At 61.6% G+C, this 56,756-nt stretch carries 52 protein-coding genes (1 of these 52 running past the window's edge); 23 read left to right on the top strand and 29 right to left on the bottom strand.

All coding sequences use genetic code 11. From position 1 onward, the window contains the following. The first annotated feature begins 99 nt into the window (after positions 1-99). A complete protein-coding gene (locus tag EXN22_RS10540) occupies positions 100-657 on the top strand; it encodes a cysteine hydrolase family protein (protein ID WP_130263994.1) in 558 nt (185 codons plus the stop codon). A gap of 21 nt (positions 658-678) precedes the next feature. Here EXN22_RS10540 and EXN22_RS10535 read toward each other — a convergent pair whose 3' ends face one another. Then, a complete protein-coding gene (locus EXN22_RS10535) occupies positions 679-1,242 on the bottom strand; it encodes a helix-turn-helix domain-containing protein (RefSeq protein ID WP_130263993.1) in 564 nt (187 codons plus the stop codon). Positions 1,243-1,326: 84 nt separating this feature from the next. Here EXN22_RS10535 and EXN22_RS10530 point away from each other — a divergent pair, with 84 nt between their 5' ends. The 7 genes from EXN22_RS10530 (at position 1,327) to EXN22_RS10500 (ending at position 8,484) form a co-directional block, all read left to right on the top strand. Further along, a complete protein-coding gene (locus tag EXN22_RS10530; RefSeq protein WP_130263992.1) occupies positions 1,327-2,271 on the top strand; it encodes a DMT family transporter in 945 nt (314 codons plus the stop codon). A 149-nt stretch (positions 2,272-2,420) separates the two neighbouring features. Further along, positions 2,421-5,336, top strand: a complete 2,916-nt coding sequence (locus tag EXN22_RS10525) for a monovalent cation/H+ antiporter subunit A (RefSeq protein WP_130263991.1) — start codon at positions 2,421-2,423, stop codon at positions 5,334-5,336. Next, positions 5,336-5,680: a Na+/H+ antiporter subunit C gene (locus EXN22_RS10520; RefSeq protein ID WP_130263990.1), complete on the top strand. Its 345-nt coding sequence runs from the start codon at positions 5,336-5,338 to the stop codon at positions 5,678-5,680. The genes EXN22_RS10525 and EXN22_RS10520 overlap by 1 nt, the downstream gene beginning before the upstream one ends. After that, a complete protein-coding gene (locus EXN22_RS10515; RefSeq protein ID WP_130263989.1) occupies positions 5,677-7,362 on the top strand; it encodes a monovalent cation/H+ antiporter subunit D in 1,686 nt (561 codons plus the stop codon). Before EXN22_RS10520 ends, EXN22_RS10515 begins: the two co-directional genes overlap by 4 nt. After that, positions 7,359-7,847, top strand: a complete 489-nt coding sequence (locus EXN22_RS10510) for a Na+/H+ antiporter subunit E (protein ID WP_130263988.1) — start codon at positions 7,359-7,361, stop codon at positions 7,845-7,847. The genes EXN22_RS10515 and EXN22_RS10510 overlap by 4 nt, the downstream gene beginning before the upstream one ends. Further along, positions 7,844-8,122, top strand: a complete 279-nt coding sequence (locus tag EXN22_RS10505) for a K+/H+ antiporter subunit F (protein ID WP_130263987.1) — start codon at positions 7,844-7,846, stop codon at positions 8,120-8,122. Before EXN22_RS10510 ends, EXN22_RS10505 begins: the two co-directional genes overlap by 4 nt. After that, positions 8,119-8,484 carry a Na+/H+ antiporter subunit G gene (locus EXN22_RS10500; protein ID WP_130263986.1) on the top strand — a complete coding sequence of 122 codons (366 nt, stop codon included), beginning with the start codon at positions 8,119-8,121 and terminating at the stop codon, positions 8,482-8,484. The genes EXN22_RS10505 and EXN22_RS10500 overlap by 4 nt, the downstream gene beginning before the upstream one ends. A 2-nt stretch (positions 8,485-8,486) precedes the next feature. Here the strand turns inward: EXN22_RS10500 and EXN22_RS10495 are convergent, their stop codons facing one another. Continuing rightward, the gene (locus tag EXN22_RS10495) at positions 8,487-8,693 is read right to left on the bottom strand and encodes a hypothetical protein (protein ID WP_130263985.1); all 207 of its coding nucleotides are present in this window, start codon (positions 8,691-8,693) and stop codon (positions 8,487-8,489) included. Then, positions 8,690-9,160, bottom strand: coding sequence for a hypothetical protein (locus EXN22_RS10490; RefSeq protein WP_130263984.1), 471 nt, complete (start codon positions 9,158-9,160; stop codon positions 8,690-8,692). Before EXN22_RS10490 ends, EXN22_RS10495 begins: the two co-directional genes overlap by 4 nt. 319 nt (positions 9,161-9,479) lie before the next feature. Between EXN22_RS10490 and EXN22_RS10485 the strand changes: the two genes are divergently transcribed. Continuing rightward, on the top strand, positions 9,480-9,689 hold the full coding sequence (locus tag EXN22_RS10485; RefSeq protein WP_130263983.1) for a hypothetical protein: 210 nt from the start codon (positions 9,480-9,482) through the stop codon (positions 9,687-9,689). Positions 9,690-9,753: 64 nt separating this feature from the next. On the opposite strand, the gene EXN22_RS10480 is transcribed toward EXN22_RS10485, so the two are convergent. Continuing rightward, positions 9,754-10,983 (bottom strand): methyl-accepting chemotaxis protein, encoded by a 1,230-nt coding sequence (locus EXN22_RS10480; RefSeq protein WP_407691967.1) that lies wholly within the window; start codon positions 10,981-10,983, stop codon positions 9,754-9,756. A gap of 544 nt (positions 10,984-11,527) precedes the next feature. Continuing rightward, complete coding sequence (locus EXN22_RS10475) at positions 11,528-11,932, bottom strand: TraR/DksA family transcriptional regulator (RefSeq protein ID WP_130263981.1); 405 nt, start codon at positions 11,930-11,932, stop codon at positions 11,528-11,530. Positions 11,933-12,417: 485 nt separating this feature from the next. Here EXN22_RS10475 and EXN22_RS10470 point away from each other — a divergent pair, with 485 nt between their 5' ends. Next, positions 12,418-12,780, top strand: a complete 363-nt coding sequence (locus tag EXN22_RS10470) for a hypothetical protein (protein WP_130263980.1) — start codon at positions 12,418-12,420, stop codon at positions 12,778-12,780. A gap of 4 nt (positions 12,781-12,784) precedes the next feature. On the opposite strand, the gene EXN22_RS10465 is transcribed toward EXN22_RS10470, so the two are convergent. From EXN22_RS10465 to EXN22_RS10430, 8 genes are all read right to left on the bottom strand, one after another. Next, positions 12,785-13,558: an enoyl-CoA hydratase gene (locus tag EXN22_RS10465; RefSeq protein WP_130263979.1), complete on the bottom strand. Its 774-nt coding sequence runs from the start codon at positions 13,556-13,558 to the stop codon at positions 12,785-12,787. Between the two features lie 14 nt (positions 13,559-13,572). Continuing rightward, positions 13,573-14,700, bottom strand: a complete 1,128-nt coding sequence (locus EXN22_RS10460; RefSeq protein ID WP_130263978.1) for an acyl-CoA dehydrogenase — start codon at positions 14,698-14,700, stop codon at positions 13,573-13,575. 8 nt (positions 14,701-14,708) lie between these two features. Continuing rightward, positions 14,709-15,902: an acetyl-CoA C-acyltransferase gene (locus tag EXN22_RS10455; protein ID WP_130263977.1), complete on the bottom strand. Its 1,194-nt coding sequence runs from the start codon at positions 15,900-15,902 to the stop codon at positions 14,709-14,711. Positions 15,903-15,920: 18 nt separating this feature from the next. Further along, a complete protein-coding gene (locus EXN22_RS10450; RefSeq protein ID WP_130263976.1) occupies positions 15,921-16,688 on the bottom strand; it encodes an SDR family NAD(P)-dependent oxidoreductase in 768 nt (255 codons plus the stop codon). Positions 16,689-16,700: 12 nt separating this feature from the next. Further along, on the bottom strand, positions 16,701-18,353 hold the full coding sequence (locus EXN22_RS10445; RefSeq protein ID WP_130263975.1) for an AMP-binding protein: 1,653 nt from the start codon (positions 18,351-18,353) through the stop codon (positions 16,701-16,703). 127 nt (positions 18,354-18,480) lie between these two features. Then, positions 18,481-22,986 (bottom strand): NEL-type E3 ubiquitin ligase domain-containing protein, encoded by a 4,506-nt coding sequence (locus tag EXN22_RS10440; RefSeq protein ID WP_165392198.1) that lies wholly within the window; start codon positions 22,984-22,986, stop codon positions 18,481-18,483. A gap of 78 nt (positions 22,987-23,064) precedes the next feature. Then, a complete protein-coding gene (locus EXN22_RS10435; protein ID WP_130266790.1) occupies positions 23,065-24,087 on the bottom strand; it encodes an AraC family transcriptional regulator in 1,023 nt (340 codons plus the stop codon). Positions 24,088-24,160: 73 nt separating this feature from the next. Further along, positions 24,161-25,024 carry a LysR substrate-binding domain-containing protein gene (locus EXN22_RS10430; protein ID WP_130263973.1) on the bottom strand — a complete coding sequence of 288 codons (864 nt, stop codon included), beginning with the start codon at positions 25,022-25,024 and terminating at the stop codon, positions 24,161-24,163. Between the two features lie 112 nt (positions 25,025-25,136). Between EXN22_RS10430 and EXN22_RS10425 the strand changes: the two genes are divergently transcribed. Together EXN22_RS10425 and phnX are read left to right on the top strand one after the other, a co-directional pair. Then, on the top strand, positions 25,137-26,243 hold the full coding sequence (locus EXN22_RS10425) for a 2-aminoethylphosphonate--pyruvate transaminase (RefSeq protein WP_130263972.1): 1,107 nt from the start codon (positions 25,137-25,139) through the stop codon (positions 26,241-26,243). A gap of 55 nt (positions 26,244-26,298) precedes the next feature. After that, positions 26,299-27,126: a phosphonoacetaldehyde hydrolase gene (gene phnX / locus EXN22_RS10420; protein ID WP_130263971.1), complete on the top strand. Its 828-nt coding sequence runs from the start codon at positions 26,299-26,301 to the stop codon at positions 27,124-27,126. A 53-nt stretch (positions 27,127-27,179) separates the two neighbouring features. Here the strand turns inward: phnX and EXN22_RS10415 are convergent, their stop codons facing one another. After that, complete coding sequence (locus tag EXN22_RS10415; protein ID WP_130263970.1) at positions 27,180-27,734, bottom strand: NADPH-dependent FMN reductase; 555 nt, start codon at positions 27,732-27,734, stop codon at positions 27,180-27,182. 148 nt (positions 27,735-27,882) lie between these two features. Here EXN22_RS10415 and EXN22_RS10410 point away from each other — a divergent pair, with 148 nt between their 5' ends. After that, positions 27,883-28,101 carry a hypothetical protein gene (locus EXN22_RS10410; RefSeq protein WP_130263969.1) on the top strand — a complete coding sequence of 73 codons (219 nt, stop codon included), beginning with the start codon at positions 27,883-27,885 and terminating at the stop codon, positions 28,099-28,101. Positions 28,102-28,107: 6 nt separating this feature from the next. On the opposite strand, the gene EXN22_RS10405 is transcribed toward EXN22_RS10410, so the two are convergent. The 7 genes from EXN22_RS10405 to EXN22_RS10375 all read right to left on the bottom strand — a co-directional run bounded on the left by EXN22_RS10405 (position 28,108) and on the right by EXN22_RS10375 (position 35,432). Beyond that, positions 28,108-30,363 (bottom strand): Orn/Lys/Arg family decarboxylase, encoded by a 2,256-nt coding sequence (locus tag EXN22_RS10405; protein ID WP_130263968.1) that lies wholly within the window; start codon positions 30,361-30,363, stop codon positions 28,108-28,110. A gap of 93 nt (positions 30,364-30,456) precedes the next feature. Next, positions 30,457-31,230, bottom strand: a complete 774-nt coding sequence (gene dnaQ / locus EXN22_RS10400; protein ID WP_130263967.1) for a DNA polymerase III subunit epsilon — start codon at positions 31,228-31,230, stop codon at positions 30,457-30,459. A gap of 24 nt (positions 31,231-31,254) precedes the next feature. Then, positions 31,255-32,679 (bottom strand): ArnT family glycosyltransferase, encoded by a 1,425-nt coding sequence (locus EXN22_RS10395; protein ID WP_130263966.1) that lies wholly within the window; start codon positions 32,677-32,679, stop codon positions 31,255-31,257. Further along, on the bottom strand, positions 32,676-33,656 hold the full coding sequence (locus EXN22_RS10390) for a glycosyltransferase family 2 protein (RefSeq protein ID WP_130263965.1): 981 nt from the start codon (positions 33,654-33,656) through the stop codon (positions 32,676-32,678). Before EXN22_RS10390 ends, EXN22_RS10395 begins: the two co-directional genes overlap by 4 nt. Beyond that, positions 33,613-34,032, bottom strand: coding sequence for a GtrA family protein (locus EXN22_RS10385; protein WP_130263964.1), 420 nt, complete (start codon positions 34,030-34,032; stop codon positions 33,613-33,615). Before EXN22_RS10385 ends, EXN22_RS10390 begins: the two co-directional genes overlap by 44 nt. 144 nt (positions 34,033-34,176) lie before the next feature. After that, positions 34,177-34,623 (bottom strand): ribonuclease HI, encoded by a 447-nt coding sequence (gene rnhA / locus EXN22_RS10380; RefSeq protein WP_130263963.1) that lies wholly within the window; start codon positions 34,621-34,623, stop codon positions 34,177-34,179. A 50-nt stretch (positions 34,624-34,673) separates the two neighbouring features. Next, positions 34,674-35,432, bottom strand: a complete 759-nt coding sequence (locus tag EXN22_RS10375) for a class I SAM-dependent methyltransferase (RefSeq protein ID WP_130263962.1) — start codon at positions 35,430-35,432, stop codon at positions 34,674-34,676. Positions 35,433-35,511: 79 nt separating this feature from the next. Between EXN22_RS10375 and gloB the strand changes: the two genes are divergently transcribed. The 7 genes from gloB (at position 35,512) to EXN22_RS10340 (ending at position 45,319) form a co-directional block, all read left to right on the top strand. Then, entirely contained in the window at positions 35,512-36,291 is a 780-nt protein-coding gene (gloB, locus tag EXN22_RS10370) for a hydroxyacylglutathione hydrolase (protein WP_130263961.1), read from the top strand. Positions 36,292-36,390: 99 nt separating this feature from the next. Further along, the gene (locus EXN22_RS10365; protein WP_130263960.1) at positions 36,391-37,812 is read left to right on the top strand and encodes a transglycosylase SLT domain-containing protein; all 1,422 of its coding nucleotides are present in this window, start codon (positions 36,391-36,393) and stop codon (positions 37,810-37,812) included. A 122-nt stretch (positions 37,813-37,934) separates the two neighbouring features. Further along, positions 37,935-39,767, top strand: a complete 1,833-nt coding sequence (locus EXN22_RS10360) for an extracellular solute-binding protein (protein ID WP_130263959.1) — start codon at positions 37,935-37,937, stop codon at positions 39,765-39,767. Next, positions 39,767-41,611 carry an extracellular solute-binding protein gene (locus tag EXN22_RS10355; RefSeq protein WP_407691966.1) on the top strand — a complete coding sequence of 615 codons (1,845 nt, stop codon included), beginning with the start codon at positions 39,767-39,769 and terminating at the stop codon, positions 41,609-41,611. Before EXN22_RS10360 ends, EXN22_RS10355 begins: the two co-directional genes overlap by 1 nt. A 1-nt stretch (position 41,612) precedes the next feature. Beyond that, the gene (locus EXN22_RS10350) at positions 41,613-42,686 is read left to right on the top strand and encodes a microcin C ABC transporter permease YejB (RefSeq protein ID WP_130263957.1); all 1,074 of its coding nucleotides are present in this window, start codon (positions 41,613-41,615) and stop codon (positions 42,684-42,686) included. Between the two features lies 1 nt (position 42,687). Further along, complete coding sequence (locus tag EXN22_RS10345) at positions 42,688-43,707, top strand: ABC transporter permease (RefSeq protein WP_130263956.1); 1,020 nt, start codon at positions 42,688-42,690, stop codon at positions 43,705-43,707. A gap of 1 nt (position 43,708) precedes the next feature. Next, complete coding sequence (locus EXN22_RS10340; RefSeq protein WP_130263955.1) at positions 43,709-45,319, top strand: ABC transporter ATP-binding protein; 1,611 nt, start codon at positions 43,709-43,711, stop codon at positions 45,317-45,319. A gap of 89 nt (positions 45,320-45,408) precedes the next feature. Here the strand turns inward: EXN22_RS10340 and EXN22_RS10335 are convergent, their stop codons facing one another. The 7 genes from EXN22_RS10335 to EXN22_RS10305 all read right to left on the bottom strand — a co-directional run bounded on the left by EXN22_RS10335 (position 45,409) and on the right by EXN22_RS10305 (position 54,452). Then, positions 45,409-47,280, bottom strand: coding sequence for a SurA N-terminal domain-containing protein (locus EXN22_RS10335; protein ID WP_130263954.1), 1,872 nt, complete (start codon positions 47,278-47,280; stop codon positions 45,409-45,411). A 197-nt stretch (positions 47,281-47,477) separates the two neighbouring features. Next, the gene (locus EXN22_RS10330; RefSeq protein WP_115087902.1) at positions 47,478-47,750 is read right to left on the bottom strand and encodes an HU family DNA-binding protein; all 273 of its coding nucleotides are present in this window, start codon (positions 47,748-47,750) and stop codon (positions 47,478-47,480) included. Between the two features lie 146 nt (positions 47,751-47,896). After that, on the bottom strand, positions 47,897-50,293 hold the full coding sequence (lon, locus tag EXN22_RS10325) for an endopeptidase La (protein ID WP_130263953.1): 2,397 nt from the start codon (positions 50,291-50,293) through the stop codon (positions 47,897-47,899). A 151-nt stretch (positions 50,294-50,444) separates the two neighbouring features. Then, positions 50,445-51,728: an ATP-dependent Clp protease ATP-binding subunit ClpX gene (clpX, locus tag EXN22_RS10320; protein ID WP_130263952.1), complete on the bottom strand. Its 1,284-nt coding sequence runs from the start codon at positions 51,726-51,728 to the stop codon at positions 50,445-50,447. 108 nt (positions 51,729-51,836) lie between these two features. After that, complete coding sequence (clpP, locus tag EXN22_RS10315) at positions 51,837-52,478, bottom strand: ATP-dependent Clp endopeptidase proteolytic subunit ClpP (protein WP_130263951.1); 642 nt, start codon at positions 52,476-52,478, stop codon at positions 51,837-51,839. Between the two features lie 92 nt (positions 52,479-52,570). After that, entirely contained in the window at positions 52,571-53,881 is a 1,311-nt protein-coding gene (gene tig, locus EXN22_RS10310) for a trigger factor (protein WP_130263950.1), read from the bottom strand. Between the two features lie 271 nt (positions 53,882-54,152). Further along, entirely contained in the window at positions 54,153-54,452 is a 300-nt protein-coding gene (locus tag EXN22_RS10305; protein ID WP_130263949.1) for a DUF6388 family protein, read from the bottom strand. Between the two features lie 265 nt (positions 54,453-54,717). Here EXN22_RS10305 and EXN22_RS10300 point away from each other — a divergent pair, with 265 nt between their 5' ends. From EXN22_RS10300 to EXN22_RS10290, 3 genes are all read left to right on the top strand, one after another. Continuing rightward, positions 54,718-55,107: a hypothetical protein gene (locus EXN22_RS10300; protein ID WP_130263948.1), complete on the top strand. Its 390-nt coding sequence runs from the start codon at positions 54,718-54,720 to the stop codon at positions 55,105-55,107. A 96-nt stretch (positions 55,108-55,203) separates the two neighbouring features. Then, positions 55,204-55,719: a sigma-70 family RNA polymerase sigma factor gene (locus EXN22_RS10295; RefSeq protein WP_130263947.1), complete on the top strand. Its 516-nt coding sequence runs from the start codon at positions 55,204-55,206 to the stop codon at positions 55,717-55,719. Then, positions 55,716-56,675: a FecR domain-containing protein gene (locus tag EXN22_RS10290; protein WP_130263946.1), complete on the top strand. Its 960-nt coding sequence runs from the start codon at positions 55,716-55,718 to the stop codon at positions 56,673-56,675. The genes EXN22_RS10295 and EXN22_RS10290 overlap by 4 nt, the downstream gene beginning before the upstream one ends. 7 nt (positions 56,676-56,682) lie before the next feature. Here the strand turns inward: EXN22_RS10290 and EXN22_RS10285 are convergent, their stop codons facing one another. Continuing rightward, positions 56,683-56,756, bottom strand: partial view of an ATP-binding cassette domain-containing protein gene (locus EXN22_RS10285; protein ID WP_130263945.1) — the final stretch only. Its footprint extends 694 nt past the window's final position; the window shows 74 of its 768 coding nt (coding positions 695-768); its start codon lies off the right edge, out of view; the stop codon is at positions 56,683-56,685.

The following is a 56,756-nucleotide window of genomic DNA, read 5'->3' as shown; positions in this document are numbered from 1 at the left end:
TTTCCCGCCAATTTGTCGTTCGCGCCAATCCGCAAGCGCACCGCTCAAGCCTATAACTATCACCACGCCACAACCACTCCCCGACACGAGGCTTTTGAGATGAGCAAGCAGGCACTGATCGTCATCGACATCCAGAACGATTACTTCCCCGGCGGTAAATGGCCCCTGGATGGCGCCGAGGCGGCGGCCGACAATGCCGCCGGCATTCTTGATGCCGCCCGCGCCCGCGGCGACCTGGTGGTGCACGTGCGCCACGAGTTCGAGTCCACCGATGCGCCGTTTTTCACGCCTGGCTCCGAAGGCGCACAGATTCACCCCAAGGCAGCCAAGCGCGCAGATGAGTCAGTAGTCCTCAAGCACAAGGTCAACTCCTTTCTGGGCACCGAACTCAAGCAACTGCTTGATAAAGGACAAATCAGCGACGTCACGGTGATCGGCAGCATGAGCCACATGTGCATCGATGCCGTCAGCCGCGCGGCCGCCGATTACGGTTATGGCGTCACGGTGGTTCACGATGCCTGTGCAACTCGCGCTCTGGAGTTCAACGGAGTCAAAGTACCGGCATCGCAAGTGCATGCAGCCTTTATGGCGGCGCTGGCCTTCGCTTACGCGCAGGTGATCTCCACCGAGGACTATCTGACGGCCGCGAAGCGTTAAGTGCAGTGACCCGCTGCGTGCTCAGATCACCACGTTGCGCACGAAGCGGGTCGCCACCTCGCCGTCATTGCGATAGGCATAGCGGCGGTTGCTGGCAAAGGTGATGAATTCGCCGGCATTGAGCAGGTGCTGTTGCCCCTCGACCTCAAGGGTCAGACAACCTTCGAAGACGAACAACTGCTCGCTCCAGCCATCGGCATCGGGCTCGCAGGGGTAGACTTCACCAGGCTCCAGACGCCACTCCCACAATTCAACTTCCCGGCTGGCGGCAGAGCTGGCCAGCAGCACGGCCTTGCTACCGGGATGCACACCGGTCCAGGCCAGCTCGTTGATCCGGCTCGGGTCACGGTTGTCCGGCGCCTTGATCAAGTCACTGAACGCCACTTGCAGCACTTCGGCGATCAGGTCGAGGGTGGTCAGGCTGACATTCTTTTCGCCAGCTTCGATAGCCACCAGCATGCGCCGGCTGACCCCGGACTTTTCCGCCAGGGCGCTCTGGCTCAATTCGGCGGCATGGCGCAGGCGACGAATATTCTGGCTGACATGCTGCAGCACGGACGCGCGCTGATTGGAATCTTTGTGCACTATATTGCTCATCAATAGGGGGTGCGCAGTATACTGCCCACTTTCGCCGCAATTGTGCGTCGACCTTCTTCCGTGTGCAAGGCCATGACCCCGACGAACTCCGCTGAACGCCCTTCCGTTTCCTTCCGGCTGAGCAAGGCCGAACTGGTGCTGGTGTTTATCACCATGCTCTGGGGCGGGACCTTTTTGCTGGTACATAACGTGATGACGGTCAGTGGGCCGATGTTTTTCGTCGGCCTGCGTTTCGCTGCCGCAGCGCTGTTCGTCGGGCTGGTTTCAGCCCGTTCGCTACCCGGCCTGACCGCCACAGAGCTCAAGGCCGGGATGTTGATTGGCGTGTCGATCATGCTCGGCTACGGCCTGCAGACCGCTGGCCTGCAAACCATCAGCAGCAGCCAGTCGGCGTTTATCACGGCGCTGTACGTGCCCTTCGTACCCTTGCTGCAATGGCTGGTGCTGGGCCGCCGCCCGGGCCTGATGCCGAGCCTGGGTATTGGCCTGGCGTTTGCCGGGCTGATGCTACTGGCTGGCCCTGGCGGTGGCTCCCTGCAGTTCAGCCCCGGCGAAATCGCCACGCTGGTCAGTGCCGTGGCCATTGCCGCAGAAATCATCCTGATCAGCCGCTATGCAGGTCAGGTCGATGTCCGCCGGGTGACCGTGGTGCAACTGGCCACCGCCTCGGCACTGTCATTCATGATGGTGGTGCCAACCCAGGAACGCCTGCCGGACTTCTCCTGGCTGTTGCTGCTCAGTGCCGTGGGCCTGGGGGCGATGAGCGCAGTGATCCAGGTGGCGATGAACTGGGCACAGCAATCGGTTTCGCCGACCCGCGCCACCCTGATCTATGCCGGTGAGCCGGTCTGGGCCGGCATCGTCGGACGCATCGCCGGTGAACGCCTGCCAGGGGTGGCTTTGCTTGGGGGGCTGCTGATTGTCATCGCCGTGGTAGTCAGTGAACTGAAGATTCGCCGCCGCAGCCAGGAACCGGCCCTGGAGGTTGCCAGCGAAGAACGTGAAGCGGGTCTCTGATCGAGAAATGCAGGCTATCCTTTGAAAAAAACTGTTATAAAAAAAAGGATTGATACAGTGTTCTTGTAGGATTCTGCGACAGCTTGCGGGTTGGTGATCGACCAGTCGCCACGTATGATCCCTTACAAACTCCTGCAGATTAGAAATCTATGTCCTTGATAGTGCTACTGCTTCTGCCGTTTATCGGCAGCTGCCTGGCGGCTGTCTTGCCGCACAACGCACGCAACAGCGAATCGCTGCTGGCCGGTCTGGTCGCCCTGGTGGGCACCGTCCAGGTCGCCTTGATGTACCCGCAGATCGCCCATGGCGGCGTGATCCGTGAAGAATTTCTCTGGCTACCGAGCCTGGGCCTGAACCTGGTCCTGCGCATGGACGGTTTCGCCTGGCTGTTCTCCCTGCTGGTGTTGGGCATCGGCACCCTGGTATCGCTGTACGCACGCTACTACATGTCCCCACAGGACCCGGTGCCGCGCTTTTTTGCCTTTTTCCTGGCGTTCATGGGCGCAATGCTCGGCCTGGTGATTTCCGGCAACCTGATCCAGATCGTATTCTTCTGGGAACTGACCAGCCTGTTCTCGTTCCTGTTGATCGGTTACTGGCACCACCGCGCCGACGCCCGGCGTGGCGCCTACATGGCATTAATGGTCACCGGTGCGGGCGGGCTATGCCTGCTGGCGGGGGTACTGCTGCTCGGCCATGTGGTCGGCAGCTACGACCTGGACAAGGTCCTTGCTGCCGGCGAGCAGATTCGCAACCATGCCCTGTATCCCGTCCTGTTACCCCTGATCCTGCTTGGCGCGCTGAGCAAAAGCGCGCAGTTCCCCTTCCACTTCTGGCTGCCCCATGCCATGGCGGCGCCCACGCCGGTCTCGGCGTACCTGCACTCGGCAACCATGGTCAAGGCCGGGGTGTTCCTGCTGGCGCGGCTGTGGCCTGCGCTTTCCGGCAGCGAAGAATGGTTCTGGATCGTCAGCGGCGCCGGCGCCGCCACCCTGGTGCTGGGCGCCTTCGCGGCGATGTTCCAGAACGACCTCAAGGGCCTGCTGGCCTACTCGACCATCAGCCACCTGGGCCTGATTACCCTGCTGCTCGGCCTGAACAGCCCCTTGGCGGCGGTCGCGGCAGTGTTTCACATCCTCAACCACGCGACCTTCAAGGCCTCGCTGTTCATGGCCGCAGGCATTATCGACCACGAAAGCGGCACCCGCGACATTCGCCGCCTCAGCGGTTTATTCCGGCTAATCCCCTTCACCGCGACCCTGGCCATGGTGGCCAGCGCCTCGATGGCCGGGGTGCCGTTGATGAACGGCTTCCTGTCCAAAGAGATGTTCTTCGCCGAAACCGTGTTCATCAACTCCACCGCCTGGGTCGAGGCGGCCCTACCGGTGATCGCCACCCTCGCCGGCACCTTCAGCGTGGCCTACGCCTTGCGCTTTACCGTCGACGTGTTCTTCGGCCCAGCGGCCAACGACCTGCCGCATACCCCCCATGAGCCGCCACGCTGGATGCGCGCACCGGTCGAATTGCTGGTGATGACTTGCCTTGTGGTCGGTATCTTCCCGGCGCAGTCGGTCGGCCCGCTGCTGGCCGCCGCCGCTTTGCCAGTCGTGGGCGGCACGCTGCCCGAGTACAGCCTGGCCATCTGGCACGGCTGGAACGCCCCGCTGATCATGAGCCTGATCGCCATGAGCGGCGGTATCTTGCTCTACCTGCTGCTGCGCAACCAGTTCAAACGTGGGCGCTTCCCCGCACCGCCGCTGATCGAGCGCTTCAACGGTAAACGCCTGTTCGAGCACGGCCAGGTGCTGATCATGCGCACTGCCCGACGTTTCGAGCGGGTGTTCACCACCCGCCGCCTGCAAAAACAGCTGTTCATGCTGGTACTGATCGCCCTGTTGGCCGGCTTGCTGCCGATGCTGCACAGCGGCCTGAGCTGGGGTGACAGGCCGAAGATTCCGGGTTCCGGGGTGTTCGTCATGCTCTGGCTAATTGCCATTACCTGCGCCCTGGGCGCTGCCTGGCAGGCCAAGTACCACCGGCTGGCGGCCCTGACCATGGTCAGTGTCTGTGGCCTGATGACCTGCATCACCTTTGTCTGGTTCTCGGCCCCGGACCTGGCCCTGACCCAACTGGTGGTCGAAGTGGTCACCACGGTACTGATCCTGCTCGGCCTGCGCTGGCTGCCACGGCGGATCGAAGGCGTCTCGCCGCTGCCGGGCACCCAGGAGCGCGCGCGCCTGCGCCGCTTGCGCGACCTGCTGCTGGCGGTCGGCGTAGGTGGCGGCATGGCATTGCTGTCCTACGCCATGCTGACCCGCCCGACGCCCAACGACATCTCCTCGTTCTACCTGAGCCGTGCCCTGCCCCAAGGCGGCGGTAGCAACGTGGTCAACGTGATGCTGGTGGATTTCCGTGGTTTCGACACCCTCGGCGAGATCACCGTGCTGGTGGCTGTGGCCCTGGCGGTGTTCGCCCTGCTGAGGCGTTTCCGCCCGCCCAAGGAGAGCATGCAACTGCCGGCCCAGCAACGCCTGCTGGCCCCGGACGTGGTCACCGACCTGGTCAACCCGCGCCACGCAGCCGACACCGCACTGGGCTTCATGATGGTGCCGGCGGCCCTGGTGCGCCTGCTGTTGCCGATTGCTCTGGTCGTCTCGATGTACCTGTTCATGCGTGGCCACAACCAGCCCGGTGGCGGCTTCGTTGCCGGCCTGGTGATGTCGGTGGCGTTCATCCTCCAGTACATGGTGGCCGGCACCCAGTGGGTCGAGGCGCAGATGAGCCTGCGGCCGCTGCGCTGGATGGGCACTGGCCTGCTCTGCGCGACCCTCACCGGGGTCGGGGCGATGCTGCTCGGTTACCCGTTCCTCACCACCCACACCGCGCACCTGCACCTGCCAGTGCTGGGTGACACCCACCTGGCCAGTGCACTGTTCTTCGATATCGGCGTATTTACCGTGGTGGTCGGCTCGACCCTGCTGATCCTCACCGCGCTGGCCCACCAGTCGGTACGTGGTCACCGCCCGGGCAGCCAACAGAAATCCACCCAAACAGGAGCCGCCTGATGGAAGAAGTCATTGCAATTGCCATCGGTGTGCTCGCCGCCTCGGGGGTCTGGCTGATTCTGCGGCCACGCACCTTCCAGGTGGTAATGGGCCTGTGCCTGTTGTCGTACGGGGTCAACCTGTTCATCTTCAGCATGGGCAGCCTGTTCATCGGCAAGGAGCCAAGCATCAAGGACGGCGTGCCCCAGGACCTGCTCCACTACACCGACCCGCTGCCCCAGGCGCTGGTGCTCACCGCGATCGTCATCAGCTTCGCCATGACCGCGCTGTTCCTGGTGGTGTTGCTGGCTTCGCGCGGCCTGACCGGGACCGACCATGTCGATGGCCGGGAGCCTAACGAATGAGTGCGATGAACCAACTGATCGTCGCGCCTATTCTGCTGCCATTGCTGACGGCGGCGCTGATGCTGCTGCTCGGGGAGAAACGCCGGCCCCTCAAGGCCCGCCTCAACCTGATTTCCAGCCTGCTTGGGCTGGGTATTTCCATTACCCTGCTGCTTTGGGTTCAGGGCCAGGGGCAAGCCAGTTCGATCGGCGTGTACCTGCCCGGCAACTGGCCGGCGCCGTTCGGTATCGTCCTGGTGGTAGACCGCCTTTCGGCCCTGATGCTGGTACTGACCGGTATCGTCGGGGTCAGCGCGCTGGTGTTTGCCATGGCTCGCTGGGATGGCGCCGGCGCCAGTTTCCACGCCTTGTTCCAGATCCAGCTGATGGGCCTATATGGCGCCTTCCTCACCGCCGACCTGTTCAACCTGTTCGTGTTCTTCGAGGTCTTGCTGGCCGCCTCCTACGGCCTGATCCTGCATGGTTCGGGTCGCGCCCGGGTCAAGGCCGGCCTGCATTACATCGCCATCAACCTGCTGGCCTCGTCGTTGTTCCTGATTGGCGCGGCGATGCTCTATGGCGTCACCGGCACCCTGAATATGGCTGACCTGGCCGTGAAGATCCCGCTGGTACCAGAGGCCGATCGCGGCCTGCTGCATGCCGGCGCGGCGATCCTGGCTACAGCGTTTTTGGCCAAGGCCGGGATCTGGCCATTGAATTTCTGGCTGGTACCGGCGTACTCCTCAGCCAGCGCGCCGGTGGCTGCGCTGTTTGCGATCATGACCAAAGTCGGTTTCTATACCGTGTTGCGCCTGTGGACCTTGCTGTTCTCCGGACAAGCCGGCGCCTCGGCGTACTTTGGCGGCGACTGGCTGATCTATGGCGGCCTGGCCACCCTGGGTTGCGCGGCGGTCTCGATCCTGGCAGCCCAACGTCTTGAGCGCATGGCCAGCCTGAGCATCCTGGTTTCGGCCGGCACCCTGCTGGCCGCCATCGGCTTCGGCCAGGCGACTCTGACCGCAGCGGCGCTGTTCTATCTGGTCAGCTCGACCCTGGCGCTGTGTGCATTGTTCCTGCTCGCCGAACTGATCGAGCGCTCGCGCTCGGCCAACGAGATCCCGCTGGATGATGACGGTGACGGCCTGCCCTCGCCGGTGGAGTCGCTGCATCCCCCCAAGGGCATCAACCTCGACGATGAACAGAAGGCGGTGATCGGCCAGGTAATTCCCTGGACCATGGCCTTTCTGGGACTGAGCTTCATTGCCTGCGCTTTGCTGATCATCGGTATGCCGCCGCTGTCGGGCTTCATCGGCAAACTCAGCCTGATCAGTGCACTGTTCAACCCTCAGGGCCTTGGCGTATTGCCAGAGCAACCGCTGAGTATCGCCGGCTGGGTGCTGGTGGCCTTGCTGGTGCTCTCGGGCATGGCCTCACTGATTGCCCTGACCCGTGTCGGTATTCAGCGCTTCTGGACGCCACAAGAACGTCCGTCGCCGCTGCTGCGCCGTTACGAGTGCATACCGGTCGTGCTGCTGCTGGGTTTGTGCGTGCTGCTCAGCCTGCGCGCCGAACCTTTGCTGCGCTATACCCAGGATACGGCCGCAGCCCTACAGGACCCGGAGCAGTACGTGAATGCCGTGCTCGGTACCCGGCCGATTCCAGGCCCCACCAGCCTGGCCGCCAGTGCCGAGGTGCAGCCATGAAGCGCCTGTTCCCTGCCCCGCTGCTATCACTGTCGCTGTGGCTGTTGTGGCTGGTGCTGAACCTGTCGCTCAGCCCCGGCAACCTGCTGCTGGGTGCCTTGCTGGGCTTCGTTGCGCCGCTGCTGATGGCGCCATTGCGGCCGTTACCGGTGCGTATCCGCCGCCCCGGCACCATCGTGCGTCTGATCCTGCGGGTTGGCATCGACGTGCTGGTGTCCAACCTGCAGGTTGCCCGTGGCGTATGGACAGCCAAGCGGCGCCCACCGCGCTCACACTTCGTCCACATCCCCCTGGACCTGCGCGACGCTCACGGCCTGGCGGCCTTGTCGATGATCACCACGGTGGTCCCCGGGACCATTTGGTCAGAGCTGGCGCTGGACCGTAGCGTGCTCTTGCTGCATGTTTTCGACCTGGACGACGAGACGCAGTTCATCGAACATTTCAAGCACACCTATGAGCGCCCGCTGATGGAGATCTTCGAATGACTGGCCTGCTTGCCAACGCCATTCTCGCCAGTCTGTTCATCTTCTCCCTGGCCATGGCCCTGACCCTGGTGCGGCTGTTCCGTGGCCCCTCGGCACAGGACCGGGTACTGGCGCTGGATTACCTGTACATCCTGGCCATGCTGATGATGCTGGTGCTAGGTATCCGCTATGCCAGTGACACCTATTTCGAAGGCGCCCTGTTGATTGCCCTGTTCGGCTTCGTCGGCTCCTTCGCCCTGGCAAAATTCCTCTTGCGTGGCGAGGTGATCGAATGATCAATGCCAATGAATTACCGTTCTGGGTAGAAGTCCTGGTCGCCAGTCTGTTGTTGCTAAGCAGTCTGTTTGCCCTGAGTGGCGCCGTCGGCCTGATTCGCCTGAAGGATTTCTTTCAGCGCATGCACCCGCCGGCACTGGCTTCGACCTTGGGCGCCTGGTGCGTGGCCCTGGCCTCGATCCTGTACTTTTCCATGCTCAAGCACACGCCGGTGCTGCATGCCTGGCTGATTCCAGTGCTGCTGGCGATCACCGTGCCGGTCACTACCCTGCTGTTGGCACGGGCGGCGTTGTTTCGCAAGCGTATGGCCGGCGATCAGGTACCTGAAGAAGTCAGCAGCGGGCGTGATCGTGGTAACTGAAATCAGCCACTGAGCTGTTGCAGCTCGCGGCGCACCATGGCCGCGTATTCAGGCGGGCTCAGTGTGTAGAGCTCGGTGGCGACCCAGTCGAACCAGGCTGCCTGCAGGCGCGGACGCTCGACAAGCCATTGTTCGGCCAGGGCGCGTGCCTGGGCCTGGTGCCGGGCATGAAAGTCAGCACGACGGGTACGCTCGACAGGCTCGCTCACTCGCTGGCCTTGAAGGTGGTCAGCTCACCTTTCTGCCATTTGGCAACCTTGCGGGTCACGGCCTTGAGCGTCTTGCTCAACCCTTCCTGTAACTGCTCATGGGCGGCAAACACCAGCATTACGCCTTGCCCTTGCTTGAAGACGATGCCTTCGCCTTCTGGCACTGAAACATAGGCGTAGTCGCCCAGGCCATAGACCGTCAGCTTGATCTCACGAAAACGGATTTCCAGCTTGCCACCTTCGCGGCTAGGCAACACGGCGGCGCGAAAATGATCGCCAACCTTGAGTTCCAGTCGCTGCTTGTCGTCCACCACCAAGGCGGTTTCAGTATCGATCTCGGCCATGTAAAGGCCTTCCGCGCTTTGTTCAGTGACATAAACAAAACGCGATTGAAACTGTTTGACCAGTTTCGCCCTGAGGTCGCCCAGAACAAACAGGGCATGTGTATCCAGATTGCTGACTGCCAAAGAAAAATTCCTCAAAAACCGATTACACGCCGCTCCCCCAGCGGGCCGCGAGGCAGCCACAGGGCAGCGGTACTTCAATTCAAAGTCCGAAAGACTAGTAGATTTGCCTATGAAAAGTCTGTGCAGATCGGCAAAGCAACCCGCAGGAATGATTACCCAACACTGCAAGCTATTGTCAGCTTGCGGATTTTCAGTAGATTTCCTTAAACGGAGAAGCCTTTTCTGACAGCATCATCGCAACAAAAGTGCGATAGATGAAAGCAAGCCCTTCAGCAGGATGGGCCCCTGGAAATCATCCACCTCACACAGGGAAGCGAATATGCACGAAAACACCGAATTCCGTCGAGAGCCTAAAGGCGTTTCCTACCTAGAATATGCCGCTCACTCACCCGATAGCACCTCGCGCTTTGTGGTGGTGCCCGCCGGTATCGGCTTTTTTCATATCACCGAGCAGGCCACCGGGCGCGTCCGTGGCTTTCGCCGCGAACATACCGAAGCCTGCGCCCTGGCCCGTCATCTGGAAAATTGATCGCACCCTGGCTCTACCGTCCTGCCGTGCGGCAACGGGCCAGATCACCCCGTACAAAAGCGCCTCAGGCGGCTACCACCTGCTGCGGCCGGTAACCCAGGCGCAAGCCACCCCAGTGCCGGCCCTGCACCTGGATCGGCACCGAGAGGTCATGCATCAGTTCGCCAGTATCGCGGGTATAGGTCTGCAGCAGCACGGCCTGTTGGTGGCTGCCACAACGAATACCGGTACGGTCGTCGAACTTGCGCTTGCTGCGGTTGTGCGCGGTATCCACGGCCTGATCGCCGGTCAAGGGTTGATTGAAGGCATTGTTGTGGGTCGGCACATAGCCCTGCGGGGTACAGGCAATGGCAAACACCAGGCCGTCATGCTGAGTGAGCAACGGTTCCTGGATCGGTGGCAGGATCTGGTCGGTGTACTGGTCGAAACGGGTCCGGTAGCGCGCCGGAGCAGTGCCCGGCAATTGCTGGTAATGCCGGTCGAACAGGTCTTCAAGGCTGATTCGCCCTTGAGCGATGTCGGCCTCGAACTGCGCGGCAATTTGCTGTGCGCCTGCCCGGGCCAAGTCATAGACGCGCTGGTGGTACTCGTCCAGGCCCACCTCGGCCAGACGTTCGCTGATGCTCTCGGCCTGTCCTTCCAGTTGCACAGCGGCCTGGGCCAGGCGCTGGGTTTGCTGATCGCTGACCTGCAGGTCGCCGCGCATCCGCGCAACCGCCTCGAACAGGCTGTCCAGTTGCAGACGATTGGTTTCGGTACCTTCGGCGATGGTGCCAATCTGCTGTTCGACCCCAGCGGTCAACCCGGCAATGCTGTCCAGTTGCTCGCCGGTATGCTCGACCTGATCCACACCGCTGTGCAGGTCATCCGACAACTCGCGAATCTGTTCCACCACCTGCGCCGTACGCTGCTGGATGTCGGCGACCATCTGTCCGACTTCTTCGGTGGCGCTGGCGGTACGTCCAGCCAGGCCACGCACCTCATCGGCCACCACGGCAAAACCGCGACCGTGATCTCCCGCCCGGGCCGCCTCGATGGCAGCATTGAGGGCCAACAGGTTGGTCTGGCTGGCAATGGTCTGGATCACCAGGGTGACCCGGGCAATGTCTTCGCTGCGCTGGTGCAGCGCCTCGATCAACTCGCGACTGGCAGTGGCCCTGGCGCTCAGGTGATGCATGCGCTGGATCGACTCGGCCAGCACGCTGCGCCCGCTGGCGCTGCTTTCATGGGCGCTGCGGGCGGCGACCAGGGCCTGCTGGCTGAGCTGCGAGGTGGCTTTCTCGGTACCGATCATTACTTCAGCGCTGCTGACAATCTGCGCCGCAGAATCCAGTTGCGACTGCAACTTGTCCGCCAGCTGCCGCACCGAAAATGCGACACCGGCCGCCGACAAGGCATTGTGGCTGGTAGTACGGGACAGGTCACGGGTCAGCTCCGCCAGCGGATCCTTGGCCACCTGCTCCGCCCCTGCGGGTTTGCGCAGGCGCGGCAAGCACAACGCCAGCAAGGCCAGCGGCAGGGCGAGGTAAAACGAAAGCCCGGCAAAGGCCACGGCCGCCAGCAACCCCGCCAGCACCCCACTCTGCAACAGCGTGTCTGACCACGGCGCAAGCCTCCTCGGCGCAGATTGCCCTTCAACCACGGCGCCAGGCAGAGATCCTTCTCGCAACATATTTTGGCTCCAGTGCAGCACATCGTTATTGTCCGGCTATTAAACGCCACTATTAGGCCATTAGCCATGCCTCCTTGGGTGTACGACTGCAGCCATTGATACAGGGCAAGAAAAACAAAACCCCCGGGGATCGCTCCCCGGGGGTTTTGTCTGACACCTGCGTAGGTCAGGCCTGACGCTGGTGCTTGTCGATCTGCTCGTGGCGCTCTTGCGCTTCGATGCAGTACTTGGTGGTCGGGCTGATCAGCAGGCGCTTGAGGCCGATCGGCTCGCCGCTGTCGTCGCACCAGCCGAAGCTCTCGTCGGCAATCCGGCCCAGGGCCATTTCCAGTTGTGGCAGCAGACGCTGATCACGGTCGATCGTGTTGACCAACCAGTGGCGCTCTTCTTCAACCGAGGCGGCATCGGCAGGATCGGCAGGCGTGTCCAGGCTTTCGATGGTTACACGGCTTTGCTCGATGCGCTCATGGATCTCGACCTTCATCGACTGCAGCAGCCCGGTGAAGAAAGCCAACTGCTCAGCGTTCATGTAGTCATCGGCCGGCATGGCCAGCAACTTTTCCTTTGTCATTGATTTCTCTATAAAAAATACGTGCATTAAGGCGAATCGGGTGCTCCTGGCAAACAGCTCGCCAACAGCGGAATTCTTCAAGCACCATCCGGCACTCAATTTACAGGGGGCGGCAGTCTAAGGCGCGGAATCGTGCTGGGCAACAGAAATGACGATGCAAACGGGCAAAAGCCGTGGCGAACGTGACATCAGCCCCCTGATGCGCTGGGTTTATAGCAAAAAGCACGGCGTCTTTCACAGGATCAGCAGACCAGCGGGGCCTTGGTTGGAGGGATACGAAAAAGTGTTACAAAAACCAACGCCTTGCATGCCCTCCCCCAAGGGCTACTGCAAGGCGCGATAGAAGGATGCCAATGGTTTCAGTCAATCACCTCAAGCTTGAGGTCATCAAGGTTGAAGTCGTTGCCTGAGCTACCAATGTCTGTGTGATTGTAAACCTCAATTCTCAATGTGGAGGATGTGGCCCGGACTATTTCTGACTTCGTATGCCATTGGTTACCCTCCACCGTGAAACGTGGAATTATTTCTTGTGCATCTGCGCGAACAGACAACACCGCACGGTCCCTGGCCGATGGCACAGCATCCTGTGCCTTGAAGCTGAACTGGTCTACACCCTTCTCGGCGCACTGGTAGCCTTTGACTCGCGTCAAGCACTTCTCGAAACGCTGGGCCGGAAATGGCCGGACCGGCTTGCCCCGCTGATGCCTTCAGTGTCCCTCACGCTATCGCACGGCCAGGTGTTCGAAAACCAGGCCCGCGATTATCTCGATGAATTCCCCACTGATCTGGCGAGCGCCGACGCGGATTCCGCCGCATCGCATCAGGGGCGCTGCAAGCAGCGCCCCTGATCCTTCAACGGTCCTTGAACTGTGCTTCACGCTTGGCGATGAATGCCGCCATGCCTTCCTTCTGGTCTTCGGTGGCAAACGCCGCATGGAACACCCGGCGCTCGAAGCGCACGCCTTCGGCGAGGTTGACCTCGAAGGCACGGTTGACGCTTTCCTTGACCATCATGGTCATCGGCACCGACTTGCTGGCGATGGTTGCAGCGACCTTGAGCGCCTCTTCGAGCAGCTCGGCCTGTGGCACCACCCGAGCCACCAGGCCGGCACGCTCGGCTTCCTCGGCGCCCATCAGGCGGCCGCTCAGGCACAGCTCCATGGCCTTGGCCTTGCCCACCGCGCGGGTCAGGCGCTGGGTACCGCCCATGCCCGGCAGCACGCCCAGATTGATTTCCGGCTGGCCAAACTTGGCGTTGTCGGCGGCGAGAATGAAGTCGCACATCATCGCCAGCTCACAACCACCGCCCAAGGCAAACCCGGACACCGCAGCGATGATCGGCTTGCGCCGGTTGGCAATGCGGTCGGCGTCGCTGAACAGGTCATCGACATAGATCTGCGGGTAGCGCAGATCGGCCATTTCCTTGATGTCGGCACCCGCGGCGAAGGCCTTGGCGGAGCCGGTCAATACCACGCAACCAATGTTCGGGTCAGCCTCGAGCTGGTCCAAAGCCTTGTTGATCTCGCCGACAATCTGCGCGTTCAGGGCATTGAGCGCCTGGGGGCGATTGAGGGTGATCAGGCCGACCTTGCCGTGGATGTCCAACAGAATGGTTTCAAATGACATGCAAGCTGCTCCCTTCAAAGATTGCGCGCAATGACCATGCGCTGAATATCGCTGGTGCCTTCGTAGATCTGGCAGACCCGCACATCGCGGTAGATGCGCTCCAGCGGAAAGTCACTCAGATAGCCATAACCACCCAGGGTCTGCAAGGCATCCGAACAGACCTTTTCGGCCATTTCCGAAGCGAACAGCTTGGCCATCGAGGCTTCGACCAGCGCCGGACGCCCGGCATCACGCAACGCGGCGGCATGCAGGACCATCTGCCGGGCCACGGCAATACGGGTGGCCATGTCGGCCAGACGAAAGGCCACCGCCTGATGCTCGATCAGCGGCTTGCCAAAGCTCTCGCGCTCGCGGGCATAGTCGCGGGCCACCTCGAAGGCCGCACGGGCCATGCCCACCGATTGCGAGGCGATGCCGATACGGCCGCCTTCAAGGTTGGCCAGAGCAATCTTGTAGCCTTCGCCCTCCTCGCCCAGGCGGTTGGCCACAGGCACGCGCACGTTCTCGAAGACAATCTGGCAAGTGTCCGAAGCATGCTGGCCGAGCTTGTCCTCGACGCGCGCCACCTGGTAACCGGCCGAGTCGGTGGGTACGATAAAGGCACTGATGCCGCGCTTGCCCGCTGCGGGGTCGGTCACGGCAAACACGATCACCACCCCGGCGTTCTGCCCGGAGGTGATGAACTGCTTGCAGCCATTGAGCACATAGTGGTCGCCCTCAAGGCGCGCGCGGGTCTTCAGACTGCTGGCGTCGGAGCCGGCTTGCGGCTCGGTCAGGGCAAAGGCACCGAGCATCGCGCCACTGGCCAACGGTGTGAGGAATTGCTGCTTTTGTTGCTCGTTGCCGAACTTGAGAATCGGCACGCAGCCTACCGAGTTGTGCACGCTCATGATGGTCGAGCAGGCACCATCACCGGCGGCGATTTCTTCAAGGGCCATGGCATAGGCGACATAACCGGTATCGCTGCCGCCCCACTGCTCTGGCACCAGCATGCCGAACAGGCCCAGCTCGGCCATCTCCTGGATCGCCTCTTTCGGGAAGCGGTGTTCGCGGTCCCACTGCTCGGCAAACGGCCGCAGGCGCTCCTGGGCGAACTGGTGCACCGCATCGCTGATTTGCTGTTGTTCGTCATTGATAAGCATGGTGCACCTCAGTACAGACACTCGACGGCCATGGCCGTGGCTTCACCGCCGCCGATGCAGATGGCGGCAATGCCGCGATGCAGGCCTTTGTGGCGCAAGGCAGCCAGCAAGGTGACCAGGATGCGCGCGCCCGAAGCACCGATCGGGTGGCCCAGGGCGCAAGCGCCGCCATGCACGTTGACCTTGTCGTGTGGCAGGTCCAGGTGCTTCATGGCCGCCAGGGTGACCACGGCGAACGCCTCGTTGATTTCAAACAGATCGACTTCGGCCAGGTTCCAGCCAGTGCGCTTGATCAGTTTGTCGATGGCGCCGATCGGCGCAGTGGGAAACAGCGCCGGGGTGTCGGCGAATGCTGCGTGACCATGAATCACGGCCAACGGCTTCAGACCTTGCTTTTCGGCCTGCGAGCGACGCATCAGCACCAGTGCCGCAGCACCGTCGGAAATCGAGCTGGAGTTGGCCGCGGTTACCGTGCCACCGTCGCGGAACGCCGGCTTGAGTTGCGGGATTTTGTCCAGGCGGGCCTTGGGCGGCTGTTCGTCGTCGCTGATCAGGCGCTGGGTCTTGCCTTCGGTGACTTCAACCGGAACGATCTCACTGGCAAAGCTGCCGTCCTTGATTGCCTGCTGGGCACGGGTCAGCGAGGCGATGGCGAAATCATCCTGTTGCTGACGGGTAAAGCCATTGTGTTCGGCGCAGTCCTCGGCAAAGGTGCCCATCAGGCGGCCCTTGTCGTAGGCATCTTCGAGGCCGTCGAAGAACATGTGGTCGATGATCTTGCCGTGGCCCATGCGGTAGCCGCTGCGCGCCTTGTCCAGCAGGTAAGGGGCGTTGGACATGCTTTCCATGCCACCGGCCACCACCACATCGGCGCTGCCAGCCAGCAGCAGGTCATGGGCCATGATGGCGGCCTGCATGCCCGAGCCGCACATCTTGTTCAAGGTGGTACAGGTCGTGCCTTTGTTCAGGCCGGCGCCCAGCGCCGCCTGGCGCGCCGGGGCCTGACCGAGACCGGCCGGCAATACGCAGCCGAACAGCACTTGTTCGACGCTGTCCGCGGCGACACCGGCACGCTCGACGGCGGCACGAATGGCGGCAGCGCCCAGTTGCGGCGCGGTCAGGCTCTTCAGGTCACCTTGCAGCCCACCCATGGGGGTACGCACGGCGCTGACGATTACGATTGGATCATTGGCGAGGGTCATGTCTATCTACTCCGATAATTACTTGGCAGCCATGCGCAAGGCACCGTCGAGGCGGATCACCTCACCGTTGAGCATGCTGTTTTCAATGATGTGACGGGCCAGCGCGGCGTATTCCTGCGGGCGGCCCAGGCGCGGCGGGAACGGCACGCCGGCGGCCAGCGAGTCACGCACTTCCTGGGTCATGCCGGCCATCATCGGGGTCTCGAAAATGCCCGGGGCGATGGTCATCACGCGGATACCGAAGCGCGCCAGTTCACGGGCCGCAGGCAAGGTCAGGCTGGCGATCGCGCCCTTGGAAGCGGCGTAGGCGGCCTGGCCGATCTGGCCGTCGTAGGCGGCAATCGAGGCAGTATTGATGATCACCCCGCGCTCACCGTCGCCACTCGCCTGGCCCTCGGACATGGCCGCAGCCGCCAGGCGCAGCAGGTTGAAGCTGCCGATCAGGTTGACGTTGATCACCCGGCTGAAGCTGTCCAGGCCATGGGGGCCATTCTTGCCCAGGACTTTTTCGGCGCCGACGATACCGGCGCAGTTGATCAGCCCGTGGATGTTGCCGAAGGCGCTGACAGCAGCATCGATCGCCGCCTTGGCCGCCGCTTCCTGGCTGATGTCGGCCACCGCGAACTGCGCCTTGGCGCCCAGCTCACGCGCCTTGGCGGCGACCGCCTCGGCATTGAGGTCAACCAGCATCACCCGGGCGCCGGCCTCGATGAGCATCTGTGCGGTGGCAGCGCCCAGCCCGGAGGCTGCGCCGCTGACGATGAAGTTGTGATTGGCAATTTGCATGATGATCTTTCCTCAGACGCTGGTGGTAGAAGCCAGCGCGGCTTGTTGTTTAGCTATTTCCTGGTTACGCAGGATGAAACGCTGCAGCTTGCCGCTCGGAGTCTTGGGCAGCTCGCTGACGAATTCGATTTCCCGCGGATAGGCATGGGCATAAAGGCGCTGGCGAACCTGCTGTTTCAGCGCCTCGGCCAATGCCTCACTGGGCTGTTCGCCGTTGGCCAGCACCACGAACGCCTTGATCAGCTCGGTGCGCTCTGGATCCGGTTTACCCACCACTGCGGCTTCGATCACTGCCGGGTGTTCGATCAGGGCACTCTCGACATCGAACGGGCCGACCCGATAGCCGGAGGTGGTGATGACGTCATCGCTGCGGCCGACAAAGCTGATGCTGCCATCGGTATTGAGCTCGACGGTGTCGCCACTGAGGTAGTACTTGCCCACGAAGGCCTTGGTCGGCAATCCGTGGTAACCGGCGAACCAGCACAGCGGCGACTGCTCCCGATCAACGGCGAGAATGCCCGGTTGCCCGGCCGGCAATTCGTGATGCTGTTCATCGAGCACGACGATGCGATGGCCGGGCACGGCAAAACCTGCCGACCCCAAGTGCACCGGATGCTCCAGGCCGTGATGGTTGCACAGCACCATACCCAGCTCGGTCTGCCCGTAATGGTCATGGATGATCACGCCCAGCTCGTCGGCGAACCAGCGGATCACTTGCGGGTTGAGGGGTTCGCCAGCACTGCTTACCACCCGCAGACGGCCCTTGATCGGTGCACTGAATTGGTTACCGGCGGCGATCAGCAGCCGATAGGCGGTGGGCGAGCCGGCCAGGTTACTGATGGCGTACTTGTTGATGACCCGGCAGGTGCTTTCGACACTGAACGGGCCATCGAAAAACGTCGTGGCATGGCCCAGCGCCAGTGGCCCGGTGACGGCGTAGTAAAGCCCGTAGGCCCAGCCCGGATCGGCAAGGTTCCAGAAATTGTCCTGCGCGCGCAGGTCAATGGCGTCACGCATGTAGCCCTTGAAGGCGACGATGGCCCGCAACGGCACTTCCAGCGGCTTGGCCGGGCCGGTGGTGCCGGAGGTGAACATCAGCAGGAACGGGGCATCCGCCCGCAGCAGCACGGCTTCGCACTGATCGCTGGCAGCATTGACGGCCCGATGAAAGTCGATATCACCGGCACCCTCGCCGGCCCCCACGCAAATGATCGTCGGGCAGCCTTGTACCTCGTCGAGCTTGGCGCGATTGAGAGGTTCGGTGACCACTACCTTGGCCCCGGATTGCTCAAGGCGGTGCTCGATGGCCTTGGGCCCGAAGGCGGTGAACAAGGGTTGATAGACCGCGCCAATACGCCAGGTGGCCAGCACCGTGATCAGCAGTTCGGCGGTTCGCGGCATCAGCCCGGCGACCCGGTCGCCAACACCCACACCCTGGGCCTTGAGCACATTGGCCAGGCGCGCCGATGCCTGTTGCATCTGCTCGAAACTGTATTGAGCGCTGCTACCGTCGCGACCTTCCCAGTTCAGCGCAATCCGGTTGCCACCGACATGCCGGTCACAGCACTCGACACAGGCGTTAAGCGCCTCCAGGCTGCCCTGCAGGGCAGCCGCCGCGCTGCGCTGGTAATTGAATCCTTTCGCGGCGCCAAGGTAATCGCCCATCGCCAGCCTCCTCGTTTTTTATTGTTGGAATCAAACGAATGATCTGAAGATAGTCGCGCCAGCACAGCACGCAGACAATGGCCAAAGCTGTCAATCTGGATGACTGGTTTGGCCGCTCTGATGGCTTTCAAACCTTGACAGTTACCTCTGCAGCCAGGGCCTCCTTGGTCAGGCGCAAATCCAGGGCCTTGAGCGCGGTCGTGCGTTCTTGTGACAAGCCATTCACTTGCGCCAGGTACTCACCGTCGCTCAGGCTTGCCTGTTGCTCGGTCAGCGTATCCAACCGGTCCTGAAATGGCTGATCGGTACTGCTGTAGAGGTCGGCATGAGCCTGGTGCAGCGCGTCCAACCAGAAATCACGCTCGCTGATATTGATTGCCAGCGCCTCGCCCGCCTGCGCCTGGCGAACAACGCGCGCGGCTTCGGCCAGCTGGAGCGCACTGACCCCAGCCACCCTGGCGAACTGCATGGTGCGCGGCTGCCCTGGCAATCTTAGCTCCGTTGCCAGGCCACTGCGGTAGGCAAGGCTGACCTCGATTTCGTCGACATCACGCCCGTCAGCCCGGCGAGCGGCAATGTCGTCTTGGGCGAGCCGCTCCACCTGCTCCAGGCGAAACAGCCGACGCGCCAGGGATAGAAGCACCCCCTGGCGCTCGCCGGGACCTCTGCCTCGCAAGGCGCGGGCCATGTACACCCTCACCTCCAGAGCACTGAAGCAGTTGGCCACACTGTCGACGCACGTTCGGGGGCTGTCTGCCAGCTCGAACAGTTCGTTGCGCAATTGGGTATTTTCCTGCGCCGCATCGATCATCTCCCACACACGGCGGTCCAGGTCCTCGCGTGCCAGGCGAAAGTCGCTGGTACCGGTCAACTCCGCCAGCACCTGGAAAAAATCTGTACTGTGCGCCTCCTCGAACAACTGATCCCATTGCCCCCCTCGGCGCGCGTAATCATCGCCCATCTGCAATTGCAGCCACAGTTCTCGCGCAAGGGGCACTGGGACTGGGAGTTGATCCTGACCTTGAAAGCGCTGCCAGGTTTCCTCCGACAGCGGATTACCCGCCAGGTGCAATTGCTCGCGAAACGCCATGGGTGCATTGAGCAGCGCCTGCGGCAACTCGGTTATTTGATTGCCCCGCAGGTCTGCATATTCCAGGAAGGTCCTGCCGAGCAAACCCGCTGGCAATCTCTGCAGGTTGGCCTGCCTGAGCGACAGTTCGCGCAAACGATGCAGCGAGTGCAGGTCCAGGCGGATCGCACCCAAGGGGTTATGGCTCATACCGAGCACACGCAACTGGTGCAGGGCGCTAATGCATGCCACCCCTGATGCATCCAGACGTATGCGGTTTTGCTGCAGGCGCAGTTCACGTAGCGAGGGCAGATGGTTCAAGCCTAGGGGCACCCGTTGTAGGTGATTGTTGCTAAGGTTCAACCAGCGCACCCGGGGAAAGCGTTGTAGGAAAGCGCTGGGTACATCCTGCAACCCCAGGTTGACAAGCACAAGATCGGTGACATGGTTAAAATCGGCTTGCACCGGCAACGCCGGCAAACTCTCCACCCTGATACCGATCAGGCTCAGGCGCATGCCTGCGTAACGACCACTGCCATCGGTCAACTGCTCACCCTGAAAGCGCCAGCAGCGCCGCAACTCGTCAGCAACCAGCCGGCGTGCGACATTACGCTGCGCGCCTTCGCCAGCGGCAACCCATCGAACAAGGTGACGGTCAACCGCATGGTACGCCGCTTCATGATCCAGGAGGGTCTGAAAAGCGCTGCCGGGGGCCTCATGCAAACGCTGCAAGAATTCGCTCACCTGTTGCTCATCCAGACCGGGGTACAGGCAACGTACCCTGTCGCGAATGGTCATGCGTGACAGGTTGCGCGCTCTGGCGCTGCGGCCGCTGAGCAGATAGCCCACGCGGCCGTCCGCCAGGCGTTGGCCCGGATTGAACCAGGGTCGAGCTCGTGGCCATCCCAACAGGTTTGTCAGTTGCTGATGCGAGACCGCTGACCAGGCTTGCAGGGAACTGCGCAGTTGCTGCAGCGAATTTTCTCCGCTCCAGCCCAGACGTTGCCGATATGTGTCAGGCAGCAGTGCGAGCAATGCATCGTACAAACCCGCAGGTTCGGCAATCTCCAGCTCCAACTCGACATTCTGATGATCATAAAGCGCGAACCGCCCAGCCTGGCGGATCAGAACCCTGAGCGCCGAAGGATCGTTGTCAGGATACATACGCGTCACCCGCGCCCCGCCAGTGGAGCTGCCACGCCACTCAAGATTGAGGGTTTCAGGCCACTTGGCTTTTGTCCGCAAAAGCGCGAACACCAGCTCTACGGTTTCCGAGGCATCGCTGCTGTTCAAGTACAGCCCCTCCACTGCCCGGTTCAATCGGGCAGCCTGCAACAGCGAACGTGCTTGCTCGGCCAACGCCAGAGGCAAGCGCGCATACTGTCGCAGGTGCAAGCGTTGGGCATCATCCGCCTGTTGCAACAGTGCCAGCGCATAAGGGTCTGGCAAGCCTGGAAAAAACCGTTTGACGGTCTCGAGCAGGTCGTCGCTGCGCAAGTAACCTTGAGCGAAATGCGCCATCAGCTTTGCCCGCAACGCGGGCGCCTTGGCCAGCACTTGTGCCCGTGCCTCGCTGTCTGGCAAGGCTGAGGCTGCGACTTCATTCAGACAATAGGCGTGCAGCTGCGGGTCGGGGACCATGTCTGGCATGGACAACTGCCCAAGGTAAGCTTCTATGCGTGCATCCACGCTGAATCGCTCCAGGGTGTCGCGCAGGCTCACTGGCAAAGCACGATTTTCCACCAGCAGGCCGCGCAACTGCTCTTCATCGACATCAGCCACGCGCAAAATCTGTGTGATCCGGGCCTCGTCCAGCGTCGCCGCCTCGGGCCACAAGCAAGCAAGCAGCCTCGCGCTGCCCTGCCACTCCAAGGGCCGCTGGTAAAGCAGGCGCCAACCGCGCTCACCATTGAACTGCAAGAGGGGTGAAAAGCCACCACGGCCCCTGGGGTCAAACAACCGCCACGAGCTCTGGCCATCGGCTCGCCTCACTTCATAGATCGCACCCTGATCTTGCCACCAATGACGTCCCTCCAGACCGAACAGGCCATTTTCCAGGCGCTTGGCGCCAGCCGGTAGCGCGTCGACCTCAAGCGAGCTCAGGTCATGCAGCCAGAGCCGCTGAGCCTGTGCAGGCGAGACAACGGGTTGCATGCTTTCAACCGCGCTGCTGCGCACAAAGCCGCGCGCAACCAGCGTGCCTGCACCAACCTGTGCAGCGCCAACGGCCAGAGTTTCAGCCACGCCCAGCATGTGCTCAAGTGCTTCATAACGGCGATCGCGTGCCCAGTCGGCAACGCCCTCAAAGACCTCGGCCAGGGTGGTCCCCACCAGGTACCCCACCAGTAATGCGCCCAGGGCCGGAACGAACAAACCCGCGACGTTGAGCAACACCAGCCCCGAGTCCTCGAAGACTTTGATGCGCGTCGCACTGGCGGCATTATCAGCATCAGCCGTCGGCACCGCCAATAGCCGCGCATCGTCCTTGATACGTTGCAGGTGCTGGCTGGCGAGGCTGGCAAACAGGTCATCACCGGCAATCGCACCTGTCGGCGCCATGTCGGTACGGGCGTCCTGCATACGCTTTTGCAAGGTGCCCATGAACGCCGGTAGGTCCCTCAATCCAATCAAGCGCAGCAGGTGCTGCTGATAGCCCGATTGCTTCACGGCAGTGCCCAGGGCGCTACTCAGCGCATACCAGGAGTCGTAGCGCCGAAGCGGCGCTTCGCTGCCCGGCAGATAAACGATCACCCCTTGCACCCGTTGGCGTGACAGCAGACCCGGAGTGCCCCCCCAGCTGCCTTGCAACTCGAACACCAAGGCACCATCTACCCGGCTACCCAGCAGCTCCAGCATCAGCACCTGGACTGTCCCGCTTTCGGCATGGGTCGGCACCTGCCCATTGACCACCCGGCGCAACATCTGCAGGTCCAACTGGCTGATCTGCCCCTTTAGTGCCGCGATTTCGCTGGACAGTGCCAGGCTGTGGCGCTTGTCTTGCGCCAGTGCCTGCTGCAATGCTGGGTCCAGGACCTTGGCCAGGTGTTCCTGGTAGCGTTGACCGACATCAAGCTTTCGACACACCCGGACAATGCCTGCGGCCTTGTCGCACAACACCCGGCCATCACCCTCCTGCGCCACCAATCCTGTCTGCGGATAGAAAAACGTGCTGTCGCTGAAGTTCTGCAGCAAGCGCTGTAGCGCAGGCTGAAACTCATGGAAGAATTCGTCGTCGGGCAATTGGCCAGGTTTGACACTGAAACTACGCTTGACCTCGCGCCAGCGCGCCTGACGCAAGTCAACCGAACAAGCCAGTTGCTCCCGCAGCGCTTGCTCGAACAAGGGGGCGGCAAACGCGTCAAGGCCGGTCAACCTCGCCAGCGCGCCCTGCAATTGTGCCTGGGAGGCATGGTGATCATTGAAGAGGTCTCGCAACAGATTGATGTGTTGAGCCGACGCGCGGCGCAACCAGGCAGGAAGAGTCTGCCCAATGAACTCATCACAGGCATTGTCGAGTTTGGGTGAGACAACAGGTTCGCTGGCCGAGGACGTGACAGGGGGCATGATCGGTTTCCTTGATCCAATGGAAGCCATCAACACTGTGCCATTGCCACCTGCCCTGGCAGTCGGAACCAGCCCCCATCAGTCTTGGGCACCACGCTGAAGAATCAGCGTGCGGTAATGGCCCGGATTGCAACCAAACCATTTGCGAAATGCCTTGTAGAAGGAGCTGCTGTCGGCAAACCCCAGGCGCTCGGCGATCTGGGCAAAGCTCAGCTCGACTTCGGCCAGCCAACTGATCGCCAGTTCCTTGCGCACGCTGTCTTTGAGCCCTTGGTACGTCTGGCCTTCGTCGGCCAGGCGACGGCGCAGGGTCGACGCCGAGAGACACAGGCGCTCAGCGAGGCTGGCCGTTTCTGGCCAGGCACAGGGTGCAATCTGACGCAAATCCTGACGGATTCGTCGGGCCAGGCTGGCCGGGTCACGGTACTTGACCAGAATGTTGCCCGGTGCTTGCGCCAGAAAACGCTGCAGCTCTTGCGCTGAGCGCCTGATCGGCACATCCAGGCTATCCGCGGCGAAAATCATCCGCGTACGCGGGCGGTCGAACTGCAGATTCTCGGAAAACATCACCCGATAATCGTCACAGAACGGCGGCTCGGCGCACCGCAACTCGATGGCCAGGATCGGAATCCGCCGCCCGGCCAGCCAGCAGGCCACGCCGTGCACGATCATCCAGAAGGTGAAGTAGGTAAATGCCCGACGTGGTTCGTCCTGGGGCTCGCCAATGACGATCTCGGCCAGACTCTGCTGGCGCACCAGCGTAGGCTGCAGGTGCTCGAACATCAGCCCGAGAAACGCCAGTGCCGTCTCCAGCCCCGCGCCCAAGGTCGGCTGTGTCATCGACGCGCGGCACATGAATGCCAGGCTGCCGCTGCGCAGACCGCGCGGGTCCATGCCAAAGAATTCGTCATGGCAACGCCGCGCCAGCAAGCGCCACAACTGTGCATAGGCACTGGCGGGCACCCGTGCATCGGCCTCGTGCAACTGCCCGGGGTCGATACCCACGCGGCTGAGCATGGCCTGGCTCGGCGCCCCCGGGGCGCAACTCTGCAACAGCGCCTCACGCACCAGTTGCATGGAGATGGTGTCTTTCTCCGCCATCAGCAGTACATCGCCTTGCCTGTGTTGTTTGAGCGTCATCTTAGGGGCTTGCGGGGAAAAAACCAGCCCGGCGTCATGCTGCCGGGGCCAGGCTGAAAAAGGCCTGGATCAGGCGTAGTTCGCGGCGCCGTTCCAGGCAGCCGAGCATGTGCCGGTTGACCAGCCCAACTGCGGCGATGGGCCGTGCCACCACCCGCGGGTCATGGCTGATTTCCGCCGACGAGACAATGCCGATGCCCAGCTCGGCCGCCACCGCTTCGCTCACCGCTTCGCGGCTGTCCAGCTCCAGCAGCACCCGTGGCTGCACACCCGCCTGGCCACAGGCCTGGTCAAAGGTGCGGCGGGTGATCGAACTGGGTTCACGCAACACCATGATCTGCCGGTCCAGCTCGGCCAACGGCAGTTCATCGGTGCTGGCCGCCCAGGGGTGACCGGCCGGCAGCAAGGCGCAAATTCGCGAGTCCCCAAGGCTTTGCAGGTGCACGCCCTTGCGCGGTTCAACCTCGGTCAGTACCGCCACATCGGCATGCTCCGAGAGCAGTGCGGCCAGGGTTTCCTGGGCATTGCCCAGGCGCAGGTTGACGGTAATGCCGGGGTAGCGCGCACGCAGTTGCGCCAGCATCGGCATGACCCGATGCGGGCCGTCAGCCGCCACTTCCAGGCGGCCAGTGAGCAACTGGCGGTTGGCTTCGAGCATGGCCTGCGCTTCTTCTGCCAGGCCGAACATGGCCCGGGTGATGGCGGCCAGGCGAATACCTTCCTCGGTCAACTCGACCCGCCGCGCGGTGCGGCGCAGCAAGGTGATCTGATAGTGCTCCTCCAGGGCCTTGATATGCCCGGTGACCGCTGGCTGGCTGATGAACAGCCGGCCAGCGGCGCGGGTAAAGCTGCCCTCGCGGGCCACGGCATCGAAAGCGCGGAGCTGAAACAGGTTCATATCTATCGGCCTGGCTTATGGTTGGCATAACAATAAACAATTTGATTGATGACGCACAGAATTGCAACTTAGGCCCCATAACTTCAGCCCACCGCTTGCGAGGATTACCGGAATGAGTAACGCCCCTGTCTTGCTGACCCCCGGCCCCCTGACCACCTCGGCCCGTACCCGCCAAGCGATGATGGTCGACTGGGGTTCGTGGGACCGCGACTTCAACCAATTGACCGCCAGCCTGTGCGAGCAACTGCTGGCGATCGTCAACGGCGCCGACAGCCACCATTGCGTGCCGCTGCAAGGCAGCGGCACCTTCGCTGTGGAAGCTGCCATCGGCACCCTGGTGCCGCGCGATGGCAAAGTCCTGGTGCTGATCAACGGCGCCTACGGCCAACGCCTGGCAAAGATCTGCAAGGTCCTGGGCCGCGCCTACAGCACCTTTGAAACGGCCGAAGACCAGCCTACAACCGCCGCCGACGTCGATCGCCTGCTGGCCGCCGACCCCAGCATCAGCCACGTGGCGCTGATCCACTGCGAAACCAGTACCGGCATCCTCAACCCGCTGGCTGAAATTGCCCAGGTCATCGCCGGCCACGGCAAACGCCTGATCATCGATGCCATGAGCTCGTTCGGGGCCTTGCCGATCGATGCCCGCGAAGTGCCCTTCGATGCCCTTATCGCCGCCTCCGGCAAATGCCTGGAAGGCGTACCCGGCATGGGCTTCGTGTTTGCCCACAAACAGTCGCTGGCCGCGGCCGAAGGCAACTCGCCGTCCCTGGCCATGGACCTGCAAGACCAGCACGCCTACATGGCCAAGACCGGCCAATGGCGCTTCACCCCGCCGACCCATGTGGTGGCGGCGCTGCACGAAGCCCTGCTGCAATACAACGAAGAAGGCGGCCTGCCGGCCCGTCATCAGCGCTATGCCGACAACTGCAAGACCCTGCTCGACGGCATGGCCGCCATTGGCCTGCACAGCTTTGTGCCGGCCACCATCCAGGCACCGATCATCGTCACCTTCCACGCCCCAAGCGATCCGCGCTATCAGTTCAAGGACTTCTACGAGCGGGTCAAGGCCAAGGGTTTCATCCTCTACCCGGGCAAATTGACCCAGGTCGAGACCTTCCGCGTCGGCTGCATCGGCTGTGTCGGCCCGGACGGCATGCAGGCGGCGGTCGACGTCGTTGCCGATGTCCTGCGGGAAATGGAAGTACTGGACATCTGAAACCACGAATTCTTTTACCTGATCAGCGCATTCATCCGCTCAAGGAAATCCAAGCATGAACTACCGCAACCCGACGCACCTGCAAGCCGCGATCCTTGACTGGGCCGGTACCGTGGTCGACTTTGGCTCGTTCGCCCCGACCCAGATCTTCGTCGAGGCCTTCGCCGAGTTCGATGTCGAAGTCTCCATCGAAGAAGCCCGTGGCCCGATGGGCATGGGCAAGTGGGACCACATCCGCACCCTGTGCGACCAGCCGCAGATCGCCGAGCGCTACCGCAAAGTGTTCGGCCGCACCCCGAGCGATGCTGACGTCACCGCCATCTACGAGCGCTTCATGCCACTGCAGATCGAAAAGATCGCCGTACACTCGGCGCTGATCCCCGGCGCTCTGCAGACCCTGACCGGCCTGCGCCAGGAAGGCCTGAAGATCGGCTCATGCTCGGGCTACCCGAAAGTGGTGATGGACAGGGTCGTAGCACTGGCGGCGCAGAACGGCTACGTTGCCGATCACGTGGTGGCCACTGACGAAACTCCCAATGGCCGCCCCTGGCCGGCCCAGGCCCTGGCCAACGTGATCGCCCTGGGTATCGATGACGTCGCCGCCTGCGTCAAGGTCGACGACACGGTGCCGGGTATTCTCGAAGGGCGGCGTGCTGGCATGTGGACCGTGGCCCTGGTGTGCTCGGGCAACGCCCTGGGCCTGACCTACGAAGGCTACCGCGCCCTGGGTTCGGACCAGCTCGAGAGCGAACGCAAGCGTATCCATGCACTGTTCGAAGGCTCGCGTGCGCACTACCTGATCGACACCATCAACGAGCTGCCGCAAGTGATTGCCGACATCAACACGCGTCTTGCGCGCGGGGAGATGCCGCAGGCGTTCTGAGACAACTGTCGCGGGGCAAGTCGGGTCGCCGCATCGCCCCGCGATAGGCTACTTCACTTCTGATGCCGTTCGACCCACACGGCATACTTGTCGATAAAGGTCTGCAGGAACGGCCGGGTTTTCTCCGACAGCTTGCCGTTGTCATCAAACAGCGTCCCTGCCCCGCCAATGTAAGCCTCGGGCTGCTGCATGCAGGGCACGTCGAGAAACACCAGCGACTGGCGCAGGTGATGATTGGCACCAAAGCCGCCCACTGCCCCTGGCGAGACGCTGATCACCGCCCCCGGCTTGCCGCTCCAGGCACTCTGTCCATAAGGCCGCGAACCCACATCGATGGCATTTTTCAGTACCCCCGGCACGGACCGGTTGTACTCCGGGGTGACGAACAGCACCGCGTCACTCCTGCGAATCTGTTCGCGAAAGGTCTTGTAGGCCTGCGGCGGATCAGCGTCGATATCCTCGTTGTACAAGGCTAATTCGCCGATTTCGACGATATGCAGCTTGAGGTTGGACGGCGCAAGCTCGGCCAGCGCACGGGCGACTTTGCGGTTGAAGGACTCCTTGCGCAAGCTGCCGACGACGACGGCGACTGAATACACCTGGCTCATGGCAATTTCCTGTCGTGGAAAACAAAGGGAGTTGTAGGTATAGATGATCCGCTGCAGGTCCGAATTTTTTTTCCGTTCGGGCAAAACTTACCAGGTAAAACAGTGGTCTATGCCTGACAGATTTCTTTTTTCAGAGGTTGCACGGTAAATGACAGCAGTACTGGTCGGACAGTTTCATGCACGGGACGCAGAAGGCCGCATCTATCCCGTTCATGAGTTCCAGGAAGCCACCCTGCAGGCCGATGGCAGTGCCCTCTCCCTGCCCATCACCAGCTACCGACTGGCGATTGGCGACCGGGTCAATCACCTGGGGGATGATCGCTTCGAACTGGCTCAGTCCGGTGTAGAGATCATCCGCATCCCCTGAGGCAGCTCACAGCCTGATGCAATCGACGGTGTACACCCGCCCCTGCGCCGTAGTTACCTGCTGCAACCCATGGACATCAGCGACAAACCCGGGAAAACCGCTATCGAACGCGGCGGCAAAGCCCAGGTAGTCGATGATCGAGCGGGTTTCTTCGGTAAAGCGCTCCCCTGGCATGATCAGCGGAATCCCCGGCGGATAGGGCACCAGCATCACCGCCGCGATACGCCCGAGCAACTGCTCGATCGGCACCGCCTCGACCTCCCCACGCACCATCCGGTCGTAGGCATCGGCCGGCTTCATGACCACCTGCGGCAAGCGCGTGAACAAGCGCTTGAGCTGCTTGGCCGTGGCGTTGCTGCGATAGCAAGCGTGCAATTGCTCGCACAGCTCACGCAAACCCAGGCCCTGGTAACGCACAGGGTCGAGTTGGGCGATGCTGGGCAGGCATTCGAACAGGTCGGTGTTGGCATCGTAGTTGCGCTTGAACTCCAGCAGCTCAGTGAGCAGCGTGCTCCATTTACCCTTGGTGATACCCATCGAGAACAGCACCAGAAAGGTGTACAGGCCGGTCTTTTCCACCACCAGGCCACGCTCCCAGAGAAACCTGCTGACCACTGCCGCCGGAATCCCGTGATCGCTCAAGGCACCACCCGCACTCAGGCCCGGCATGACCAGGGTGACCTTGATCGGGTCGAGCAACACATAGTCGCTGCTGACCTCGGCAAAGCCATGCCAGTCCGCCTGGGGCTCAAGCAACCAGTCTGCGGTCTCGACCTGGCGCACCTCCTCACCCAGTGGCGGCTGCCAGATACTGAACCACCAATCATCCGCAGCCATGTGCTCGCGCAGCTTGGCCATGGCCCGGCGAAAGCCCAGCGCCTCATCGAACATTTCCTGCAGCAGCGAGCGCCCGGCGGGCCCTTCCATCATCGCCGATGAAACATCCAGTGAGGCGAGGATGCTGTACTGCGGCGACGTCGAAATATGCATCATGAAGGCTTCGTTGAAGCGATCGCGGTCCAGTTGCCGGGCGCCGCCATCCTGGACATGGATCATCGACGCCTGGCTGAAGGCCGCCAGCAACTTGTGGGTTGAGTGGGTACTGAACACCAGCGGGCTGTCGGCACTGCGTGAGGTACCCATGGCGTAGCGGCCGCGAAAGAACTCGTGAAAGGCGGCATAGGCATACCAGGCTTCATCGAAATGCAGCACCTCGACACTGTTGCCCAGCTCCTGCTTGATCAGTTCGGCGTTGTAGCACAGCCCGTCGTAGGTCGAATTGGTCACCACCGCCAGCTTGACCCTGGGCGCTCGGCCTTGGGCCAAGGGGTTGGCCTGAATCTTGGCCAGGATCGACGCCTGGCTGAATTCGCTCAGCGGAATCGGGCCGATGATGCCCAGCTCGTTGCGCTCGGGGCACAGGTACAGCGGAATTGCACCGGTCATGATGATCGCGTGGACGACTGACTTGTGGCAGTTGCGATCCACCAATACCAGGTCATCGCGGCCGACCATCGAGTGCCAGACGATCTTGTTGGCTGTAGAGGTGCCATTGATCACGAAGAAGGTATGGTCAGCACCGAAATTTTTTGCCGCCCGCGCTTCGGCTGCGGCCAGGGGGCCGGTGTGATCGAGCAACGAGCCCAGTTCGGGCACCGACACCGACAAGTCCGAGCGCAGGGTGTTTTCCCCAAAGAACTGGTGAAATGCCTGGCCCACCGGGCTTTTGCGGTAGGCCACGCCACCGCCATGCCCGGGTGTGTGCCATGAATAATTCGATTGCGCGGTGTGTTGCACCAATGCCTTGAAAAACGGCGGTAGCAGGCCATCCAGGTAACTGTGCGCGGCCCGCGCCACCTGGCGGGCGAGAAAGGGCACGGTGTCTTCGAACAGGTAGAGAATGCCGCGCAACTGGTTCAGCTCGCTCATGACATCGGCGGGGGCATTTTCCAGGGTCACCTGCTCGCCCAGGGCGAAGATCGGCAGGTGTGGTGCACGCACCCGGGCCAGGCGAATCAGCTCGACCATGTTCTGCAGCAAGTGGGTGTTTTCGCCAGCGCCTTCAGCGGCAATCAGCATGCAGGCCAGGCCATGGTGGGTCGAAGCGACCAGGCGGGCTTCAGCGTAGTCGACCGCCGGGAGTATGCTGAAACCGTCCTGGGACAGTTCCTGGGCAATCGCGCGGACACGCTCGCCAGCAACCGAATCAGCCTTGATGTCACGGTGCACGATCAGGACAGGAAACTTCAGGTCCTTGTACATGGGCGGGCGCTTCCTCCGAGTGACAGCGTCGTCACTGCGCGCTGTGTCACCTCAGGGTAGAAGGTCGCCAGCGCCCCTGCGCGGCAAATTGTCTCAGTTGCTTTCGGACATCTGCTGCCAGAGTGCCGGGCCGCCGGCGGACTTGGCAATGGCTTCCAGACGTGCCACGTGCAGTTCGAGCTCCTGCTCGTTCGCGCGGATGATCCGCCCGGGCTGGCGGCTGGCCGGCAGGCGGCGAATCTCGCTGCCGCGGTTGTCGGCACCTTCTTCATCGCCATCGCCGCCATGGCCGGCCAGCGACAGGCTGGTCTGGCCACCGGTCATGCTCAGGTAGACGTCGGCCAACAACTCCGAGTCGAGCAGCGCACCGTGCAGTTCGCGGCCCGAGTTGTCGATGCCGTAGCGTTTGCACAGCGCATCGAGGTTGTTGCGCTGCCCCGGATGGCGCGCACGGGCCATCATCAGGGTATCGAGGATGGTGCAGTGCTGGGCGATGTCGGCGCGCTCGTGCTGACCGAGCATGGCGAATTCGTTGTTGATGAAGCCAACGTCGAACGCCGCGTTGTGGATGACTAACTGGGCGCCCTGGATGAACTCGAAGAATTCATCGGCGACTTCAGCGAATCGCGGCTTGTCGAGCAGGAACGAGTCGGTGATACCGTGGACGCCAATGGCGCCCTCGTCACTTTCGCGGTCTGGCTGCAGGTAGACGTGGAAGTTGCGACCGGTCAGGCGCCGCCCCATCAGCTCGACGCAACCGATCTCGATGATCCGGTGGCCGTCGGTGACCGGCATACCGGTGGTTTCGGTGTCGAGGACGACGAACCTGTTGTCTTGAAGCTCCACGCCAATGGTCTCCTGCGGCATTGCCTGAACGGTAAGCGCTGAATTTTAACGCAACACGGTGGGCGCGTCCCAGATTAAAGTGTCCGCCACCCGTTGGCAGCGCAGCAGCCTGCTTGCATTGACCTCCAGCTGCAGCTCGCACCTGAGTTCAAGCGGCAAGGGATCAGCCAGGTCCCGTATTCGACGGGCCAGGTAAAACGTGCCTGCCTGCGGATACTCATCGGCCTTGCGCACCCGTCTTGCCTGGCCATCACTGTAGAACTCGGCTGAGTATGAGCGGCGTCCGGGATACAGCAACGGGCCGGCTTCCACTGCTTGGGCCTGCTGCCAGGCGCTGACGATTTCCCGCTGGTTCTGTACCCGTTCGCCCAGGCTGCCGAGGCTTGTGATCAGCACCGCCAGCAGCGGAAGACTCAGCGCACTGACAAACGCCAGCGTCATCCAGCGCTGCTGCTCGCGGACCATCGCACTGGCCAGCAACAACGACCAGGCGGGCAAGGACGGCAGCACGTAGGTCCAGAGGATATTGCCGGCCAGCGTGAAGAACACCGGCGTGGCAAGTGCCCAGGCCCAGACAAAGGTGGTGAAGCGATCCCTCCCCTGCCTGCCCCACCAGAGCACAGGCAACCAAAGGCTCCAGGGCAACAGGGCGTACCCCAGGTACAACCAGATCGTAGCCGGCGGCTTGGCGTGAGCGTTGCCATACAGGTCTCCCGCCCAACCGCTGTCGACAAAGCGGTTCCAGTGCTCGCCAAGCAGGAAGTAGTCCAGAAAGCCCGGCGTCTTCAGTTCTGCCAGCACGTACCAGGGTATGGCAATCAGCGTCATCAGACCAAGGCCTGACAACCAGGGCAATCGCCAGAATCGATGCCATTGGCGGTGGATCAAGGTCCAACTCAATGCCACCAGGCCCACCAACGGCAACACCAGGGGCCCCTTGGCCAGCAGCCCGAGGCCCAGACCGACAAATCCCAGCCGTGCCCGCCGGGCGTCGGCATGCTGCATGCCGTGCCAGAAGCCATAGAGCGCCAGCAACAAGGCCAATGCCAGGGCTGGGTCGGTCAGGACCACGCCACTGGCCAGCAGCCCCAGGCCACTGCTCGAATAGATGATCGCCGCCCACAGGCCAACCTGCAGGCTGCGCTCACGCCAGCCCAGGTGCAGGATCAACAGGCAACTGGCCAGGTGCAACAGCCAGGCGGGCAGACGCGCGGCAAACTCGTTGACGCCCAACAGATGCATGCTTGCCGCCTGGGTCCAGAACGACAACGGTGGCTTGCCCCAGAACGGTACGTCATGGTCGAACATAGGGGTGACCCAGTCACCTGACTCGACCATTTTCCGGGCCATCTCGGCATAACGCGCCTCGGAGGTATCCATCAGCGGATAGCTGCCCAAGGCGAGCAGACGCACCAGCACGATCGCTCCCAACAGCAGCCACAACCAACGCTCCCTTCGCGCAGCAGTCATGACCACCGACCTTGGGCCTTATGAGCCCGCGAACTGCGCTGAGTGCTTTGCCCCTTGAGCAGGTAGTGGGGACGTCGCTTGACCTCGGAGAGGGTCGCCCCCAGATACTCGCCGACCATCGCCACGCCAAGGCACAAAAATGCCCCCAGCCCGATCAACAGATGGTGAGCATCCAGTGTTCCGCCCACCAGGGCGACCAGGATGTACACCACAGCAGCCACCCAGATCAGCAGGCTGGCCAGGCTGAACCAGCGCAGTGGCTTGCGCGAAAAACCCAGCACACCGCTGATCGCCAGATCCAGCAAGCCGAGAAAATTGAACTTGCTGCTGCCCGCCCTGCGCGCGGTACGCTCATAAGGCAGTTCGATGGTTTTGAAGCCGACCCACCCCACCAGCCCCTTGAGCATCCGCGAGCGCTCATCCATTGCCCTAAGGGCTGCCAGCGGCGCCGGGCCGATTAGCCGAAAATCACTGACATCGGAGGGGATTCGCATGCGTTCGACCAGCACCCCCATCATGCGGTAGTACAACCTGGCGGTGGTGCGCTTGAACCAAGAGTCGCCCGTGCGACGGCGCCGCTGCATGTTCACCACTTCGAAACCTTCACGCCAATGCGCGACCATGTGCTCGATCAGCTCGGGTGGGTCTTGCAAGTCGGCATCGATGAACACCAGGGCTTGGCCCCGGGCATGATCGATACCGGCGCACAAGGCGGCCTCCTTGCCGAAATTCCGACTCAGAAACAGGCATCGAACACCGGTTTCCTGTCGCAGGCGCTCCAGAAGTGCAACACTGCCATCGCGGCTGCCATCATCGACGTACAGCACTTCGCTGCTTACCGGCAAACGTGCCATCAGTGCGCGAATCCGTACATGAAAGGCTGGCAGGGACTGTTCCTCCTGATAACAGGGAACAATGATGCTCAGCTGCGGGTCAGCGACTTCGCGTGGCGCGGTAACAGGTGAAGATATCGACATTGGCATAAGTCCAGTAGCGGTGGGCGAGGAATCCAAGCAGGGTCAAGGACAGGGTGGTGAGCGCCTGCGCCAACCAGGGGCCCCATGACAGGCACTCAAGCAGCAGCCACATCGCAGCGGCATTGCCGAGGTTGTGCAGGAGGCTGACGAGGATGAAGCGCACGGGCTGCAATTTACGCCCGGCCGATGCCGGGAAGCAGGCGCGGCGATTACCCCAGAAACTGACCAGCGCGCCGGTCGCAGCCCCGGCGACGCTGGCCGTCCAGGGAGCCCAGACCTGCAGCAGAATGGCAAACAGCAGATGATGGACAAGGGTCGCCAGCGCACCGACGCCCAGGTAACGCAACAATCTGTCTTTGAGGGGAAAGTTGTTCATGCACGGCAGGCTAGACAGGCAAAAGTGAAAGGAACGTCAACTGCAAAATCCGCTCACAATCGCCTTGTCAGACCGCACATCTTTGTTGCTTTGAACCCACGAATGTTCAGCACAGCCGCCCTTGCAGCGGCTGCCAGTACCCGCTCAGCGAACGCCACGCACCTCGTCGACACCGCGGTTGGCCAACTGGTCGGCGCGCTCGTTGCCAGGGTGGCCAATGTGCCCGCGTACCCACTTCCAGCTCACCTTGTGACGGCCTACCTGCTCATCGAGCAGTTGCCAGAGGTCGGCATTCTTCACCGGCTCCTTGGCGGCGGTTTTCCAGCCGCGCTTCTTCCAGTTGACCATCCACTCGGTGATGCCTTTCATCACGTACTGGGAGTCGGTGACCAGCAGCACATCGCACTCGCGCTTGAGCGCCTCCAGGCCCTTGATCGCCGCCATCAGCTCCATGCGGTTGTTGGTGGTCTCGCGCTCGCCGCCCCACAGCTCCTTTTCAACGCCCTTGCACACCATCAGCACGCCCCAGCCGCCCGGGCCCGGGTTGCCCTTGCAGGCGCCATCGGTAAATATCTCGACGCTATCGCTCATTTACAGCCTTTTCATCAATGATTTGACCCCGCGCCCTCGGGGCCCGGAACTCAGGGTTCGGAATGGCGCCGGTTGACCTTGGCCATCGGCAGTGGCAGCAGCTTGCCCATCGGCTCGCGACGCTCCAGACGCAATGGCCGCAAACCGACCACCATCTTGCGTGCCACCAGCAGGTAGACGCCGCCGCCCGCACCCTGCCAGCCACCGGCAATCCGCTCCCAGCCGGCCAGGCGCTGTTGCCAGGCGGGGGATGCGAGCGGCGGACGATAGCACCCGAAGCGGCGTTTCTCCAGCGCGAAGCCCAACAGGTTGAGCCAGTCGCCAACCCGTGAAGGGGAAATGCAGCGCGCCTTGCGCAGGGCGCCATGGGCGAACACCCGGCGCACCCCCCAACTGCTCCAGGGGTTGATGCCAACGATCAGCAGATGGCCGCCGGGGCGTACGCTACTGGCCGCTTCGCGCAACAGGCCATGGGGTGACAGGCTGAAATCCAGGCCGTGCTGTAACACCACGACATCGGCGGCGTGTTCACTGAGCGGCCAGGCCTGCTCCTCACAGACGATCTCGACGCCCGGCAGCGGCGCCCCCAGGCGCACGTTGCGCTGCACCCGGGGGGCCTTGGGTGGCGCTTCAGCACAGGGTCCGTAATGCACCAGGTAGCCACCAAAATAGCGCCCCAGCTCCTCTTCGAGCAGGCGTTGCTCCTCGCTGAGCATCAATTGCCCGAGTGGGCCGGCGAACCAGTCGCGGGCCAGGCTGATCAGCTCCAGCCACTGCGGATCGGCCTGGGCAAAGGCTTGATCGGTCATTGCAGTCTCCCTTGAAGGTTCTCGACAGCGCGCATAGCTACTAAGATGCACCCAAGTCCACCGTTTGGCGAATTGCACCATGATACAGATCGATGCCCTGCCCGCTTTCACCGATAACTACATCTGGTTGTTACAAGATTCTGCCAAGCAGCGTTGCGCAGTGGTCGACCCGGGTGACGCGGCACCGGTGCTGGCCTGGCTGGAATGTCACCCTGACTGGAAGCTGAGCGACATTCTCATCACCCATCATCATCACGACCATGTCGGCGGCGTCGAGCAGCTCAAGGCCCAGACCGGGGCAACCGTCTGGGGCCCCGCCCGCGAGCGCATCCCGGGCCGCGACCAGGCACTGGACGACAATGCCAGCGTGGGCGTTCTGGGTCTGGATTTCCAGGTTATCGCCGTGCCTGGACACACCCTGGGGCACATTGCCTATTATTGCTCACAGACCTCCCCCCCCGTGTTGTTCTGTGGCGACACCCTGTTCGCTGCCGGTTGCGGGCGCCTGTTCGAAGGCACACCGGAACAAATGCACCACTCCCTGCAGCGCCTGGCCGCCCTGCCCGCCGATACACGGGTGTATTGCACCCATGAGTACACCTTGAGCAACCTGCGTTTCGCCAAGGCCGTCGAGCCTGAAAACCAGCATATTAGTCAACGCTTCGACGACGTTACCCAGTTAAGGGCTGCAGATCGCATCACGTTGCCATCAACTCTGGCTCTGGAAAAGCTCACCAACCCGTTCCTGCGGACCACAGAAACATCCGTTAAAGAAAAAATAGACGAACGGAATGGCCTGAGAAACCCCACGCCAAGTGCTGTTTTTGCTGGCTTGCGTGCTTGGAAAGATACGTTCTAAACAGCCGCTGCTGGTGACGGAAAGTTCTGAAAGGTTGACCGTTGAAGGGCCGCTTTCTAGAATCGCCCGACATTTTTGCCCGGAACTTTGTCCCAGCCAATGTCGTCCAATAGCCGCAGAACCTTCAAGTCCGTCGCCCTGACGCGCCTGGCCCAAGCCAGTGCGCTAGCCCTGGCCGCCACCCTGGTGGGCTGCCAGAGCACCCGTCAAGTCGACGAAACCGACAGCGTTCGCGCGCACAACTACCAGGCACGGGCCAAGCAGAAACCGCTGATCGTCCCGGTCAAACCGGTGGAGCAGGCGCCTCAGGACGTCTGGGAGCGCATGCGCCAGGGCTTCGTGCTGCAGGACGGCGTTGCGGTCAACCCGCGCATCGAACAGCAGCGCCTGTGGTTCGCCAGCAACCCTTCGTTTCTGGAAACCGCCGGCGACCGTGGCAGCCTGTATATCCACTACATCGTCGAGCGACTTGAGGAGCGCAATATGCCGCTGGAGCTGGCCCTCCTGCCAGCAATTGAAAGCTCCTACAACCCCATGGCCTACTCGCGGGCCCATGCAGTTGGCCTGTGGCAGTTCATCCCATCTACCGGCCGCTACTTCAATCTGCGCCAGACCCGCTTCTACGATGGCCGTCGCGACATCACCGCCTCGACCAACGCCGCGCTGGACTACCTGACCCGCCTGCACGACATGTTCAACGGCGACTGGCTGCTGGCCCTGGCGGCCTACAACGCCGGTGAAGGCACCGTCAGCCGCGCCATCGAGCGCAACGAGAAACTCGGCCTGCCCACCGACTACTGGAACCTGCCGCTGCCCCGGGAAACCCGCGACTACGTGCCCAAGTTGCTGGCCCTTTCGCAAGTGGTGATGACCCCGCAGGCATATGGCGTCAATCTCAATCCGATTGCCAACGAACCCTACTTCGAAGCCGTGGCGATCAAGGACCGCCTGGACCTCTCGCGGGTCGCCGCCCTGGCCGAGATCGACGAAGACGAACTGTTCCAGCTTAACCCGGCGTTCAAGAAGCGCATGACCGTCGACGGCCCGCAGCAATTGCTGGTGCCCACGGCCAAGGCGCAACTGCTGACGGCCTCGCTGTCGAACATGAAGCCCGAAGAACTGCTGAGCCTGCAGCCGAAGAAAGCCGTGTTCGAGGCCGCCCTGGCCGAAGCCGCGCCGCGCACCACCACGACCCGCAACAGCCGCTACCGGGTCAAGCGTGGCGACAACCTGGCCAGCATCGCCAAGGCCAACAAGGTCAGCGTCAAGGACCTGCAACGCTGGAACAAGCTCTCCGGCCATGGCCTGAAGGTCGGTCAGACCCTGGCACTGCAAACTGCCCAGCCGGTTGGCGCCAAGAACCAGAAGAAATCCACCCAGTACAAGGTCCGCAAAGGCGACTCGTATTACCTGGTGGCCAAGCGTTTCAATGTCGAGATGCAGCACCTCAAGCGCTGGAACCCGCGTAGCGGCCATGCCCTCAAGCCAGGCCAGACCCTGACCGTCTACCTCAACCATTGAGGTCCGCGCTCCGGTCGCTGACCGGAGCCGCCAGCTCCGCCCACGCGGCGCTCTTTTTCCAGTCGATACAAGCTGTTACTGTAGCCGGAATAAAGCCCAAGCCGCCTGGATCGGATCTCGACTTGACACGTCCCCTCCTGTTGCTGTCACTCAGCCTGGTCTTGAGCTTTCCCGCAGGCGCAACGATCAGCGAAAGCCACGGTTACGCCCAGTTCGGCACGCTCAAGTATCCAGCCAAATTCACCCACTTCGACTGGGTCAATCCGCAAGCGCCCAAGGGCGGCACCTTGCGTGCCATGGCATTTGGCACCTTCGACACCCTCAATCCTTACACATTCAAGGGTTCAAGCCCGGTCACCACCCCGAACTTCTTGCAGTACGGGGTGAGCGAGCTCAATGAAACCCTGATGGTCGGTACCGGCCAGTACGACCCCTCTGGGGATGAACCCACTTCCAGCTACGGCCTGATTGCAGGCTCTGTCGAGTACAGCGACGACCGTAGCTGGGTGGTGTTCAACCTGCGCCCCGAGGCGCGCTTTCACGATGGCAAGCCGATTACCGCCAGCGACGTGGCGTTCTCCTATCGAACCCTGCTCAAGGAAGGCCACCCGATCTACCGGACCAACCTGCAGGAAGTAAAACGCGTCGACATCCTCAACCCGCAACGTATCCGCTTTGTCTTCAAGCGCGCCGGCAACCCGTTGCTGATCCTGCGTCTGGGCGAGATGCCAGTGCTGCCGGCGCACTACTGGAAAGGCCGCGACTTCAAGGCGACCACCTTCGAGCCGCCGCTGGGCAGCGGACCGTACCGTATTACCCAGGTTCAGCCGGGTCGGCGGTTGGTGTTCGAACGGGTGAAAAACTATTGGGGCAAGAACCTGGCGGTCAATCGTGGCAAGTACAATGTCGATCGTGTCGAGTACGAGTTCTACCGTGACAGCGCGGTGGCCTTCGAAGCCTTCAAGGCCGGCGAGTTCGACATCTACATCGAGCACCAGGCGAAGAACTGGGCCAATGGCTACAACTTCCCTGCAGTGCGCCGCGGCGAGGTGATCAAGGCGCAGATCCCGCACAAGATCCCGACCCAGACCCAGGGTCTGTTCATGAACAGCCGCCGTGCCACCTTCAGCGATGCCCGTGTGCGCCAGGCGTTGGGGCTGATGCTCGACTTCGAGTGGACCAACCGCACCCTGTTCAGCAGCGCCTATCAACGTGCCAGCAGCTACTACCCCAACAGCGAGTTCACCGCCAGCGGCCTGCCGCTAGGCAAAGAGTGGCTGCTGCTCGCGCCCTACCGCAAACAGTTGCCTGCAGCACTGTTCAGCGAACCCTACAAGGTTAGCCACACCGATGGCCGCGGCATCAACCGTGAGACCCTGCGCCAGGCCCTCGACCTGCTTGGCCAGGCCGGCTGGAAGCTCAACGGCCAGCGTTTGCTCAACAGCGCCGGGCAACCCTTGAAGCTTGAGCTGTTGCTGGTCAATCCGAACCTTGAGCGAATCCTGCAACCTTATGTCGAAAATCTCGCCAGCATTGGCATCGATGCACGCTTGCGCACCGTGGACCGGGCCCAGTACAAACAACGTCTGGACCAGTTCGATTTCGACATGATCCTGATGACCTTGAACCAGACCCTGAGCCCGGGCCTGGAACAATGGCTGTATTTTCACTCGAGCCAGGCCGCGACCAAAGGCAGCAAGAACTATGCTGGCGTGAAAGACCCGATCGTTGATCACCTGCTCGACACCCTGCTGGCCGCCCAGAGCCGTGAAGACCAGGTGGCTGCGGCACGCGCCCTGGACCGGGTGCTGTTGTGGCAGTACTACATGATTCCCAACTGGTATCTCGACAACCACCGCCTGGCCTACCGCAATCGCTTTGCCTTTGTGGCCACGCCGCCCTACACCCTGGGGCTCAACAGCTGGTGGATCAAGCCTTCGGAGAAAGCCCAATGATGCCAATGCCCCGCCCGCACCTGAAGGCCTTCGCCCTGTTGCTGGCGTGCCTCGCTGGCCAGGCCCTGGCCGCGCCGCAACACGCCCTGACCCTTTACGACGAGGCACCCAAGTATCCGGCCAACTTCAAGCATTTCGACTACGTCAATGCCGATGCGCCCAAAGGGGGTACCTTCCGCCAGGCCGGTTTCGGTGGTTTTGACAGCCTCAACCCGTTCATCAACAAAGGCGTACCGGCCGAAGACATCGGCCTGATCTACGACACCCTGATGACCCAGGGCCTGGACGAGCCCTTCACCGAGTACGGCCTGCTAGCCGGCAAAATCGAGAAAGCCCCGGACAACAGCTGGGTACGCTTCTACCTGCGCCCCGAAGCGCGCTTTCATGACGGCCAGCCGGTGCAGGCCGAAGACGTGGTGTTCACCTTCAATACCCTGATCAAGCACGGTGCCCCGCTGTACCGCGGCTACTACGCCGACGTCGCCGAGGTGATCGCCCAGAGCCCACGGCAGGTACTGTTCAAGTTCAAGCACAACAACAACCGCGAGCTGCCACTGATCCTCGGCCAGTTGCCGGTATTGCCCAAGCACTGGTGGGAAAGCCGCGACTTCAACAAAGGCAACCTGGAAATCCCGCTGGGCAGCGGCCCGTACAAGGTCGCCGAGGTCAAGCCGGGGCGCTCGATCCGCTACGAGCGGGTCAAGGACTACTGGGGCAAGGACCTGGCGGTCAACCGTGGCTTCTACAACTTCGACCAGATGACCACCGACTACTACCGCGACAGCGCTGTCACCCTCGAAGCGCTAAAGGCCGGTCAGTTCGACTACCGCCTGGAAACCGCAGCCAAGAGCTGGGCCACCGCCTATGACGTGCCGGCCGTGCGCCAGAAGCGCCTGATCCTCGAAGAACTGCCCAATGGCAACCCCACTGGCATGCAGGGCTTTATCTACAATATCCGCCGCCCGCTGTTCCAGGATGTACGGGTACGTGAAGCGCTGAGCCTGCTGCTGGACTTCGAATGGACCAACAAGCAGCTGTTCAACGGCGCTTACACTCGCACCCGCAGCTACTTCGAGAACTCCGACATGGCCGCCCGCGGTCTGCCCGACGCTGCTGAGCTGAAGATTCTCGAGCCGCTGCGCGGCAAGATCCCCGACCAGGTCTTCACCCAGGCGTTCGCCAACCCGGTCACTGACGGCAGCGGGATGATCCGCGAACAGCAGCGCAAGGCCTACAAGCTGCTGCAGGACGCCGGCTGGCGGATCGTCGATGACAAGATGGTCGATGCCCAGGGCAAGCCGGTGTCCATCGAGTTCCTGCTGGCGCAGACCGAGTTCGAACGTGTCCTGCTGCCATTCAAGCGCAACCTTGCGGACCTGGGCATCGACCTGGTGATTCGCCGGGTGGATGTGTCGCAGTACATCAACCGTCTGCGCTCGCGGGACTTCGACATGATGGTCGGTGGCTATCCACAGTCCAACTCCCCGGGTAACGAGCAGCGCGAGTTCTGGCAGAGCGCCGCCGCCGACAACCCCGGCAGCCGCAACTTCATCGGCCTGAAAGACCCGGCCATCGATACCCTGGTCGAACAACTGATCAACGCCGACTCGCGACAAAGCCTGATCGAGCACTCCCGCGCCCTGGACCGGGTACTGCAATGGGGTTACTACGTGATCCCCAACTGGCACATCAAGACCTGGCGCGTGGCCTACTGGAACCACATCGGCCACCCGAAGGTTTCACCCAAGTACGACATCGGTATCAACACCTGGTGGATCAAGCCGGATGTCGAGCCGGTAGTGCCACTCGCGCCCGCAGCGCAAGCGGCCGAAGGGGCGAAATAACATGCTGGCCTACATCTTTCGCCGTTTGCTGCTGATCATTCCGACGCTGCTGGGCATCCTGATCATCAACTTCATCATCATCCAGGCCGCTCCCGGCGGCCCGGTGGAACAGATGATCGCCAAGCTCGAAGGCTTCGAGGGCGCCACAAGCCGCATTGCCGGGGGCGGCGCCGAAGTCTCGGTGGCCGGCTCCAACTACCGCGGCGCGCAAGGCCTGGACCCAGCACTGATCAAGGAAATCGAACAGATGTACGGCTTCGACAAGTCGGCGCCGGAACGCTTGTGGATCATGATCAAGAACTACGCCCGGCTGGACTTTGGCGACAGCTTCTTTCGCGACGCCAAGGTTATCGACCTGATCATCGAGAAGATGCCGGTATCGATCTCCCTGGGGCTGTGGAGCACGCTGATCATGTACCTGGTGTCGATCCCTCTGGGGATCGCCAAGGCCACCCGCCACGGCAGCCACTTCGACGTCTGGACCAGCTCGGCGATCGTCATCGGCTACGCCATCCCGGCCTTCCTGTTCGCCATCTTGTTGATCGTGGTGTTCGCCGGCGGCAGCTACCTGGACTGGTTCCCATTACGCGGCCTGACCTCGAACAACTTCGACGAACTGAGCACCGCCGGCAAGCTGCTCGACTATTTCTGGCACCTGGTGCTGCCGGTCACCGCCCTGGTGATCGGCAACTTCGCGACCATGACCCTGCTGACCAAGAACAGTTTCCTCGACGAGATCAACAAGCAGTATGTGGTCACCGCCAAAGCCAAGGGCCTGAGCCCCAACCGCGTGCTCTACGGCCATGTGTTTCGCAATGCCATGCTGCTGGTGATTGCCGGCTTTCCTTCGGCGTTTATCGGCATCTTCTTTACCGGCTCCTTGCTGATCGAGGTGATCTTCTCCCTCGACGGCCTGGGCCTGATGAGTTTCGAGGCGGCGATCAACCGCGACTACCCGGTGGTCTTCGGCACCCTGTTCATCTTCACCCTGCTGGGTCTTGTGGTGAAGCTGATCGGCGACCTGACCTACACCCTGGTCGACCCACGCATCGACTTCGACAGCCGGGAGCACTGAGATGAACCTGTCACCTCTGAATCGCCGGCGCTTCGAGCGCTTCAAGGCCAACCGCCGCGGCTGGTGGTCGCTGTGGCTGTTCCTGATCCTGTTCGGCCTGAGCCTGGGCGCCGAACTGATCGCCAACGACAAGCCCCTGGCCGTGCACTACGACGGCCAATGGTATTTTCCGGCGCTCAAGCGCTACCCGGAAACCACCTTTGGCGGCGAATTCCCGCTGGAAGCCAACTACAAGAGCCCTTACATCCGCGAATTGCTCGCTGCCAAGGACAGCTTCGTGCTGTGGGCGCCGATTCCGTTCAGCTACCAGAGTATCAACTATGACCTCAAGGTTCCGGCCCCTGCCCCGCCGTCGGCGCAGAACTGGCTGGGTACCGACGACCAGGGCCGCGATGTGCTGGCGCGGGTCATCTATGGCTTTCGCATCTCGGTGCTGTTTGCCCTGACCCTGACTATCCTCAGTTCGATCATCGGCGTTATTGCCGGCGCCCTGCAGGGCTTTTACGGCGGCTGGGTAGACCTTGCCGGCCAGCGCTTCCTGGAAATCTGGTCGGGGCTGCCCGTGCTGTACCTGCTGATCATCCTCGCCAGCTTCGTGCAACCGAACTTCTGGTGGCTGCTGGGGATCATGCTGCTGTTCTCGTGGATGAGCCTGGTCGACGTGGTGCGCGCCGAGTTCCTGCGCGGACGCAATCTTGAATACGTACGCGCGGCGCGGGCGCTGGGCATGCAGAACGGTGCGATCATGTACCGGCACATTCTGCCCAACGCGATGATTTCGACCATGACCTTCATGCCGTTCATCCTCACCGGCGCCATCGGCACCCTGACCGCCCTGGACTTTCTCGGCTTCGGCCTGCCGCCGGGGGCGCCATCGCTGGGCGAGCTGGTGGCTCAGGGCAAGTCCAACCTGCAGGCACCCTGGCTGGGCATGAGCGCTTTTGCCGTGCTGGCGTTGATGCTCAGCCTGCTGGTGTTCATCGGCGAGTCCGCCCGCGATGCCTTCGACCCGAGGAAATGAGATGAGCAAGCACACCTTGATCGAAGTCCGCGACCTGGCCGTCGAGTTCGTCAGCGGCGATCAAACCCAGCGGGTGGTCGAAGGCGTCAGCTTCGACATCCGTCGCGGCGAAACCCTGGCTCTGGTTGGCGAAAGCGGCTCGGGCAAATCGGTGACGGCCCATTCGATTCTGCGCCTGCTGCCCTACCCGCTGGCCCGGCATCCGTCCGGCACCATTGGCTTCGAGCAGCGCGACTTGCTGACCCTGGACGAAAAGCAGATGCGCCGCATTCGCGGCAACCGCATCGCAATGATCTTCCAGGAACCGATGACCTCGCTGAACCCGCTGCACAACATCGAAAAGCAGATCAACGAAATCCTCCTGCTGCACAAGGGCCTGCGTGGCAAGGAGGCCACTGAGCGCACGCTGGAGCTGCTGGAGCTGGTTGGCATACCTGAGCCGCATAAACGTCTCAAAGCACTGCCACACGAGCTCTCAGGCGGCCAGCGCCAACGGGTGATGATCGCCATGGCCCTGGCCAACGAGCCTGAACTGCTGATTGCCGACGAACCGACCACGGCACTGGACGTCACTGTGCAGTTGAAGATCCTCGAACTGCTCGAGTCGCTGCAGGCGCGTCTGGGGATGGCCCTGCTGCTGATCAGCCACGACCTCAACCTGGTCAGGCGCATTGCTCACCGGGTCTGCGTGATGCAAAAGGGCCAGATCGTCGAGCAGGCTGCCTGTGACGAACTGTTCCGCGCCCCCAAGCATCCCTATACCCAAATGCTCCTGGGCGCCGAACCCAGTGGAGGCCCGGCCGGCAACCCTCCGGGCGCGCCGCTGCTGCAAGTCGAGGACCTGCGCGTCTGGTTCCCGATCAAGAAGGGCCTGCTGCGGCGCACCGTCGATTACGTCAAGGCGGTGGACGGCATCAACTTCAGCCTGCCCCAGGGCCAGACCCTGGGCATCGTTGGTGAAAGCGGCTCGGGCAAATCGACCCTGGGCCTGGCAATCCTGCGCCTGCTCGGCAGCCAGGGCGCCATTCGCTTTCAGGGCGCAGCCCTGGAGAACCTGAGCCAGCAACAGGTGCGCCCCTTGCGCCGCCAGATGCAGGTGGTGTTCCAGGACCCGTTCGGCAGCCTCAGCCCGCGCATGTGCGTCAGCGATATTGTCGGCGAAGGCCTGCGCATCCACCGCATCGGCAACGCTGCCGAGCAGGAGCAGGCCATCATTGCCGCTTTGCTGGAAGTGGGGCTTGATCCCCAGGCGCGGCATCGCTACCCGCACGAGTTCTCCGGCGGTCAACGCCAGCGGATCGCGATCGCCCGGGCGCTGGTACTCAAGCCAGCGCTGATCCTGCTCGATGAGCCGACCTCGGCCCTGGACCGCACGGTGCAGCGCCAGGTGGTGGAGCTGCTGCGCTCGCTGCAAAGCAAATACAACCTGACATACCTGTTCATCAGCCACGACCTGGCGGTGGTCAAGGCACTCAGCCACCAGTTGATGGTGGTCAAGCATGGGCAGGTGGTGGAGCAAGGCACGGCGGCGCAGATCTTTGCCGATCCGCAGCATCCGTATACCCGGCAGTTGCTGGAGGCGGCGTTTCTGGCACCAGCAGTCGCTCAGTAGGCATGCTCGCGGGGCAAGCCCGCTCCCACTGCCCCGTGAAAACAGAAAAGGCCGCGTAAGCGGCCTTTTCTGTTTCAAGCATCAAGCACTCAGTAGCGAGTGATATCCGCCTTGGCTTCCAGCTGCTTGCGGTACGCCGCGAAGTCCTGCTGGCCGGCACGCGAAGCGAGGAAGCGGCGGTAGGCGGCCTTCTCTTCTTCAGTGGCTGCCGCGCCTTCGTTGACGCCGTTCAGACGCAACACCACCAGGCTACCATCGGCCAGGGTGACGGTGGTGTACACCGGCTTGTCCTTGGTTTCAGGCTTGCTCATGCGGAACACAGCCTGCAGCTCGACCGGGTCGATACCTTCCTGGCTGCGCGATACAGCTTCCTGGACTTTCCAGGCCTGACCGTCCTGGCTGGCCGCCAGGGCAATCTTGCCATCACGCAGACCGGCGATCAGGGCATCGGCCTTGGCCTTCAGCGCGGCCGTCGCCTGCTCTTTGGCCAAGTGCTTGCGAATGCTCTCGGAGACCACTTCAAGCCCCAGTTGCTCAGGCTTGCGGTGCTCTTTGACGCGCAGTACCACGATGGTTTCCGGGTCCAGCTCGATCGCCGTGCTGTTGGCACCTTCTTCCAGCACTTCAGTGCTGAATGCGGCCTGGATCACGGCGCGGTTGGCAGTGATGCCTTCGCCGCCTTCGCGGCCGAACGCTGGCGAGGTGTGCAGCTTCAGGCCCAGTTCCTGAGCTGGCTGGGCCAGGTCAGAGGCTTCGAACGCCGAGTCTTCCAACTGCTTGGTCACTTCGACGAAACGCTGTTCGACCTGCTGGGTCTTGAGCTCACGGGTCAGCTTGTCTTTCAGGCTGTCGAAGCTCGGCACTTCAGGCGCCTGGACATCGAGCAGCTTGATCAGGTGGAAACCGTACTCGGTCCGCACCGGCCCGGAGACCTGGCCCTTGTTCAGCGCATACAGTGCGTCTTCGAAGGCCGGGTCATAGACGCCCTGCCCGGCATAGCCGAGGTCGCCACCATTGCTGGCCGAACCTGGATCCTGGGAGAACTCCTTGGCCAGAGTGGCAAAGTCTTCGCCTTTGGCCAGACGCGCCTGGATCTCTTCAACCTTGGCCTTGGCCTGGCCCTCGCTAGCCTTGTCGTTGATTTCGACAAGGATATGCGCAGCATGGCGTTGCTCGGCGAGGTTGGCGATCTCTTTTTCGTACAGTGCCTTGAGTTCGTCCTGATTGACTTCAACCTGGTCGAAGAACGCAGACTTCTTCAGCTCGATGTAGTCGATAACGACCTGATCGGGGCTCATGAATTCCTTGGCGTGTGCGTCGTAGTGAGCCTTGACCTGCTCGTCTGTGACCTTGGCCGCAGCCGGGTCGGCCTTGAACGTCAGCGCAGCGAAATCACGGGTCTGTTTTTCCAGACGGGCAAAGGCGTTGACCTGATCGTCAGTGACAAAGCCGCTACCGGCAAGGCCGGTGCGCAATTGGCCGATGAGCATTTCCTGAGCCAGCATTTCGCGAAATTGCAGACGGCCGTAGCCCATCTGGCGAATCACCTGGTCGAAGCGCTCGGCGCTGAACTTGCCATCTTCCTGGAACTCGGGGGTTTGCAGGATCAATTGATCAAGGGCCGCCTCGGAGAAAGAGAACTTGGCCTCTTCAGCACCCTGAAGCAGCAACTTGCGATCGATCAGCCCCTTGAGTGCGGCTTCGCGCAGCATGTTCTCGTTGAGCATGGCCGGATCGAAATCCTTGCCCAGCTGTTGCATCAGCTGCCGACGTTGCATGTCGACGGCCTGGCTCAGCTCGCTCTGGCTAATCTTGTCGCCATTGACCTTGGCAGCGTCCTGGCTGTTGCTGGCGGCCTGGAAGATGGCATCGAAGCCGGTCAGTGCCATCAAGGCTACGATGACACCGATGATGGTCTTGGCAATCCAACCTTGTGAATTGTCCCTGATATTCTGCAGCATGCGTCCCCCAGAAACGGTTGTACTGAATGAACCAACCGTGGAGCGTGGGTAGAGTCCTGATAGAAGAAAGGCGCATCCGAGGATGCGCCTTCTCGTAACTGGCCGAGCGCCGAGAACCTTATACAGGTCGCTCGATGTTCGGCAGCCGGACCAGGCACGAGCCTGGCTCGGTTAGGCGTGAGCCTGAAGGAAGCGACTTAGTTGACAGCTTCTTTCAGTGCCTTGCCAGCCTTGAAGCCAGGCTTCTTGGCGGCAGGGATTTCCAGAGTCTTGCCGGTTTGCGGGTTGCGGCCGGTACGCGCTGGACGATCGGTGACGGAGAAGGTACCGAAACCTACCAGTACCACGGAGTCACCTGCCTTCAGGGCGCCGGTGACGGAATCAATTACGGCGTCCAGCGCTTTGCCAGCGGCAGCTTTCGAAATATCAGCAGATGCGGCGATAGCGTCAATCAGTTCCGACTTGTTCACTCTAAGTCCCCTTATATCTCTATTGAGTTTGTTTCTAAGTATGTAATGAAAAGCTAAACGAGCGCTGGGTGGCCTGCTGACACAAGTGCCGCTTTACAACAAGGGCCTGAAAATACTGTCAAGAAAGCCCCCCAGCCAAATACGTACTAATGTGTGCTGATTCTTTCCTTGGAATCGCTGTCGCGCTTTTCATCCTTGGCGACAATCTCCGGAGCCACATCGGGCAAGGGCTCCGGCGCGTATTGCAGCGCAATTTGGAGGACTTCGTCAATCCATTTGACCGGTTTAATCTGCAGATCCTGCTTAATATTCTCAGGAATTTCTTTCAGATCACGCACATTCTCTTCCGGAATGATCACTGTCTTGATTCCGCCACGGTGCGCGGCCAGCAATTTTTCCTTCAACCCGCCAATCGCCAGCACTTGACCACGCAAGGTAATCTCGCCGGTCATGGCCACATCGGCACGCACCGGAATCTGGGTCAAGGCCGAGACCAGGGCGGTGCACATGCCGATACCGGCACTTGGACCATCCTTGGGCGTGGCGCCTTCGGGCATGTGGATGTGGGTGTCGCGCTTCTCATGGAAGTCGGCAGCAATCCCCAGGCTGCGCGCCCGGCTGCGAACTACGGTTTGCGCGGCAGTAATGGATTCGACCATCACATCACCGAGCGAACCGGTCTTGATCAACTGACCCTTGCCGGGAATCACCGCAGCCTCGATGGTCAGCAACTCGCCACCCACCTGGGTCCAGGCAAGGCCAGTCACCTGCCCCACCTGATCCTGCTGCTCGGCAAGACCATAACGGAACTTGCGCACGCCAAGGTAGTGCTCAAGCTGCTCGCCCGTGACCTTCACCGCCACCTGCTTGAGGCCGGCATGCTCCTTGACCACCTTGCGGCAGATTTTCGCGATCTGGCGCTCCAGGCTACGCACACCGGCTTCGCGGGTGTAATAGCGAATGATGTCGCGGATCGCCGAGACGTCGATCTCCAGCTCGCCCTTCTTCAGGCCGTTGGCCTTGATCTGCTTGGGCGACAGGTACTTGACCGCGATGTTGATCTTCTCGTCCTCGGTATAGCCCGGCAGACGGATGACTTCCATCCGGTCCAGCAGGGCTGGGGGGATATTCATCGAGTTGGAGGTACAAAGGAACATCACGTCCGAGAGGTCGTAGTCGACTTCCAGGTAATGATCGTTGAAGTTGTGGTTCTGCTCTGGATCGAGCACCTCCAGCAGTGCCGAGGCCGGATCGCCACGCATGTCGCTGCCCATCTTGTCGATCTCGTCGAGCAGGAACAGCGGGTTGCGTACGCCAACCTTGGTCATTTTCTGAATCAGGCGACCGGGCATGGAACCGATGTAGGTACGGCGGTGGCCGCGAATTTCGGCTTCGTCGCGCACGCCACCGAGGGCCATGCGCACGAACTTGCGATTGGTGGCACTGGCGATCGACTCGGCCAGGGAGGTCTTGCCCACACCTGGCGGGCCAACCAGGCACAGCACCGGGCCGCGGATTTTTTTCACCCGTTTCTGCACGGCGAGGTACTCAAGGATGCGCTCCTTGACCTCTTCGAGCCCGTAATGGTCGGCGTCAAGGATTTCTTCGGCCTTGGCCAGGTCCAGGCGCACTTTGCTCTGTGCCTTCCACGGCACCTGTACCAGCCAGTCGAGGTAGGAACGCACCACGGTGGCTTCGGCCGACATCGGCGACATCTGCTTGAGCTTGTTCAGTTCAGCCTGGGCCTTGGCGTAGGCATCTTTTGGCAAACCGGCGGCATCGAGGCGCTTTTTCAGCTCTTCGACTTCGTTGTGACCTTCTTCGCTGTCGCCGAGCTCTTTCTGAATGGCCTTCATCTGCTCATTCAGGTAGTACTCGCGCTGACTGCGCTCCATTTGTTTCTTGACCCGGCCACGGATGCGCTTTTCGACCTGTAGCAGGTCGATTTCGGCATCCAGCAGTGCCAGCACGTGCTCGACACGGGCAGACAGGTCGAGGATTTCGAGAATTTCCTGCTTCTGCTCGATCTTCAGCGCCATATGCGCTGCCATGGTGTCGACCAGGCGCCCAGGCTCATCGATGCTGTTGAGCGAGGAAAGCACTTCAGCCGGGACTTTCTTACCCAGCTGAACATATTGTTCAAATTGCGACAGCAAGCTACGGACGAAGACTTCAGACTCGCGCTCGGCAGCCTGGGATTCGTCGATCAACGAGACTTCGGCACGAATATGCCCGTCAACTTCGTTGAAGCGCTCGACCGCGCCACGCTGTTCGCCCTCGACCAGCACCTTGACGGTGCCATCGGGCAGTTTCAGCAACTGCAGGACGGTAGCAATGGTACCGACGCGGTACAGGGCATCTTCGCCCGGATCGTCGTCAGCGGGGTTCTTCTGGGCCAGCAGGAGGATCTGCTTCTCGCCCGTCATCGCGGCCTCAAGGGCCTCAATGGACTTCTCGCGTCCCACGAACAGCGGGATGACCATGTGCGGATAGACGACAACATCGCGCAATGGCAGGAGAGGCAAGTCGAGGGTGGTCTTCATGATTTCGCCTCTACAACGGCCTTATGGCCGGAAACCGATAGAATTTGAGCGTGGAGTTAATGTGGGGGCAGCCCCGCAAAAAAACAAGCGCTGCGACAGGAAAAGCAAAGGGGCCCGAAGGCCCCTTGCTTGAATCGAGCCGCATTGCGACTCAAACGTCGGGTGCAGCCTTGGCTTGCGGCTCGCTGTTCTCGTAGATCAACAGCGGCTGCGAAGAGCCATCGATGACGCTTTCGTCGATCACCACCTTGCTGACATCCTTCTGCGAAGGAATCTCGTACATGGTGTCGAGCAAAATGCCTTCGAGGATCGAACGCAGGCCACGGGCACCGGTTTTGCGCTCCAGGGCCTTGCGGGCCACGGACTTGAGCGCATCACTGCGGAATTCCAGGTCCACACCTTCCATTTCGAACAGCTTGGCGTACTGCTTGGTCAGGGCGTTCTTCGGCTCGGTCAGAATCTGCATCAGCGCAGCTTCGTCCAGCTCGTCGAGGGTCGCCAGAACCGGCAGACGACCAACAAACTCGGGGATCAGACCGAACTTGACCAAATCGTCAGGCTCGACTTCACGCAGCGACTCGCCAACCTTCTTGCCTTCCTGCTTGCTGCGCACTTCGGCACTGAAACCGATGCCGCCGCGGGTGGAACGCGCCTGGATGACCTTTTCAAGGCCCGAGAACGCACCGCCACAGATAAACAGGATGTTACGCGTATCGACTTGCAGGAACTCCTGCTGCGGGTGCTTGCGGCCACCCTGCGGGGGCACCGAAGCGACCGTGCCTTCGATCAGCTTGAGCAACGCTTGCTGCACGCCTTCACCCGAGACGTCACGGGTAATCGACGGGTTGTCCGACTTGCGCGAGATTTTGTCGATCTCGTCGATGTAGACAATGCCCATCTGGGCTTTTTCCACGTCGTAATCGCACTTTTGCAGCAACTTCTGAATGATGTTCTCGACGTCTTCACCCACGTAACCGGCTTCGGTCAAGGTGGTGGCATCGGCGATGGTGAACGGTACATTCAACAGACGCGCGAGGGTTTCGGCGAGCAGGGTCTTACCCGAGCCCGTCGGACCGATCAGCAGGATGTTACTCTTGCCAAGTTCGACGTCGTCGTTTTTCTTGTCGCGTTGATTCAGGCGCTTGTAGTGGTTGTACACCGCTACCGCCAGTACCTTTTTCGCACGTTCCTGACCAATGACGTACTGGTCCAGGATAGTGCTGATTTCTTTCGGCGAAGGCAGTTTATGCGCGCTGCTTTCGGCCTGGGCTTCCTGCACCTCCTCACGGATGATGTCGTTGCACAGGTCGACGCACTCGTCGCAGATAAATACCGAGGGGCCGGCAATCAACTTGCGCACTTCGTGCTGGCTTTTGCCGCAGAAGGAGCAATAGAGCAATTTGCCGTTGTCCTCGCCGTTACGGGTGTCAGTCATTCGATCGATCCAATCCGGTAGGCTTGCAACACAAGATGAAGGCAATTGCGGGCTTTTTCAAGTCCACAGGTAGGCGGAATCACCGCCTACCTGCTCTGGCACCCGGATTCAGGAGGCCAGTTGCCGCTTGTCGTAGACCGAGTCGATCAAGCCGTATTCGGCTGCGCGCTCGGCGCTCATGAAATTGTCGCGCTCGGTATCACGCTTGATGGTTTCCAGGTCTTGACCTGTGTGGAAAGCCAGCAATTCGTTCAAGCGCGACTTGATGGAGAGGATTTCCTTGGCGTGGATCTCGATATCCGTCGCCTGGCCCTGGAAGCCGCCCAGTGGCTGGTGAATCATCACCCGCGAGTTCGGCAGGCAGTGACGCTTGCCCTTCGCCCCTGCAGCCAGCAGGAAAGCACCCATGCTGCAGGCCTGGCCGATGCAGATGGTCGACACGTCCGGCTTGATGAACTGCATGGTGTCGTAGATCGACATGCCCGCAGTCACCGAACCGCCCGGCGAGTTGATGTAGAGATGGATATCCTTGTCCGGGTTTTCCGCTTCAAGGAACAGCATCTGCGCCGCTACCAGGTTGGCCATGTAGTCCTCTACCGGGCCGACCAGGAAGATCACCCGCTCCTTCAGAAGGCGCGAGTAGATGTCATAGGCGCGTTCGCCACGAGCGGATTGCTCGATAACCATCGGGACCAGGCCGCCTGCGGCCTGGATGTCAGAGCTCTGCTGATAATAAGAATTGCGGGACATGTCCTGCACTCACTCCCAAATAGTCATGTCTTGAATACGCACAAGCCAGCTCGAAGGCTGGCTTGTGGTGTTTTCCTGCGAAGAGAAGGAAATCAGTCAGCGGCAGGTGCCTGGGCTGGCTTGACAGCTTCTTCGTAAGAGACCGATTTATCGGTCACAGTCGCTTTCTGCAGAACAGTATCCACAACTTGTTCTTCCAGCACAACCGAACGGACTTCGTTCAGTTGCTGGTCGTTCTTGTAGTACCAAGCTACGACCTGCTCAGGCTCCTGGTAGGCCGAGGCCATTTCCTGGATCATTTCGCGAACGCGGTCTTCGTCTGGCTTGAGCTCGTTCTGCTTGACCACTTCGGCGACGATCAGACCCAGCACGACGCGGCGCTTGGCTTGTTCTTCGAACAGCTCGGCCGGCAGTTGCTCAGGCTTGATGTTGCCACCGAACTGTTGAACGGCTTGAACGCGCAGGCGATTCACTTCGTTTTCCAGCAGGGCTTTTGGCACTTCGATCGGGTTGGCAGCCAGCAGGCCGTCCATTACCTGGTTCTTGACCTTGGTCTTGATCGCCTGACGCAGTTCACGCTCCATGTTCTTGCGAACTTCGGTGCGGAAACCTTCCAGGGTGGCTTCCTTGATGCCGAACTGAGCGAAGAACTCTTCGGTCAGCTCAGGCAGCTTTGGCTCGGCAACGCTGTTGACGGTAACGGTGAACTCGGCGGCTTTGCCAGCCAGGTCCAGGTTCTGGTAGTCCTCAGGGAAGGTCAGGTTCAGAACGCGCTCTTCACCCGCCTTGGCGCCAACCAGGCCTTCTTCGAAACCTGGGATCATGCGGCCGGAGCCCAGCACCAGCTGGGTGCCCTTGGCCGAGCCACCGGCGAACACTTCACCGTCGACTTTGCCGACGAAATCGATGTTCAGCTGGTCTTCATTCTGGGCAGCGCGGTCGGCGGCTTCGAAACGAACATTCTGCTTGCGCAGCACTTCCAGCATGTTGTCGAGGTCGGCGTCAGCCACTTCGGCGCTCAGACGCTCGATGGCGATCGAGTCGAAACCGGCAACGGTGAACTCAGGGAAGACTTCGAAAATGGCGACGTATTCCAGATCCTTGCCTTTTTCGAACGATTTTGGCTCGACGGCAGGGGCGCCAGCCGGGTTCAGCTTCTGCTCGACCACCGCTTCGTAGAAAGAAGCCTGGACCAGGTCGCCGAAGGCTTCCTGACGGGCAGCATCTTCGTAACGCTGACGGATCACGCTCATCGGCACTTTGCCAGGACGGAAGCCTGGGACCTTGGCGCGACGGGCAGTCTGTTGCAGACGCTTGTTGACTTCGGTCTCGACGCGCTCGGCCGGAACGGCGATGGTCATGCGGCGCTCGAGAGCAGAAGTATTTTCAACCGAAACTTGCATGGATATTCCTCGTTGCACAGACGTTAGCCGGCGATACCCGACTCCAGAATCAAGGGCAAACATTCTAGTGGCTCAAAGGCCAGAAGTCACCCCGTTCAAGACGACGAGAAAGAACGCCGGTCCATTTAATTCAAAGCCCCCGGCAAAATCCCTGCCGAAGGTGGCTTAACACACGCAGGCCTTGGCCTGGACTCCACAGCAGCAGCCATGATGATCCAGCCCCTGGACTGCAAAAAATCTTGCCAAAACACTACAAAATCGAGTCCCGGCGTTAAGACTTCTGATCGATGTCGTTGAACGCGCAATACTCTTCCCACTCCATTCCCAGCGCCTGGGCAACTTCGCGGTGCACCTCAAGGCGCATGGCGGCAAACTCCTCGGCAGAGTCGGCGATCAGTTGCAAGGTCAACTCCCAAGGCTCGAGCCCCTGCTCCTGCGCGGCATCCTCGAAGGCCCAGAGGACCTGCTGGGCCTGTTCGTGCTCGCTGAGCCCGGCGATTTCCTCGCGCATCTGCGGACTGGCGTCGAGATAGCGCTTAAGGGCAATGGCCTGACGTTCTGGTGAAATCATGGTGCTTTTTCCTTTCTGCGACCGGACGCCCGGTCACTGCTTCAACCGGCTGAAATCTATCAGCTTTTGATCGATTGTCACCAGGCCGTCAAAAGATGTCAGAATAATCGTATCCAGCTGTCGGAAATGTACGAAACGAAAGCAGCAGACAATTGTCTAGCCCTCACCAGCCCGATAAGCTAGCGATTCGCCATATTGGTAATACGATTCATTCCCGTTTGATAGCGTCAACGGAATGACCAGCGCTCATGCAAGGACGTCCCCCGTGCTGAACAAACTGCTCGCCGCCACCTGCCTGGCCCTCTCCTGCTCGACAGTTTCCGCCTCCTTGATAGAGGCGTCGCAAGACCCTGATGCCTTGTATTCAATCGTGAGCATGTCCGGCGACAGCTCCGATCGCACGGTCATCACCCAACGGGTGGGTATCAGCGGCACCAGCTACAGCGCTCGCCAATTTGACTGCACCAAGCGCACCGTGCGTTTTCTGGGCTCGGGCATTTCGTTGGACGACCTGAAAAGCGCCGTCGCCGACAAGGACGCAACCCCCATTTTCAAAGGCTCATTGGCCAGGGCCATCAGCCAGGAGGCGTGTGGCGAAAGCTTGCAACCCGAGGCGGCGACCGCCGCAAACAGCGCCATGGCAGCTCAAAACTAGCCGATCACGAATGCAACCAAACAACAATAATTATCATTTGATAATTGTTCTCGATATACTGGCCGCCCGTTCCGCCTCACGCCGGCCAAGCACACGATGGACACCCGCCCCACTGCAACACAGCTCAACACCTGCCTGAGCACGCTGTACAACGACCATCACCGCTGGCTGCACCGATGGCTGCGCAACCGCATCGGCTGCCCGGAGCACGCCGCCGACATCGCCCAAGACACCTTCCTGAGCATTCTCAGTGCCAAGGATCTGTTCAGGATCCGCGAACCGCGCTCGTTCCTGTCGACCGTGGCGCGACGACTGATGGCCAATGTCTATCGCCGGCGACTAGTGGAACAGGCGTATCTGGAAGCACTGGCCAGCCTGCCCGAGGCAGTGGAACCCTCCCCTGAAGTCCGTGTCCTGGCACTTGAAGCGCTTACGCTGCTCGATCGCATGCTCGACACTTTGCCGGGCAAGGTCCGGGAAGCCTTCCTGCTGTCGCACCTGCAAGGCCTGAAGATCGCCGAGATCGCCGAACGCCTGCAGGTCAGCACCCGCTCGGTGAAGCTTTACCTGGTGCGGGCTAACCAACATTGTTTTTTTGCCGACCTGTCATGACGCCCTCGCCGTTCAACCCGCGCACTACCCGCGAAGCCGCACAGTGGCTTACCGAAACAATGGAAGGCACCCTCAGCGCCGAGCAGCGGCAAGCACTGGACCACTGGCGCGCGGCTCATCCGGACAATGAACGCGCCTGGCTGCACATCGAGGCGCTACGACGGCGCATGGCGGGGTTCGAACCGCAGGCCGGCTACCAGAGCCTGTCCCAAAGCGGCCCGGGCCACAGTCGCCGGCAAGCACTCAAAACCCTCGCCGCGCTCGGTCTGTTCGGCTGCGCCGGGCAACTGGCCTACCGCAACTTCTGGCAGCCGAACCCAGGCCTGACCTACAGCAATGGCGCCAGTGCGCCGCAGCACATCAGCCTGGAAGATGGCAGCCGCCTGACCCTGGATGCTGACAGCGAAATCACCGTGCACTTTGATAGCCAGCAGCGGCTGGTCCAACTACGCAATGGCCGCTTGCTGCTCAGCAGCGGACACCCGGCAGATGCTGGCCGCCGCCCACTGTGTGTAGCAACCGCACAAGGCTTGGTGCGAGCCGTGGGCACGCGTTTCACTGTCGAGATGCAAGGGCAGGCGACTCAGGTGGAGCTGTTCGAAGGCGCTGTCGAGGTCCAGACGCAGCGAGCGCCAAGCAGCACCCTGCGCCTGGCCGCTGGGCAACGGGTGCGCTTCACTGCGACGTACATTGAACCGGCAACCGGCAATCAGGCCGAGCCAGCCTGGAGCCAGGGCTTGCTGGTAGCCGACAACATGCGCCTGGATGCCTTTGTCGCCCAGCTGAGTCGTTACCGGCCAGGCCTGCTACGGTGCAGCGATGAGATTGCCGGGCTGCGCGTCTCCGGTGTTTACCCGCTCAAGGATACCGATGCGGCACTCGACGCCCTGCCCCATTCGCTGCCCCTGCAGGTGCGGCGGCGCTCCCGCTACTGGGTAACCCTGAACCCGCGCTGAATGCCGTTCACACCAGCAGTTCGATACGCACCTGGCGCTGCTCGAGCGCACTTACCCGCACCTGGGCGGCAAACACTTGAG

Origin of the sequence: Pseudomonas tructae, assembly GCF_004214895.1 — a bacterium.
GTDB lineage: Bacteria > Pseudomonadota > Gammaproteobacteria > Pseudomonadales > Pseudomonadaceae > Aquipseudomonas > Aquipseudomonas tructae.
This window is presented reverse-complemented; position numbering and strand designations above follow the sequence as displayed.

Excerpts from the sequence above, each read along its gene's own strand:
- EXN22_RS10540 (WP_130263994.1), top strand. The coding sequence starts at position 100 with ATGAGCAAGCAGGCACTGATCGTCATCGACATCCAGAACGATTACTTC.
- EXN22_RS10530 (WP_130263992.1), top strand. The coding sequence starts at position 1,327 with ATGACCCCGACGAACTCCGCTGAACGCCCTTCCGTTTCCTTCCGGCTG.
- EXN22_RS10525 (WP_130263991.1), top strand. The coding sequence starts at position 2,421 with ATGTCCTTGATAGTGCTACTGCTTCTGCCGTTTATCGGCAGCTGCCTG.
- EXN22_RS10520 (WP_130263990.1), top strand. The coding sequence starts at position 5,336 with ATGGAAGAAGTCATTGCAATTGCCATCGGTGTGCTCGCCGCCTCGGGG.
- EXN22_RS10515 (WP_130263989.1), top strand. The coding sequence starts at position 5,677 with ATGAGTGCGATGAACCAACTGATCGTCGCGCCTATTCTGCTGCCATTG.
- EXN22_RS10510 (WP_130263988.1), top strand. The coding sequence starts at position 7,359 with ATGAAGCGCCTGTTCCCTGCCCCGCTGCTATCACTGTCGCTGTGGCTG.
- EXN22_RS10505 (WP_130263987.1), top strand. The coding sequence starts at position 7,844 with ATGACTGGCCTGCTTGCCAACGCCATTCTCGCCAGTCTGTTCATCTTC.
- EXN22_RS10500 (WP_130263986.1), top strand. The coding sequence starts at position 8,119 with ATGATCAATGCCAATGAATTACCGTTCTGGGTAGAAGTCCTGGTCGCC.
- EXN22_RS10485 (WP_130263983.1), top strand. The coding sequence starts at position 9,480 with ATGCACGAAAACACCGAATTCCGTCGAGAGCCTAAAGGCGTTTCCTAC.
- EXN22_RS10480 (WP_407691967.1), bottom strand. The coding sequence starts at position 10,983 with ATGATCGGTACCGAGAAAGCCACCTCGCAGCTCAGCCAGCAGGCCCTG.
- EXN22_RS10475 (WP_130263981.1), bottom strand. The coding sequence starts at position 11,932 with ATGACAAAGGAAAAGTTGCTGGCCATGCCGGCCGATGACTACATGAAC.
- EXN22_RS10470 (WP_130263980.1), top strand. The coding sequence starts at position 12,418 with ATGCCATTGGTTACCCTCCACCGTGAAACGTGGAATTATTTCTTGTGC.
- EXN22_RS10465 (WP_130263979.1), bottom strand. The coding sequence starts at position 13,558 with ATGTCATTTGAAACCATTCTGTTGGACATCCACGGCAAGGTCGGCCTG.
- EXN22_RS10460 (WP_130263978.1), bottom strand. The coding sequence starts at position 14,700 with ATGCTTATCAATGACGAACAACAGCAAATCAGCGATGCGGTGCACCAG.
- EXN22_RS10455 (WP_130263977.1), bottom strand. The coding sequence starts at position 15,902 with ATGACCCTCGCCAATGATCCAATCGTAATCGTCAGCGCCGTGCGTACC.
- EXN22_RS10450 (WP_130263976.1), bottom strand. The coding sequence starts at position 16,688 with ATGCAAATTGCCAATCACAACTTCATCGTCAGCGGCGCAGCCTCCGGG.
- EXN22_RS10445 (WP_130263975.1), bottom strand. The coding sequence starts at position 18,353 with ATGGGCGATTACCTTGGCGCCGCGAAAGGATTCAATTACCAGCGCAGC.
- EXN22_RS10440 (WP_165392198.1), bottom strand. The coding sequence starts at position 22,986 with ATGCCCCCTGTCACGTCCTCGGCCAGCGAACCTGTTGTCTCACCCAAA.
- EXN22_RS10435 (WP_130266790.1), bottom strand. The coding sequence starts at position 24,087 with ATGGCGGAGAAAGACACCATCTCCATGCAACTGGTGCGTGAGGCGCTG.
- EXN22_RS10430 (WP_130263973.1), bottom strand. The coding sequence starts at position 25,024 with ATGAACCTGTTTCAGCTCCGCGCTTTCGATGCCGTGGCCCGCGAGGGC.
- EXN22_RS10425 (WP_130263972.1), top strand. The coding sequence starts at position 25,137 with ATGAGTAACGCCCCTGTCTTGCTGACCCCCGGCCCCCTGACCACCTCG.
- phnX (WP_130263971.1), top strand. The coding sequence starts at position 26,299 with ATGAACTACCGCAACCCGACGCACCTGCAAGCCGCGATCCTTGACTGG.
- EXN22_RS10415 (WP_130263970.1), bottom strand. The coding sequence starts at position 27,734 with ATGAGCCAGGTGTATTCAGTCGCCGTCGTCGTCGGCAGCTTGCGCAAG.
- EXN22_RS10410 (WP_130263969.1), top strand. The coding sequence starts at position 27,883 with ATGACAGCAGTACTGGTCGGACAGTTTCATGCACGGGACGCAGAAGGC.
- EXN22_RS10405 (WP_130263968.1), bottom strand. The coding sequence starts at position 30,363 with ATGTACAAGGACCTGAAGTTTCCTGTCCTGATCGTGCACCGTGACATC.
- dnaQ (WP_130263967.1), bottom strand. The coding sequence starts at position 31,230 with ATGCCGCAGGAGACCATTGGCGTGGAGCTTCAAGACAACAGGTTCGTC.
- EXN22_RS10395 (WP_130263966.1), bottom strand. The coding sequence starts at position 32,679 with ATGACTGCTGCGCGAAGGGAGCGTTGGTTGTGGCTGCTGTTGGGAGCG.
- EXN22_RS10390 (WP_130263965.1), bottom strand. The coding sequence starts at position 33,656 with ATGTCGATATCTTCACCTGTTACCGCGCCACGCGAAGTCGCTGACCCG.
- EXN22_RS10385 (WP_130263964.1), bottom strand. The coding sequence starts at position 34,032 with ATGAACAACTTTCCCCTCAAAGACAGATTGTTGCGTTACCTGGGCGTC.
- rnhA (WP_130263963.1), bottom strand. The coding sequence starts at position 34,623 with ATGAGCGATAGCGTCGAGATATTTACCGATGGCGCCTGCAAGGGCAAC.
- EXN22_RS10375 (WP_130263962.1), bottom strand. The coding sequence starts at position 35,432 with ATGACCGATCAAGCCTTTGCCCAGGCCGATCCGCAGTGGCTGGAGCTG.
- gloB (WP_130263961.1), top strand. The coding sequence starts at position 35,512 with ATGATACAGATCGATGCCCTGCCCGCTTTCACCGATAACTACATCTGG.
- EXN22_RS10365 (WP_130263960.1), top strand. The coding sequence starts at position 36,391 with ATGTCGTCCAATAGCCGCAGAACCTTCAAGTCCGTCGCCCTGACGCGC.
- EXN22_RS10355 (WP_407691966.1), top strand. The coding sequence starts at position 39,767 with ATGCCAATGCCCCGCCCGCACCTGAAGGCCTTCGCCCTGTTGCTGGCG.
- EXN22_RS10350 (WP_130263957.1), top strand. The coding sequence starts at position 41,613 with ATGCTGGCCTACATCTTTCGCCGTTTGCTGCTGATCATTCCGACGCTG.
- EXN22_RS10345 (WP_130263956.1), top strand. The coding sequence starts at position 42,688 with ATGAACCTGTCACCTCTGAATCGCCGGCGCTTCGAGCGCTTCAAGGCC.
- EXN22_RS10340 (WP_130263955.1), top strand. The coding sequence starts at position 43,709 with ATGAGCAAGCACACCTTGATCGAAGTCCGCGACCTGGCCGTCGAGTTC.
- EXN22_RS10335 (WP_130263954.1), bottom strand. The coding sequence starts at position 47,280 with ATGCTGCAGAATATCAGGGACAATTCACAAGGTTGGATTGCCAAGACC.
- lon (WP_130263953.1), bottom strand. The coding sequence starts at position 50,293 with ATGAAGACCACCCTCGACTTGCCTCTCCTGCCATTGCGCGATGTTGTC.
- clpX (WP_130263952.1), bottom strand. The coding sequence starts at position 51,728 with ATGACTGACACCCGTAACGGCGAGGACAACGGCAAATTGCTCTATTGC.
- clpP (WP_130263951.1), bottom strand. The coding sequence starts at position 52,478 with ATGTCCCGCAATTCTTATTATCAGCAGAGCTCTGACATCCAGGCCGCA.
- tig (WP_130263950.1), bottom strand. The coding sequence starts at position 53,881 with ATGCAAGTTTCGGTTGAAAATACTTCTGCTCTCGAGCGCCGCATGACC.
- EXN22_RS10305 (WP_130263949.1), bottom strand. The coding sequence starts at position 54,452 with ATGATTTCACCAGAACGTCAGGCCATTGCCCTTAAGCGCTATCTCGAC.
- EXN22_RS10295 (WP_130263947.1), top strand. The coding sequence starts at position 55,204 with ATGGACACCCGCCCCACTGCAACACAGCTCAACACCTGCCTGAGCACG.
- EXN22_RS10290 (WP_130263946.1), top strand. The coding sequence starts at position 55,716 with ATGACGCCCTCGCCGTTCAACCCGCGCACTACCCGCGAAGCCGCACAG.